Source organism: Pseudomonas sp. 34 E 7 (genome assembly GCF_900005715.1).
GTDB classification, from domain to species: Bacteria; Pseudomonadota; Gammaproteobacteria; order Pseudomonadales; family Pseudomonadaceae; genus Aquipseudomonas; species Aquipseudomonas orientalis_A.
This window is the reverse complement of record NZ_CVTX01000188.1, coordinates 1,896-59,566: the sequence shown is the minus strand read 5'-3', so window position 1 is coordinate 59,566 and position 57,671 is coordinate 1,896. Positions and strand designations below refer to the sequence as shown.

General features: G+C 59.6%; 50 protein-coding genes and 2 tRNA genes (1 of these 52 only partly in view). 35 read left to right on the top strand and 17 right to left on the bottom strand.

What is annotated here, in order from left to right; genetic code table 11:
* From dapB to BFP96_RS26345, 5 genes are all read left to right on the top strand, one after another.
* Positions 1-278 carry the 3' end of a 4-hydroxy-tetrahydrodipicolinate reductase gene (dapB, locus tag BFP96_RS26365; protein ID WP_057725010.1) on the top strand. 529 nt of this gene lie to the left of the window's left edge, so the window shows 278 of its 807 coding nt (coding positions 530-807); the start codon falls outside the window, past its left edge; it ends in the stop codon at positions 276-278.
* A 258-nt stretch (positions 279-536) separates the two neighbouring features.
* Positions 537-1,673 carry a glutamine-hydrolyzing carbamoyl-phosphate synthase small subunit gene (gene carA, locus BFP96_RS26360; protein WP_057725011.1) on the top strand — a complete coding sequence of 379 codons (1,137 nt, stop codon included), beginning with the start codon at positions 537-539 and terminating at the stop codon, positions 1,671-1,673.
* Positions 1,674-1,778: 105 nt separating this feature from the next.
* Complete coding sequence (gene carB, locus BFP96_RS26355; protein WP_065892261.1) at positions 1,779-5,000, top strand: carbamoyl-phosphate synthase large subunit; 3,222 nt, start codon at positions 1,779-1,781, stop codon at positions 4,998-5,000.
* Between the two features lie 2 nt (positions 5,001-5,002).
* Positions 5,003-5,479 (top strand): transcription elongation factor GreA, encoded by a 477-nt coding sequence (gene greA / locus BFP96_RS26350; RefSeq protein WP_057725061.1) that lies wholly within the window; start codon positions 5,003-5,005, stop codon positions 5,477-5,479.
* A 28-nt stretch (positions 5,480-5,507) separates the two neighbouring features.
* Positions 5,508-5,912 (top strand): MFS transporter, encoded by a 405-nt coding sequence (locus BFP96_RS26345; protein WP_065892262.1) that lies wholly within the window; start codon positions 5,508-5,510, stop codon positions 5,910-5,912.
* Positions 5,913-5,921: 9 nt separating this feature from the next.
* Here BFP96_RS26345 and BFP96_RS26340 read toward each other — a convergent pair whose 3' ends face one another.
* The gene (locus tag BFP96_RS26340) at positions 5,922-6,230 is read right to left on the bottom strand and encodes a YhbY family RNA-binding protein (protein WP_003176146.1); all 309 of its coding nucleotides are present in this window, start codon (positions 6,228-6,230) and stop codon (positions 5,922-5,924) included.
* A gap of 105 nt (positions 6,231-6,335) precedes the next feature.
* On the opposite strand from BFP96_RS26340, the gene rlmE reads away from it, so the two are divergent.
* From rlmE to BFP96_RS26260, 16 genes are all read left to right on the top strand, one after another.
* Positions 6,336-6,986 carry a 23S rRNA (uridine(2552)-2'-O)-methyltransferase RlmE gene (rlmE, locus tag BFP96_RS26335; protein WP_065892263.1) on the top strand — a complete coding sequence of 217 codons (651 nt, stop codon included), beginning with the start codon at positions 6,336-6,338 and terminating at the stop codon, positions 6,984-6,986.
* 200 nt (positions 6,987-7,186) lie between these two features.
* On the top strand, positions 7,187-9,097 hold the full coding sequence (gene ftsH / locus BFP96_RS26330) for an ATP-dependent zinc metalloprotease FtsH (RefSeq protein ID WP_057725015.1): 1,911 nt from the start codon (positions 7,187-7,189) through the stop codon (positions 9,095-9,097).
* Positions 9,098-9,105: 8 nt separating this feature from the next.
* Positions 9,106-9,957: a dihydropteroate synthase gene (gene folP / locus BFP96_RS26325; RefSeq protein WP_065937306.1), complete on the top strand. Its 852-nt coding sequence runs from the start codon at positions 9,106-9,108 to the stop codon at positions 9,955-9,957.
* 16 nt (positions 9,958-9,973) lie between these two features.
* Entirely contained in the window at positions 9,974-11,311 is a 1,338-nt protein-coding gene (gene glmM, locus BFP96_RS26320; protein WP_065937305.1) for a phosphoglucosamine mutase, read from the top strand.
* 66 nt (positions 11,312-11,377) lie between these two features.
* Positions 11,378-12,133: a triose-phosphate isomerase gene (gene tpiA, locus BFP96_RS26315; RefSeq protein ID WP_057725018.1), complete on the top strand. Its 756-nt coding sequence runs from the start codon at positions 11,378-11,380 to the stop codon at positions 12,131-12,133.
* Positions 12,134-12,137: 4 nt separating this feature from the next.
* Positions 12,138-12,521, top strand: coding sequence for a preprotein translocase subunit SecG (secG, locus tag BFP96_RS26310; RefSeq protein WP_010206600.1), 384 nt, complete (start codon positions 12,138-12,140; stop codon positions 12,519-12,521).
* 21 nt (positions 12,522-12,542) lie between these two features.
* Positions 12,543-12,628, top strand: a tRNA-Leu gene (locus tag BFP96_RS26305).
* 96 nt (positions 12,629-12,724) lie between these two features.
* Positions 12,725-12,801, top strand: a tRNA-Met gene (locus BFP96_RS26300).
* 140 nt (positions 12,802-12,941) lie between these two features.
* Positions 12,942-13,400 (top strand): ribosome maturation factor RimP, encoded by a 459-nt coding sequence (gene rimP / locus BFP96_RS26295; protein ID WP_003235029.1) that lies wholly within the window; start codon positions 12,942-12,944, stop codon positions 13,398-13,400.
* Positions 13,401-13,447: 47 nt separating this feature from the next.
* Positions 13,448-14,929 (top strand): transcription termination factor NusA, encoded by a 1,482-nt coding sequence (nusA, locus tag BFP96_RS26290; protein ID WP_057725019.1) that lies wholly within the window; start codon positions 13,448-13,450, stop codon positions 14,927-14,929.
* 27 nt (positions 14,930-14,956) lie between these two features.
* Positions 14,957-17,470, top strand: coding sequence for a translation initiation factor IF-2 (gene infB / locus BFP96_RS26285; protein WP_065883943.1), 2,514 nt, complete (start codon positions 14,957-14,959; stop codon positions 17,468-17,470).
* A 159-nt stretch (positions 17,471-17,629) separates the two neighbouring features.
* Positions 17,630-18,025: a 30S ribosome-binding factor RbfA gene (gene rbfA, locus BFP96_RS26280; protein ID WP_065883945.1), complete on the top strand. Its 396-nt coding sequence runs from the start codon at positions 17,630-17,632 to the stop codon at positions 18,023-18,025.
* 3 nt (positions 18,026-18,028) lie between these two features.
* A complete protein-coding gene (truB, locus tag BFP96_RS26275; protein ID WP_003176136.1) occupies positions 18,029-18,946 on the top strand; it encodes a tRNA pseudouridine(55) synthase TruB in 918 nt (305 codons plus the stop codon).
* A gap of 115 nt (positions 18,947-19,061) precedes the next feature.
* Positions 19,062-19,331, top strand: a complete 270-nt coding sequence (rpsO, locus tag BFP96_RS26270; protein ID WP_003176135.1) for a 30S ribosomal protein S15 — start codon at positions 19,062-19,064, stop codon at positions 19,329-19,331.
* Between the two features lie 194 nt (positions 19,332-19,525).
* Entirely contained in the window at positions 19,526-21,631 is a 2,106-nt protein-coding gene (pnp, locus tag BFP96_RS26265) for a polyribonucleotide nucleotidyltransferase (protein WP_049711495.1), read from the top strand.
* Positions 21,632-21,927: 296 nt separating this feature from the next.
* A complete protein-coding gene (locus BFP96_RS26260; protein WP_065883947.1) occupies positions 21,928-22,548 on the top strand; it encodes a BON domain-containing protein in 621 nt (206 codons plus the stop codon).
* A gap of 417 nt (positions 22,549-22,965) precedes the next feature.
* On the opposite strand, the gene BFP96_RS26255 is transcribed toward BFP96_RS26260, so the two are convergent.
* The 12 genes from BFP96_RS26255 to dksA form a co-directional block, all read right to left on the bottom strand.
* On the bottom strand, positions 22,966-25,899 hold the full coding sequence (locus tag BFP96_RS26255; protein WP_065937304.1) for a DUF748 domain-containing protein: 2,934 nt from the start codon (positions 25,897-25,899) through the stop codon (positions 22,966-22,968).
* Between the two features lie 88 nt (positions 25,900-25,987).
* A complete protein-coding gene (locus tag BFP96_RS26250; RefSeq protein ID WP_065892268.1) occupies positions 25,988-27,004 on the bottom strand; it encodes a class I SAM-dependent rRNA methyltransferase in 1,017 nt (338 codons plus the stop codon).
* Between the two features lie 108 nt (positions 27,005-27,112).
* The gene (gene pgi, locus BFP96_RS26245; protein WP_065883953.1) at positions 27,113-28,777 is read right to left on the bottom strand and encodes a glucose-6-phosphate isomerase; all 1,665 of its coding nucleotides are present in this window, start codon (positions 28,775-28,777) and stop codon (positions 27,113-27,115) included.
* A gap of 224 nt (positions 28,778-29,001) precedes the next feature.
* Entirely contained in the window at positions 29,002-29,853 is an 852-nt protein-coding gene (gene panC / locus BFP96_RS26240) for a pantoate--beta-alanine ligase (RefSeq protein WP_065937303.1), read from the bottom strand.
* Positions 29,850-30,650: a 3-methyl-2-oxobutanoate hydroxymethyltransferase gene (panB, locus tag BFP96_RS26235; RefSeq protein WP_065883957.1), complete on the bottom strand. Its 801-nt coding sequence runs from the start codon at positions 30,648-30,650 to the stop codon at positions 29,850-29,852. Before panB ends, panC begins: the two co-directional genes overlap by 4 nt.
* Positions 30,651-30,972: 322 nt before the next feature.
* Positions 30,973-31,455: a 2-amino-4-hydroxy-6-hydroxymethyldihydropteridine diphosphokinase gene (folK, locus tag BFP96_RS26230; RefSeq protein ID WP_065937302.1), complete on the bottom strand. Its 483-nt coding sequence runs from the start codon at positions 31,453-31,455 to the stop codon at positions 30,973-30,975.
* Between the two features lie 2 nt (positions 31,456-31,457).
* Positions 31,458-32,861 (bottom strand): polynucleotide adenylyltransferase PcnB, encoded by a 1,404-nt coding sequence (locus BFP96_RS26225; protein ID WP_065897587.1) that lies wholly within the window; start codon positions 32,859-32,861, stop codon positions 31,458-31,460.
* 707 nt (positions 32,862-33,568) lie between these two features.
* Positions 33,569-34,999, bottom strand: coding sequence for a sigma-54-dependent transcriptional regulator (locus tag BFP96_RS26220; protein ID WP_065897586.1), 1,431 nt, complete (start codon positions 34,997-34,999; stop codon positions 33,569-33,571).
* Positions 35,000-35,021: 22 nt separating this feature from the next.
* Entirely contained in the window at positions 35,022-37,976 is a 2,955-nt protein-coding gene (locus BFP96_RS26215; RefSeq protein WP_162303221.1) for a sensor histidine kinase, read from the bottom strand.
* Positions 37,960-38,136, bottom strand: a complete 177-nt coding sequence (locus BFP96_RS30700) for a hypothetical protein (RefSeq protein ID WP_003176118.1) — start codon at positions 38,134-38,136, stop codon at positions 37,960-37,962. The genes BFP96_RS26215 and BFP96_RS30700 overlap by 17 nt, the downstream gene beginning before the upstream one ends.
* A 62-nt stretch (positions 38,137-38,198) precedes the next feature.
* Entirely contained in the window at positions 38,199-39,086 is an 888-nt protein-coding gene (gene gluQRS, locus BFP96_RS26210; protein WP_065937301.1) for a tRNA glutamyl-Q(34) synthetase GluQRS, read from the bottom strand.
* Between the two features lie 84 nt (positions 39,087-39,170).
* Positions 39,171-39,602, bottom strand: a complete 432-nt coding sequence (gene dksA / locus BFP96_RS26205) for an RNA polymerase-binding protein DksA (RefSeq protein ID WP_065883968.1) — start codon at positions 39,600-39,602, stop codon at positions 39,171-39,173.
* Between the two features lie 319 nt (positions 39,603-39,921).
* Between dksA and BFP96_RS26200 the strand changes: the two genes are divergently transcribed.
* Positions 39,922-41,094, top strand: a complete 1,173-nt coding sequence (locus BFP96_RS26200; RefSeq protein ID WP_065937300.1) for a pyridoxal phosphate-dependent aminotransferase — start codon at positions 39,922-39,924, stop codon at positions 41,092-41,094.
* The gene (sfsA, locus tag BFP96_RS26195; RefSeq protein ID WP_065883970.1) at positions 41,094-41,807 is read left to right on the top strand and encodes a DNA/RNA nuclease SfsA; all 714 of its coding nucleotides are present in this window, start codon (positions 41,094-41,096) and stop codon (positions 41,805-41,807) included. Before BFP96_RS26200 ends, sfsA begins: the two co-directional genes overlap by 1 nt.
* Here the strand turns inward: sfsA and BFP96_RS26190 are convergent.
* On the bottom strand, positions 41,804-42,121 hold the full coding sequence (locus tag BFP96_RS26190; RefSeq protein ID WP_065883972.1) for a Rieske (2Fe-2S) protein: 318 nt from the start codon (positions 42,119-42,121) through the stop codon (positions 41,804-41,806). The genes sfsA and BFP96_RS26190 overlap by 4 nt on opposite strands.
* Before the next feature lie 154 nt (positions 42,122-42,275).
* On the opposite strand from BFP96_RS26190, the gene BFP96_RS26185 reads away from it, so the two are divergent.
* From BFP96_RS26185 to BFP96_RS26175, 3 genes are read left to right on the top strand one after another with little or no spacing between them, the layout of a single operon-like run.
* On the top strand, positions 42,276-43,154 hold the full coding sequence (locus tag BFP96_RS26185; protein ID WP_065937299.1) for a heme/hemin ABC transporter substrate-binding protein: 879 nt from the start codon (positions 42,276-42,278) through the stop codon (positions 43,152-43,154).
* A 50-nt stretch (positions 43,155-43,204) separates the two neighbouring features.
* Positions 43,205-44,188 carry a FecCD family ABC transporter permease gene (locus BFP96_RS26180; protein WP_170876042.1) on the top strand — a complete coding sequence of 328 codons (984 nt, stop codon included), beginning with the start codon at positions 43,205-43,207 and terminating at the stop codon, positions 44,186-44,188.
* Complete coding sequence (locus BFP96_RS26175; RefSeq protein ID WP_065937297.1) at positions 44,188-44,955, top strand: heme ABC transporter ATP-binding protein; 768 nt, start codon at positions 44,188-44,190, stop codon at positions 44,953-44,955. The genes BFP96_RS26180 and BFP96_RS26175 overlap by 1 nt, the downstream gene beginning before the upstream one ends.
* Positions 44,956-45,170: 215 nt before the next feature.
* Here the strand turns inward: BFP96_RS26175 and BFP96_RS26170 are convergent, their stop codons facing one another.
* The 3 genes from BFP96_RS26170 to BFP96_RS26160 form a co-directional block, all read right to left on the bottom strand.
* A complete protein-coding gene (locus BFP96_RS26170) occupies positions 45,171-45,443 on the bottom strand; it encodes a TfoX/Sxy family protein (protein ID WP_065883985.1) in 273 nt (90 codons plus the stop codon).
* Between the two features lie 197 nt (positions 45,444-45,640).
* Complete coding sequence (locus BFP96_RS26165; protein WP_065883988.1) at positions 45,641-45,985, bottom strand: pentapeptide repeat-containing protein; 345 nt, start codon at positions 45,983-45,985, stop codon at positions 45,641-45,643.
* A gap of 91 nt (positions 45,986-46,076) precedes the next feature.
* Positions 46,077-47,633, bottom strand: a complete 1,557-nt coding sequence (locus BFP96_RS26160; RefSeq protein ID WP_065897572.1) for a bifunctional aminoglycoside phosphotransferase/ATP-binding protein — start codon at positions 47,631-47,633, stop codon at positions 46,077-46,079.
* A 118-nt stretch (positions 47,634-47,751) separates the two neighbouring features.
* Here BFP96_RS26160 and mrcB point away from each other — a divergent pair, with 118 nt between their 5' ends.
* The 9 genes from mrcB (at position 47,752) to msrQ (ending at position 57,570) form a co-directional block, all read left to right on the top strand.
* Entirely contained in the window at positions 47,752-50,076 is a 2,325-nt protein-coding gene (mrcB, locus tag BFP96_RS26155; protein WP_065892291.1) for a penicillin-binding protein 1B, read from the top strand.
* Positions 50,077-50,092: 16 nt separating this feature from the next.
* The gene (locus tag BFP96_RS26150; protein ID WP_065883995.1) at positions 50,093-50,827 is read left to right on the top strand and encodes a tetratricopeptide repeat protein; all 735 of its coding nucleotides are present in this window, start codon (positions 50,093-50,095) and stop codon (positions 50,825-50,827) included.
* On the top strand, positions 50,827-51,156 hold the full coding sequence (locus BFP96_RS26145; RefSeq protein WP_065897570.1) for a YqcC family protein: 330 nt from the start codon (positions 50,827-50,829) through the stop codon (positions 51,154-51,156). Before BFP96_RS26150 ends, BFP96_RS26145 begins: the two co-directional genes overlap by 1 nt.
* Positions 51,157-51,587: 431 nt before the next feature.
* A complete protein-coding gene (locus BFP96_RS26140) occupies positions 51,588-53,312 on the top strand; it encodes an acetolactate synthase 3 large subunit (RefSeq protein WP_065884006.1) in 1,725 nt (574 codons plus the stop codon).
* A 2-nt stretch (positions 53,313-53,314) separates the two neighbouring features.
* Positions 53,315-53,806: an acetolactate synthase small subunit gene (gene ilvN, locus BFP96_RS26135; protein WP_003176102.1), complete on the top strand. Its 492-nt coding sequence runs from the start codon at positions 53,315-53,317 to the stop codon at positions 53,804-53,806.
* Between the two features lie 46 nt (positions 53,807-53,852).
* Complete coding sequence (gene ilvC, locus BFP96_RS26130) at positions 53,853-54,869, top strand: ketol-acid reductoisomerase (protein ID WP_003176099.1); 1,017 nt, start codon at positions 53,853-53,855, stop codon at positions 54,867-54,869.
* Positions 54,870-55,015: 146 nt separating this feature from the next.
* A complete protein-coding gene (pssA, locus tag BFP96_RS26125) occupies positions 55,016-55,873 on the top strand; it encodes a CDP-diacylglycerol--serine O-phosphatidyltransferase (protein WP_065883999.1) in 858 nt (285 codons plus the stop codon).
* A 63-nt stretch (positions 55,874-55,936) separates the two neighbouring features.
* Entirely contained in the window at positions 55,937-56,950 is a 1,014-nt protein-coding gene (gene msrP, locus BFP96_RS26120; RefSeq protein ID WP_065897569.1) for a protein-methionine-sulfoxide reductase catalytic subunit MsrP, read from the top strand.
* Positions 56,950-57,570, top strand: a complete 621-nt coding sequence (gene msrQ, locus BFP96_RS26115) for a protein-methionine-sulfoxide reductase heme-binding subunit MsrQ (RefSeq protein ID WP_065937296.1) — start codon at positions 56,950-56,952, stop codon at positions 57,568-57,570. The genes msrP and msrQ overlap by 1 nt, the downstream gene beginning before the upstream one ends.
* Positions 57,571-57,671 lie beyond the last annotated feature (101 nt).

Genomic DNA, 57,671 nt, shown 5'->3' with positions numbered 1-57,671 from the left:
ATGCGTTGGGGCGTGACCTGTCCAAAGTGGCGGTGTATGGCCGTGAAGGGCACACCGGTGCCCGTGCGCGCGACACCATTGGTTTTGCCACCGTACGCGGTGGTGATGTGGTCGGCGATCACACTGTGCTGTTTGCCACTGAGGGCGAACGCCTGGAAATCACGCACAAGGCTTCCAGTCGCATGACGTTTGCCAAGGGCGCGGTGCGCGCTGCGCTTTGGCTGGAAGGGCGCGAGCCTGGCCTGTACGACATGCGTGATGTGCTCGACCTGCACTAATCGGTAGCTTAAACAGGGCCTCAAGCTTATGCTTGGGCCCCGTTTTACCCGCTAAGCGACGCCCTGTCGCATTCCCCTGCCTTTCAGGCTCATTAGCGGTGGACCAAAAAAGCCTTTTTCTGTAAGCTACAGCTTTAGTGTGTCCACTAAAAGCGCGCAGAATAATTCAGTGAAGAAGCGGGGTGACGTGTCCATACGTCACTCCGCTTTTTTGCAACCTGCGATCGCCCTTTCAGGCTTTATTTACGGGAGGTCTTCTTGACTAAGCCAGCCATACTCGCCCTTGCTGATGGCAGCATTTTTCGCGGCGAAGCCATTGGAGCCGACGGTCAAACCGTTGGTGAGGTGGTGTTCAACACCGCCATGACCGGCTATCAGGAAATCCTTACCGATCCTTCCTACGCCCAACAGATCGTTACCCTGACCTATCCGCACATCGGCAACACCGGTACTACACCGGAAGACGCCGAGTCTGATCGTGTCTGGTCGGCCGGTCTGGTGATTCGTGACCTGCCACTGGTTGCGAGCAACTGGCGTAACACGATGTCGCTGTCCGATTACCTGAAAGCCAACAACGTTGTGGCGATCGCCGGTATCGATACGCGCCGCCTCACGCGCATCCTGCGTGAAAAAGGCTCGCAGAACGGCTGCATCATGGTCGGTGAGAATATCTCCGAAGAGGCCGCGATTGCCGCAGCGCAAGGGTTCCCTGGCCTGAAGGGCATGGACCTGGCGAAAGTCGTCAGCGTCAAAGAGAAGTACGAATGGCGCTCCACTGTCTGGGACCTGAAGACCGACAGCCACGCGACTATCGAGGCCGCCGACTTGCCTTATCACGTTGTGGCCTACGACTACGGCGTGAAGTACAACATCCTGCGCATGCTGGTTGAGCGTGGCTGCCGCGTGACCGTGGTGCCGGCGCAAACCCCGGCCAGCGATGTACTCGCCCTGCAACCGGACGGCGTGTTCCTGTCCAACGGCCCTGGTGACCCGGAGCCATGCGACTACGCGATCCAGGCGATCAAGGACGTGCTGGAAACCGAGATCCCGGTATTCGGTATCTGCCTTGGCCACCAGTTGCTGGCCCTGGCCTCGGGCGCCAAGACCCTGAAAATGGGCCACGGTCACCACGGTGCCAACCACCCCGTGCAGGACCTGGACACCGGCGTTGTCATGATCACCAGCCAGAACCACGGTTTTGCGGTGGATGAGGCGAGCCTGCCTTCGAACGTGCGCGCGATTCACAAGTCGCTGTTCGACGGTTCCCTGCAAGGCATCGAGCGCACCGACAAGAGCGCGTTCAGCTTCCAGGGTCACCCTGAAGCCAGCCCGGGCCCGAACGACGTAGCGCCGCTGTTCGACCGTTTCATCAATGAGATGGCCAAGCGACGCTGACTGAGCGGCCTGCGGGTGGTCCCGAATTTCGGTGGCTCCCGCAGGCTCTTCAAAGAATGTTCAAGACGGCTTGCCGACTGACCTGCGGATTTGAGTGACAAACCCATGCCAAAACGTACAGACATAAAAAGCATCCTGATTCTCGGCGCTGGCCCGATCGTGATCGGCCAGGCCTGCGAATTCGACTACTCCGGCGCCCAGGCCTGTAAAGCCCTGCGCGAGGAGGGTTACCGCGTCATCCTGGTGAACTCCAACCCGGCCACCATCATGACCGACCCGGCCATGGCCGATGCCACCTACATCGAACCGATTAAATGGCAGACCGTTGCCAAGATCATCGAGAAAGAGCGTCCGGACGCGCTGTTGCCCACCATGGGCGGCCAGACCGCACTGAACTGCGCCCTGGACCTGGAGCGCGAAGGCGTCCTGGAGAAGTTCGGCGTCGAGATGATCGGTGCCAACGCCGACACCATCGACAAGGCTGAAGACCGTTCGCGTTTCGACAAGGCGATGAAGTCCATCGGCCTTGATTGCCCGCGCTCCGGTATCGCCCACAGCATGGAAGAGGCCAACGCGGTTCTCGAAAAGCTGGGCTTCCCGTGCATTATCCGTCCGTCCTTCACCATGGGCGGCACCGGTGGTGGCATCGCCTACAACCGTGAAGAGTTCGAAGAAATCTGCGCCCGTGGCCTGGACCTGTCGCCGACCAAAGAGCTGCTGATCGACGAATCCCTGATCGGCTGGAAAGAATACGAGATGGAGGTTGTCCGCGATAAGAAGGACAACTGCATCATCGTCTGCTCCATCGAAAACTTCGACCCGATGGGTGTGCACACCGGTGACTCGATCACCGTTGCGCCGGCGCAGACCCTGACGGACAAGGAATACCAGATCATGCGTAACGCCTCGTTGGCGGTACTGCGTGAAATCGGCGTGGAAACCGGTGGTTCCAACGTTCAGTTCGGCATCTGCCCGGATACCGGCCGCATGGTCGTGATCGAGATGAACCCGCGTGTATCGCGTTCTTCGGCGCTGGCATCGAAAGCCACCGGCTTCCCGATTGCGCGTATCGCGGCCAAGCTGGCGATCGGTTACACCCTGGACGAGTTGCAAAACGAAATCACCGGCGGCGCCATGCCGGCGTCTTTCGAGCCGTCTATCGACTACGTCGTGACCAAGCTGCCGCGTTTTGCCTTCGAGAAATTCGCCAAGGCCGATGCGCGCCTGACCACTCAGATGAAGTCGGTCGGTGAAGTCATGGCCATCGGCCGTACGTTCCAGGAATCCCTGCAGAAAGCCCTGCGCGGCCTGGAAGTCGGCGTGTGCGGCCTGGACGAGAAGCTCGACCTGAGCAACCCGGAAAGCATGAGCATCCTCAAGCGCGAGCTGACCGTGCCGGGCGCCGAGCGTATCTGGTACGTGGCTGACGCCTTCCGTGCCGGCCTGAGCGTCGAAGATATCTTCGGCATGAACATGATCGACCCGTGGTTCCTGGTGCAGATCGAAGACCTGATCAAGGAAGAAGAGAAGGTCAAGACCCTCGGCCTGTCGTCCATCGACCGCGACCTGATGTTCCGCCTCAAGCGCAAAGGCTTCTCCGATCAGCGTCTGGCCAAGCTGCTGGGTGTGACCGAGAAAAACCTGCGTACCCATCGCCACAAGCTGGATATCTTCCCGGTCTACAAGCGCGTTGATACCTGCGCCGCCGAGTTCGCCACCGACACTGCGTACATGTACTCCACCTATGAGGAAGAGTGCGAAGCTGCGCCGTCGGATCGCGACAAGATCATCATCCTCGGTGGCGGCCCGAACCGTATCGGCCAAGGCATCGAGTTTGACTATTGCTGCGTACACGCCGCTCTCGCCCTGCGCGAAGACGGGTACGAGACCATCATGGTCAACTGCAACCCGGAAACGGTTTCCACTGACTACGACACGTCCGACCGCCTGTACTTCGAGCCGGTGACACTGGAAGACGTACTGGAAATCTGCCGCGTCGAGAAGCCAAAAGGCGTGATCGTCCAGTACGGCGGCCAAACCCCGCTGAAACTGGCGCGTGCCCTGGAAGCCGCTGGCGTGCCGATCATCGGTACCAGCCCGGATGCCATCGACCGTGCAGAAGACCGTGAGCGCTTCCAGCAGATGGTCGAGCGCCTGAACCTGCGTCAGCCGCCGAACGCCACCGTGCGCAGCGAAGACGAAGCCATCCGTGCAGCCAGCAAGATCGGTTACCCGCTGGTGGTGCGTCCGTCCTACGTACTGGGCGGCCGCGCGATGGAAATCGTCTACGAAGAAGAAGAGCTCAAGCGCTACCTGCGTGATGCGGTGAAAGTCTCCAACGACAGCCCGGTGCTGCTCGACCACTTCCTCAACTGCGCCATCGAAATGGACGTGGACGCGGTGTGCGACGGTACCGACGTGGTGATCGGCGCGATCATGCAGCACATCGAACAGGCGGGCGTTCACTCCGGTGACTCCGCGTGCTCGCTGCCGCCGTACTCGCTGCCGGCGCACATCCAGGACGAGATGCGCGAACAGGTCAAGAAAATGGCCCTGGAACTGGGTGTGGTCGGCCTGATGAACGTGCAGTTGGCGCTGCAAGGCGAAGACATCTACGTCATCGAAGTCAACCCGCGCGCTTCGCGTACCGTACCGTTCGTGTCCAAGTGCATCGGTGTGTCCCTGGCCATGATCGCTGCGCGCGTGATGGCCGGTAAGACCCTGAAGGAAATCGGCTTCACCAAGGAAATCATTCCGAACTTCTACAGCGTGAAAGAGGCGGTGTTCCCATTCGCCAAATTCCCTGGGGTGGACCCGATCCTGGGCCCGGAAATGAAGTCCACCGGTGAAGTGATGGGCGTGGGCGACACCTTCGGCGAAGCCTTCGCCAAGGCCCAGATGGGCGCCAGCGAAGTGCTGCCGACCGGCGGTACTGCGTTTATCAGCGTGCGCGATGACGACAAGCCACTGGTTGCGGGTGTGGCCCGTGATCTGATCAACTTGGGCTTCGAAGTCGTGGCTACCGCCGGGACCGCCAAGCTGATCGAAGCTGCCGGCCTGAAAGTACGCCGCGTGAACAAAGTGACGGAGGGCCGTCCGCACGTGGTCGACATGATCAAGAATGACGAAGTCACCCTGATCATCAACACCACCGAAGGTCGCCAGTCGATCGCGGACTCCTACTCCATTCGTCGTAATGCCTTGCAGCACAAGATCTACTGCACCACCACCATTGCTGCTGGCGAAGCCATCTGCGAAGCGCTCAAGTTCGGTCCGGAAAAGACCGTGCGTCGCTTGCAGGATCTACACGCAGGATTGAAGGCATGAGCATAACCAAATACCCGATGACCGTTCAGGGCGCTCGCGCCCTGGAAGAGGAGCACGCCCATCTGACCAAAGTCGTACGTCCAAAGCTGAGCCAGGACATCGGTACGGCCCGCGAGTTGGGTGACTTGAAGGAAAACGCCGAATACCACGCTGCTCGCGAGCAGCAGGGTATGGTCGAGGCGCGGATCCGTGATATCGAAGGCCGCATGCAGAATGCGGTGATCATCGACGTCACGACCATCCCGCATACCGGCAAGGTGATTTTTGGCACCACGGTGGAAATCGCCAACGTCGAGACCGATGAGCGCGTTGTTTATCACATCGTGGGCGAAGACGAGGCTGACTTCAAACTCGGCAAGATCTCCGTCGGTTCACCGCTTGCCCGTGCCTTGATTGCCAAGGAAGAAGGGGACGTGGTGTCTGTGAAAACCCCCGGCGGCGTGATCGAGTACGAGATTGTTGAAGTTCGTCACATCTGAAAGACGGCGCCCGCTTCGTGCGGGCGCCATGCTTTGGCAGCTCTCCCAGATGCTTTGGGTGGGTGGCCTGTGGTTGTTGCACATTGGCGTGCTGCCAGCGCTGGGTTTGATTGGCCTGGCACCGCTGCTGATCGATGAGATCGACGAATTGCTCAGTGCGTTGCTGGTGGCTTTTGCGGCGGCGTGCGTGACCCTCCAGGCATTAGTGCTGGTCAAGGCTGAAGGCCTGGGGAGTTTGTGGCGGGATATTCGCGGCCAACTGCTATTGATGGCGCTGTATGCGTGCGCAATGTATTGCGTCGTGCATGTCTGGCTGCCGCAAGCGTTGCGCTGGCAGCTATTCAGTTATCTTGTGCTAGGGTTCTCCGGCCTGGTGCTGGTTATACAGCCCGCACCGGGATGGAGTGGCGGGGCGCGCGAAGCACGCCCCTGACCCTTGTCATCATTTGAAGCGATGAACGTTCGACAGTTGCTTGTTGACGCTGAAATTCTTGCGATACAGCAGCGCCATCTTGCCGATAACCTGAACCAGGTCCGCCTTGCCCACCTTGCACAATTCTGCAACGGCGGCCAGGCGCGCTTCGCGATCAAGGATATTGACCTTGATCTTGATCAGTTCATGATCATTGAGTGCGCGTTCGAATTCGGCTAACACACCTTCAGTCAAACCGTTGTCTGCCACAATCAGAACTGGTTTCAGATGGTGGCCAATGGATTTGTACTGTTTCTTCTGCTCTTGAGTGAGCGGCATAATCTGACCCCTGCGTCTGATCTTGTAAAAAGCGGCGGCCAGTTTACCCGAGCGAGTCCGGGACCGCCCAGTTAATCACGACCCGTTTTATTTTCGAGGTGGCCCGTGGCCCGTTCCAAAACCAGCCTTAAGTGGCTACAAGAGCATTTCAACGATCCTTACGTCAAAAAGGCGCAGAAGGACGGCTACCGTTCCCGGGCCAGCTACAAATTGCTGGAGATCCAGGACAAGGACAAATTGATCCGTCCCGGCATGAGCGTTATTGACCTGGGCGCGGCCCCGGGTGGCTGGTCCCAGGTGACCAGTCGTCTGATTGGTGGGCAGGGCCGCTTGATCGCTTCAGACATCCTGGAGATGGACAGCATCCCGGATGTGACCTTTGTTCATGGTGATTTCACCCAGGACACCGTGCTCGCAGAGATTCTTGAGGCGGTGGGAAATTCGCAGGTAGACCTTGTGATTTCCGACATGGCCCCCAATATGAGTGGATTACCGGCCGTCGATATGCCGCGTGCCATGTTCCTGTGTGAACTGGCGCTGGACCTGGCGGGTCGGGTACTGCGTCCTGGTGGTGATTTCCTGGTGAAAGTCTTCCAGGGCGAAGGGTTTGACGAGTACCACAAGAACATCCGCAAGCTGTTCGACAAGGTGCAGACACGCAAGCCTGACTCTTCCCGGGACAGGTCTCGGGAGCAATACCTGCTCTGTCGCGGCTTTCGCGGCGTTGAAGGCGCGGCGAGCGAAGAGCGTTTTTGAGAGATTCGAGGAGGGCGATAGGTTTTTTTATATCGCTTTCGTCATGAAGCTTTACGATTATTGTGTAGTCAAAGTTTCACAAAGGGTTACAGACGGCGCCTGCCAGTGGTGTAGGTAATGTAGTAAGTTAGGCCGGTGAATATCATGCGAAGCGCGCGCCAGTAGCGGAGCTTGCTTCAGAGGGTAGTTAATTGAACGATATGGCAAAGAATCTGATCCTGTGGTTGATCATCGCGGCTGTCCTGGTGACGGTGATGAACAACTTCTCCAGCCCTAACGAGCCGCAGACCCTCAACTATTCCGACTTCATCCAGCAAGTTAAGGATGGCAAGGTCGAGCGCGTGGCGGTTGATGGCTACGTGATTACCGGCAAGCGTATTGATGGCGACAGCTTCAAGACCATTCGTCCGGCCATTCAGGACAACGGTCTGATCGGCGACCTGGTGGACAACAAGGTCGTTGTGGAAGGCAAGCAGCCTGAGCAGCAGAGCATCTGGACCCAGCTCCTGGTAGCCAGCTTCCCGATCCTGGTGATTATCGCCGTGTTCATGTTCTTCATGCGCCAGATGCAAGGGGGCGCGGGAGGCAAGGGCGGGCCGATGAGCTTCGGCAAGAGCAAGGCACGCCTGCTCTCCGAGGACCAGGTGAAAACCACCCTGGCGGATGTCGCCGGTTGCGACGAAGCCAAGGAAGAAGTCGGTGAGCTGGTCGAGTTCCTGCGTGATCCGGGCAAGTTCCAGCGCCTGGGCGGACGCATTCCTCGTGGCGTACTGATGGTCGGCCCTCCGGGTACCGGCAAAACCTTGTTGGCCAAGGCGATTGCCGGCGAAGCCAAGGTGCCGTTCTTCACCATTTCCGGTTCTGACTTTGTCGAGATGTTCGTCGGTGTCGGTGCCAGCCGTGTTCGCGATATGTTCGAACAGGCCAAGAAACACGCGCCATGCATCATCTTCATCGACGAAATCGATGCCGTGGGTCGCCATCGTGGCGCCGGCATGGGTGGCGGTCATGACGAGCGTGAGCAGACCCTCAACCAGTTGCTGGTGGAGATGGACGGTTTCGAGATGAATGACGGCATCATCGTCATCGCTGCAACCAACCGTCCTGACGTACTGGACCCTGCGCTGCTGCGTCCTGGCCGTTTCGACCGCCAGGTGGTGGTGGGCTTGCCGGACATCCGCGGTCGCGAACAGATCCTCAAGGTCCACATGCGTAAAGTGCCAATGGGCGACGACGTGGCCCCGGCCGTGATTGCCCGTGGTACCCCAGGCTTCTCCGGTGCTGATTTGGCCAACCTGGTCAACGAGGCTTCGTTGTTCGCAGCCCGTACCGGCAAGCGCATCGTTGAAATGAAAGAGTTCGAATTGGCCAAGGACAAGATCATGATGGGCGCAGAGCGCAAATCCATGGTCATGTCCGAGAAGGAAAAGCAGAACACTGCGTATCACGAAGCGGGTCACGCCATCGTGGGTCGAGTTGTGCCTGAGCATGACCCGGTCTACAAGGTCTCGATCATTCCACGTGGTCGTGCCTTGGGCGTGACGATGTTCCTGCCGGAAGAGGATCGTTACAGCCTCTCCAAGCGTGCGCTGATCAGCCAGATCTGTTCGCTGTACGGCGGTCGGATTGCGGAAGAGATGACGTTGGGCTTCGACGGTGTCACCACCGGCGCTTCCAACGACATCATGCGCGCCAGCCAGATCGCCCGGAACATGGTGACCAAGTGGGGTTTGTCGGAGAAACTCGGTCCGTTGATGTATGCCGAGGAAGAAGGCGAAGTATTCCTGGGGCGTGGCGGTGGCGGTCAAAGTGCCAGTTTTTCGGGCGAGACAGCCAAGCTGATCGACTCCGAGGTGCGCAGCATCATTGACCAGTGCTATGGCACGGCCAAGCAGATCCTCACCGACAACCGCGACAAGCTGGACGCGATGGCTGATGCGCTGATGAAATACGAGACTATTGATGCCGATCAGATCGACGACATCATGGCGGGGCGTACGCCTCGTGAGCCTCGCGATTGGGAAGGTGGTTCGGGTACCTCGGGCACTCCGCCAGTGGTGCAGAATGAACGTCCTGAAGCTCCGATCGGCGGCCCGGCGGCTGACCATTAAGGTTTGAAATGATTTCTGCGTCGTCCTCCACCCGGTTGCCTTGCGGCAACCGGGTTCTTGATTTGGCCCATACGCATGTCATGGGCATTCTTAATGTAACTCCCGACTCGTTTTCCGATGGCGGCCGCTTCAGTCAGCAGGATGCCGCGTTGCGTCATGCCGAGGCGATGGTGGCTGCCGGCGCGACGTTGATTGATGTCGGCGGCGAGTCGACTCGGCCGGGTGCCCGCGTTGTTTCTCCTGTGGAGGAACTGGAGCGGGTGGCGCCGATTGTCGAGCGCATTGCGCGCGAGCTGGATGTGATCATCTCGGTGGACACGTCAACGCCGGCGGTGATGCGGGAAACTGCACGCCTGGGAGCGGGCCTGATTAATGATGTGCGTTCGTTGCAGCGCGACGGTGCCCTCGACGCCGCAGCGGCGACCGGCCTGCCCGTGTGTCTGATGCATATGCTGGGAGAACCCGGCAATATGCAGGATAATCCGCACTACGACGACCTGGTTGGCGAGGTAAGCAGCTTCCTGGCTGACAGAGTCGCCCAGTGCGCGTCAGTGGGCATTGGCGCTGAAAAGATCATTCTCGATCCCGGGTTTGGCTTCGCCAAGACCCTGCAGCATAATTTAAGCCTGTTCAAGCATATGCAAGCCCTGCACGCCCTTGGTCGGCCTCTTCTGGTCGGTGTTTCGCGCAAGAGCATGATAGGGCAGGCCCTGAATCGCCCGGTGGGTGAGCGGCTGTATGGCGGCCTCGCGCTGGCTGCGCTTGCCATGACCAAGGGCGCTCGTATTTTGCGTGTGCATGATGTCGCCGAGACGGTGGACGTGGTGCGCATGATTGCCGCTGTAGAATCAGCCGAATAAGAATGATGGAGCACTCATGACTAAGAAATATTTTGGCACCGACGGTATTCGTGGTCGGGTCGGTGAATACCCGATTACCCCAGATTTCATGCTCAAGCTGGGTTGGGCGGCAGGCATGGCATTCCGCAGCATGGGCGCGTGCCGCATCCTGGTGGGCAAGGACACGCGTATTTCCGGCTACATGTTTGAATCCGCGCTGGAGGCAGGGTTGTCCGCCGCGGGTGCCGACGTGATGCTGCTGGGCCCCATGCCTACACCGGCGATCGCCTACCTGACGCGTACCTTTCATGCTCAAGCCGGTATCGTGATCAGTGCTTCGCACAATCCGCACGATGACAATGGCATCAAGTTTTTCTCGGGGCAGGGCACCAAGTTGCCGGACGAGATCGAGCTGATGATCGAAGAGCTGCTGGATGCGCCGATGACGGTGGTTGAGTCCAGCAAGCTGGGCAAGGTGTCGCGTATCAACGATGCCTCCGGTCGCTACATCGAATTCTGTAAAAGCAGCGTGCCGAGCAGCACCAATTTCGCCGGGCTGAAGATCGTCGTCGATTGTGCCCATGGTGCGACGTACAAGGTGGCGCCGAGTGTCTTCAAGGAGCTCGGTGCGCAAGTCACTGTGCTGTCGGCTCAGCCCAACGGGTTGAACATCAACGACAACTGCGGTTCCACGCACATGGAGCAGTTGCAGGCGGCGGTTCTGGCCGAGCATGCAGACCTGGGCATCGCCTTTGACGGCGATGGCGACCGCGTGTTGATGGTGGATCACACCGGCATGATCGTGGATGGCGACGACCTGCTGTTCATCATTGCCCGCGACTTGCATGAGCGTAACAAGCTGCAAGGGGGTGTCGTCGGTACGCTGATGAGTAACCTGGGGCTTGAATTGGCGTTGGCTGAACTGGGGATTCCCTTCATTCGCGCCAATGTCGGTGACCGTTACGTGATCGCCGAGTTGCTGGAGCGCAATTGGCTGATTGGTGGTGAAAACTCGGGGCATGTCGTTTGCTTCCAGCACACCACCACGGGCGACGCAATCATCGCCGCGCTGCAGGTGTTGCTGGCCTTGCGTCGTCGCGAAGAGAGCCTGGCGCAGGCGCGACAGGCGCTGCGCAAGTGCCCGCAGGTGCTGCTCAATGTGCGTTTCGGCGGTGGCGAAAATCCAATCGAGCACCCCTCTGTCAAGGAAGCGTGCGAGCGTGTAACCCAGGCAATGGCGGGGCGTGGGCGGGTGTTGTTGCGCAAGTCCGGCACAGAGCCTCTGGTGCGTGTCATGGTCGAAGGCGAGGACGAAACACAGGTTCGCGGCCATGCCGAAGACCTGGCAAAACTGGTAACTGAAGTTTGCGCCTGAATTCGGCTTGCCAGTGATGGTGTGGTTGGGTAACATCTGCGCCCACTTTGACCGACGGGGTACAGCATGCGTCGCACGATGGTAGCTGGTAACTGGAAGATGCACGGTACCCGCGCCAGTGTCGCTGAGCTGATCAATGGCCTTCGTCACCTGGCCTTGCCTGGCGATGTGGATGTTGCGGTTTTCCCGCCTTTCCTGCATGTCGGCCAAGTGGTTGATGGCTTGAAAGGTCAGTCGATTCAGGTCGGTGCGCAGAATTGCGCGGTGGAACCCGCCCAAGGTGCGTTGACTGGTGAGATTGCGCCGAGTCAGTTGGTTGATGCGGGTTGTGCCTATGTGCTTGTTGGGCACTCCGAGCGCCGCCAGTTGATGGGTGAAAGCGATCAGATGCTCAACCGCAAGTTCGCAGCGGCACAGGCTTGTGGCTTGATCCCGGTGTTGTGCATAGGGGAAACCCTTGAGCAACGCGAATCGGGCAAGACGCTTGAAGTTGTCTCGCGTCAGCTGGGCAGCATCATCGAGGAGCTGGGTGTTGGTGCGTTTGCAAAGGCAGTAATCGCTTACGAGCCGGTCTGGGCCATTGGTACCGGGCTGACTGCTACACCGCAACAGGCGCAGGATGTGCACGCCGCCATCCGCGCGCAGTTGGCGGCAGAAAATTCTGAAGTCGCACAAGGTGTGCGGCTTCTATACGGCGGCAGCGTGAAGGCGGCCAATGCGGTCGAACTGTTCGGCATGCCGGATATCGATGGGGGGCTCATTGGTGGAGCTTCCCTGAATGCAGATGAGTTCGGTGCGATCTGTCGCGCCGCGGGAAACTGAAAAAATGCTGGAAACAGTCGTAGTCGTTTTTCATCTGTTGGCTGCCCTGGGCGTAGTTGCCCTGGTTTTGTTGCAACAGGGTAAAGGTGCGGATGCTGGTGCGTCTTTCGGTGCAGGTGCTTCAAATACTGTATTCGGAAGCCAAGGTTCCTCTACCTTTCTTAGTAAGTTTACTGCTATACTTGCCGCCGGTTTCTTCATAACCAGCTTGGGGTTAGGTTACTTTGCTAAAGAGAAGGCTCATGTGCTGACTCAAGTAGGTTTGCCAAACCCAGCAGTGTTGGAAGTACCAAAAGCAAAACCGGCTTCTGATGATGTCCCGGTGCTTCAAGAGCAAAAGTCGGCTACTCCAGCGACTGACGTGCCTCCAGCTCAAGAGCAGAAGTAAGAAGGTTGTAAACGCTGTATTGCCGAGGTGGTGGAATTGGTAGACACGCAACCTTGAGGTGGTTGTGCCCATAGGGTGTAGGGGTTCGAGTCCCCTTCTCGGTACCAATTATCAGGAGAGCCCGCTGTTGCGGGCTTTCTTGTAGGTGGAAGGTTACATTGACCCTGTAAGGGATCGGTCGTATACTTCCGCCCCAGCTTTGTCGCGGGGTGGAGCAGTCTGGTAGCTCGTCGGGCTCATAACCCGAAGGTCGTCGGTTCAAATCCGGCCCCCGCAACCAGTTTTAGCGGAGCCCCTTTTAAGGGGCTTTTTGTTAGCTGGACACTTTCAACGCCGCTGTTCGACGGCGTTTCAAGGATGGGCGTTTCGCCCATTTTTTTATTTTGCACAGCATGCACATACATGCACGAGGGGGTTCAGGTGTCGAGCAAGCTAGAAGAGTTGCAGGCCTTGCTGGCCCCGGTGGTCGTGGCCCTAGGCTATGAATGCTGGGGTATTGAGTTTTCGGCTCAAGGTCGCCACTCAATGTTGCGCGTTTATATCGATAAAGAGGGCGGCGTGCTGGTGGACGATTGTGCAATTGTCAGCCGTCAGATCAGCGGTGTCCTGGATGTTGAAGATCCGATTTCCGTTGAATACACCCTTGAAGTTTCCTCGCCAGGCATGGAACGCCCACTGTTCACTATTGATCAGTTTGCAAAATTTGCCGGTGAACAAGTGAAGATCAAGCTGCGCTCCCCGTTCGAAGGGCGACGCAACTTTCAGGGCCTTCTGCGCGGTGTAGAAGAGCAGGATGTCGTGGTGCAGGTAGAAGACCACGAGTTCCTGTTGCCGATCGATATGATCGACAAGGCCAACATTATTCCCAGTTTTGACTGAGACGCGGATCCCGCGGATCCAATGGCTTGCGAAAGGCGAGGCGTACGATGAGCAAAGAAGTACTGCTGGTTGTTGAGTCGGTATCCAATGAAAAGGGCGTACCGGCAAACGTGATTTTTGAAGCGCTGGAGCTGGCCCTGGCCACTGCTACCAAAAAGCGTTTTGAAGATGAAGTTGATCTGCGTGTGGAAATCAACCGCCACACCGGTGCCTATGAGACTTTCCGTCGCTGGACGGTCGTCGAAGAAGCCGATCTTGATGATCCGGCGATTGAAACCTGGCCGAGCAAGGTTGCGCAAACGCACCCTGGCGCCAACGTCGGTGATGTCGTCGAAGAAAAGATCGAATCGATCGAGTTCGGCCGTATCGCTGCACAGACCGCCAAGCAGGTCATTGTGCAGAAGGTTCGCGAAGCCGAGCGTGCTCAAGTCGTTGACGCCTATCGCGAACGCCTGGGTGAAATCATCTCCGGTACCGTGAAAAAAGTAACCCGCGACAACGTGATCGTCGACCTGGGCAACAACGCCGAAGCGTTGCTGGCCCGTGAAGACATCATCTCTCGCGAAACCTTCCGTGTCGGCGTGCGCTTGCGTGCGCTGCTCAAGGAAATCCGCACCGAGAACCGCGGCCCTCAGTTGATCCTGTCGCGTACCGCGCCGGAAATGCTGATCGAGCTGTTCCGTATCGAAGTGCCGGAAATCGCCGAAGGCCTGATCGAAGTCATGGCTGCGTCCCGCGACCCGGGTTCGCGCGCCAAGATCGCGGTCCGTTCCAAGGACAAACGCATCGACCCGCAGGGCGCTTGCATTGGTATGCGCGGTTCGCGCGTCCAGGCAGTGTCGGGCGAATTGGGCGGTGAGCGTGTGGACATCGTGCTGTGGGACGATAACCCGGCGCAGTTCGTGATCAACGCCATGTCGCCGGCTGAAGTGGCGGCAATTATCGTTGACGAAGATGCCCATGCAATGGACATCGCCGTTGGCGCAGACAATCTGGCTCAGGCCATTGGTCGTGGTGGTCAGAACGTGCGTCTGGCCAGCCAACTGACCGGTTGGACCCTGAACGTGATGACCGAATCGGACATCCAGGCTAAGCAGCAAGCTGAAACCGGTGACATCCTGCGCAACTTTATCGAAGAGCTGGAAGTCGATGAAGATCTGGCGCAGGTGCTGGTAGATGAAGGCTTCACCAGCCTGGAAGAGATTGCCTACGTACCGTTGGAAGAAATGCTCAACATCGACGGCTTTGACGAAGACACCGTCAACGAGCTTCGCGCTCGGGCCAAGGATCGTTTGTTGACTAAAGCCATCGCTACTGAGGAAAAGCTGGCAGACGCCCATCCGGCCGAAGACCTGCTCTCGCTTGAGGGTATGGACAAGGATTTGGCGATGGAACTGGCGGTGCGCGGCGTAATTACCCGCGAAGACCTGGCCGAGCAGTCTATTGACGATCTGCTCGACATCGACGGCATTGACGAAGATCGTGCCGGCAAGTTGATCATGGCCGCCCGAGCCCATTGGTTCGAGTAATTAGGCGCGGCCTGAGGAGAGAAGTGCATGACGCAAGTCACGGTGAAACAACTGGCCGATGAGGTCAAAACACCGGTAGAGCGCCTGTTGCAGCAGATGCGTGAGGCAGGTCTGCCGCACACCGCCGCCGAGGAACATGTGAGCGACAGTGAGAAGCAGTCTTTGCTGACTCACTTGAAAAGCAGCCACAAGGCGAAAGTGGAAGAACCGCGCAAGATTACATTGCAGCGCAAAACTACCAGCACCCTGCGTGTTGCAGGTAGCAAGAGCATCAGCGTTGAAGTACGCAAGAAGAAAGTCTTCGTACAGCGCAGCCCGGAAGAAATCGAAGCCGAGCGCAAACGCGAGCTGGATGAACGTCGCGCAGTAGAAAATGCTGCTCGTCAGAAGGCTGAAGAAGAAGCCAAGCGTCGCGCCGAAGAAGAAGCGCGTCGCCAGCCTGCTGCTGCGCAACCTGCCAGCACTGAAGCGGTCGCCGCTCCTGTTGAAGCGGTGCGTGAGGCTGCCCCGGTGGCTGCCGCACCTGCTCCTGCAGCAGATCGCAAGCGCGACGAACCTCGTCGTCCGGACAAACCACGTGCCGACGATAACAATCGTCGCGGTGGTGGCGGTGATGGCGAGCGTAAAAACGCTCCGCATCGCGCCTCGGTCAAAGAGAAAGCGCCTGCGCCACGCGTTGCCCCACGTACCACCGACGAAGAAAGCGACAGCTTCCGTCGTGGTGGTCGCGGCAAGGCCAAGCTGAAAAAGCGCAATGCCCACGGTTTCCAGAGCCCAACCGGCCCGGTCGTGCGTGATGTGCAGATCGGCGAGACCATCACCGTTGGCGATCTTGCCAATCAGATGTCGGTCAAGGCGGCTGAAATCATCAAGTTCATGTTCAAACTGGGTACCCCAGCGACCATCAACCAGGTGCTTGATCAGGAAACTGCTCAACTGGTAGCCGAAGAACTGGGCCACAAAGTGACCCTGGTCAGCGACACCGCCCTGGAAGATTCCCTGGCCGAGTCCCTGAAGTTTGAAGGTGAGACGTTCTCCCGTGCGCCGGTCGTGACCGTAATGGGCCACGTTGACCATGGTAAGACGTCGCTGCTCGACTACATCCGTCGTGCCAAGGTAGCGGCTGGCGAAGCCGGTGGTATCACCCAGCACATCGGTGCGTACCACGTTGAAACCGAGCGCGGCATGGTCACCTTCCTCGACACCCCGGGTCACGCCGCGTTTACCGCAATGCGTGCCCGTGGTGCCAAGGCGACCGACATCGTGATCCTGGTGGTTGCAGCGGACGACGGCGTAATGCCGCAGACCATTGAAGCTGTCCAGCACGCCAAGGCCGCCGGTGTTCCACTGGTGGTTGCAGTGAACAAGATCGACAAGCCGGGCGCCGATCTCGATCGCATCCGTAGCGAACTGTCGGTTCACGGCGTGACGTCCGAAGAGTGGGGCGGTGATACGCCGTTCGTTTCGGTCTCGGCCAAAGTCGGTACCGGTGTGGACGAACTGCTCGAAGCGGTGCTGCTGCAAGCCGAAGTACTCGAACTGAAAGCAACCCCATCGGCCCCAGGCCGCGGTGTTGTGGTTGAATCGCGTCTCGACAAGGGTCGTGGCCCGGTTGCTACCGTACTGGTTCAAGACGGTACCCTGCGCCAAGGCGACATGGTGCTGGTCGGTTCGAACTATGGCCGCGTGCGTGCCATGCTCGACGAGAACGGCAAGCCAATCAAGGAAGCCGGTCCTTCCATCCCTGTCGAGATCCTCGGCCTGGACGGTACCCCGGACGCTGGCGACGAGATGAGTGTGGTTGCCGACGAGAAGAAAGCCCGTGAAGTGGCTCTGTTCCGTCAAGGCAAGTTCCGCGAAGTCAAACTGGCTCGTGCTCACGCCGGCAAGCTGGAAAACATCTTCGAGAACATGGGCCAGGCAGAGAAGAAGACGCTCAACATCGTCCTCAAATCTGACGTACGTGGTTCCCTCGAAGCGTTGAACGGCGCCTTGAACGGCCTGGGTAACGACGAAGTGCAAGTGCGCGTTGTCGGTGGCGGTGTCGGTGGTATCACCGAATCCGACGCCAACCTGGCGCTGGCTTCCAACGCTGTACTGTTCGGCTTCAACGTGCGTGCCGATGCCGGCGCTCGCAAGATCGTCGAGCAGGAAGGCCTGGACATGCGTTACTACAACGTCATCTACGACATCATCGAAGACGTCAAGAAAGCCCTTACCGGCATGCTTGGCAGTGACGTCCGGGAGAACATCCTGGGTATCGCCGAGGTGCGTGACGTGTTCCGCTCGCCGAAATTCGGCGCGATCGCCGGTTGCATGGTTATCGAAGGTACGGTGCACCGTAACCGTCCAATCCGTGTACTGCGTGAAGACATCGTTATCTTCGAAGGCGAGCTGGAATCCCTGCGCCGCTTCAAGGATGACGCTTCCGAAGTACGTGCCGGCATGGAATGCGGTATCGGCGTCAAGAGCTACAACGACGTCAAGCCTGGCGACAAGATCGAAGTCTACGAGAAGGTTCAGGTTGCTCGCAGCCTCTAACTCGCGCACTTCCGGAGCCACGCCGCGTGTGGGCATGCAGATGCCCCGCGTAGCGTACGGACTCTAAACGCAACGCCCGGTCTGGCTTTTGTCAGGCCGGGCGTTTGCCGCTTTCAGACCCCACGGGTTTCACCGTGTGGCAGTAACAGGTAACAAGACATGGCAAAAGAATACAGCCGTACCCAGCGTATCGGCGATCAGATGCAGCGCGAGCTGGCTCAACTGATCCGTCGCGAAGTCAAAGACCCGCGCGTTGGCCTGGTCACCATCACCGCCGTTGAAGTGAGCCGTGACGTGGGTCACGCCAAGATCTTCATCACCGTGATGGGCCAGGACAACAGCGAAGAAATCGCGCAAAGCATCAAGGTGCTCAACGCCGCCGCAGGTTTCCTGCGCATGCAGTTGGCCCGTGAAATGAAGTTGCGCAGCGTTCCCCAGTTGCACTTCCACTACGACGAAAGCGTCGTGCGTGGCGCGCACCTGTCGGCATTGATCGAGCGCGCCGTGGCTGAAGACAGCCAGCATCCGTCCACACCTGAAGACGCCAAGGAGTAAGCGGTGGCTCAGGTCAAACGTATCCGCCGTAACGTCAGTGGCATCATTCTGCTCGACAAACCTATTGGCTTTACCTCCAATGCTGCGTTGCAGAAGGTCCGCTGGCTGCTCAATGCCGAGAAGGCCGGGCACACCGGCAGCCTCGATCCCCTGGCCACCGGCGTACTGCCGTTGTGCTTTGGCGAGGCGACCAAGTTCTCGCAATACCTGCTCGATTCCGACAAGGGTTATGAAACCCTGATGCAACTGGGCAAGACCACCACCACGGCCGATGCTGAAGGTGATGTCCTTCAGGTTCGCGATGTGACCGTTGGTCGTGCCGATATTGAAGCCGCCTTACCCGCTTTCCGTGGGCAAATCAGCCAGATACCGCCGATGTACTCGGCGCTCAAGCGTGATGGCCAGCCTCTTTACAAGCTGGCGCGTGCCGGTGAAGTGGTGGAGCGCGAACCGCGTTCTGTTACTATTGCCCGGCTGGAATTGCTCGCCTGTGAAGGTGACACTGCCCGATTGGCGGTGGACTGCAGCAAAGGCACCTATATCCGCACCCTGGTGGAAGATATTGGTGAGCAGCTGGGTTGTGGCGCATACGTTGCCGAACTGCGACGTACACAGGCCGGCCCTTTCACCCTGGCCCAGACGGTCACGCTGGAAGAGCTCGAAGCGGTACATGCCGAAGGCGGTAATGAGGCGGTTGATCGCTTCCTGATGCCATCGGACAGCGGTTTGCTGGATTGGCCATTGCTGCACTTTTCGGAGCACAGCGCGTTCTACTGGCTCAACGGCCAGCCGGTACGCGCCCCGGATGCCCCGAAATTCGGCATGGTGCGAGTACAGGATCATAACGGTCGCTTTATCGGTATCGGTGAAGTGAGCGAAGACGGGCGCATCGCGCCGCGTCGACTGATTCGGTCAGAATGACCGAACGAGTGTGGCTGTTAACAGGCATGGTCAACACTCATTTTTAGATACAGGGATTTGTCCCTGGCCTGTTGAAACCGCCCTTTGGGTGGTTTCCTGAAAAAAGGATTGCCTCATGGCTCTCGACGTTCAAGAAAAAGCACAAATCGTAGCTGACTATCAGCAAGCTGTTGGTGACACTGGTTCGCCAGAAGTGCAAGTTGCACTGCTGACCCACAACATCAACAAACTGCAAGGTCACTTCAAGGCCAACGGTAAAGATCACCACTCCCGTCGTGGTCTGATCCGCATGGTAAACCAGCGCCGTAAGCTGCTGGACTACCTGAAAGGCAAGGATCTGGGTCGTTATCAGGCTCTGATCGGTCGCCTGGGTCTGCGTCGCTAATCAGCGATTGCGCTAGAGGTTGGTTGTCTGCCGTGTGTCAGTGGGATTCCCGCTGGCCCATGGCAGGCTCCCAGCCTCAAGTTTTATCTGGATACACGTTTTACCCTGGACAAGGGTTGGGCCGATTCCCGACGTTGCCCAAGAATTTCGCAAGAAGACAAGTTCCCCAAGAGCCACAAAGAAGGTAGGACACCGTGAACCCGGTTATCAAAAAATTCCAGTTCGGTCAGTCGACCGTTACCCTCGAGACAGGCCGTATCGCCCGTCAAGCCTCCGGCGCAGTGCTGGTTACCGTTGACGACGACGTTACCGTACTGGTGACCGTGGTTGGCGCCAAGACCGCTGACCCGAGCAAAGGCTTTTTCCCTCTGTCCGTTCACTACCAGGAAAAAACTTACGCTGCCGGTAAGATCCCTGGCGGTTTCTTCAAGCGCGAAGGCCGTCCTTCCGAGAAAGAAACCCTGACTTCCCGACTGATCGACCGTCCGATCCGTCCGCTGTTCCCGGAAGGCTTCATGAACGAAGTGCAGGTTGTCTGCACCGTCGTTTCCACCAGCAAGAAAACCGATCCGGACATCGCTGCGATGATCGGTACTTCGGCTGCCCTGGCTATCTCGGGCATCCCGTTTGATGGCCCGATCGGCGCCGCCCGTGTTGCGTTCCACGAAAGCACCGGCTACCTGCTGAACCCGACTTACGAGCAACAAAAAGCATCGAGCCTGGACATGGTCGTTGCTGGTACCTCGGAAGCCGTATTGATGGTTGAATCGGAAGCCAAAGAGCTGACCGAAGACCAGATGCTGGGCGCCGTGCTGTTTGCCCACGACGAGTTCCAGGTGGTGATCAACGCCGTCAAGGAACTGGCTGCCGAAGCTGCCAAGCCAACCTGGACCTGGGCTCCACAACCAGAAGCCACTGCTCTGCTGGGCGCTATCCGTGCCGAATTCGGCGACGCGATCTCCCAGGCTTACGCCATCACCGTCAAGGCCGACCGTTACGCTCGCCTGGGCGAGCTGAAGGATCAGGTTGTCGCCAAGCTGTCCGGTGAAGAAGGCCAGCCTTCTTCCAGCGAAGTCAAAGCGGCTTTCGGTGAAATCGAATACCGCACCGTTCGCGAAAACATCGTTAACGGCAAGCCACGCATCGACGGTCGCGACACACGCACCGTACGTCCGTTGAACATCGAAGTCGGTGTTCTGCCGAAGACTCACGGTTCGGCGCTGTTCACCCGTGGTGAAACCCAGGCCCTGGTGGTCGCGACCCTGGGCACCGCCCGTGACGCGCAACTGCTGGACACCCTGGAAGGCGAGAAAAAAGACCCGTTCATGCTGCACTACAACTTCCCTCCGTTCTCGGTGGGCGAGTGTGGTCGCATGGGCGGTGCTGGTCGTCGTGAAATCGGTCACGGCCGTCTGGCCCGTCGTTCGATTGCCGCGATGCTGCCGGCTGCCGACGTGTTCCCGTACACCATCCGTGTTGTGTCGGAAATCACCGAATCCAACGGTTCCAGCTCCATGGCTTCGGTTTGCGGCGCTTCCCTGGCACTGATGGACGCCGGTGTACCGATGAAGGCACCGGTTGCCGGTATCGCCATGGGCCTGGTTAAAGAGGGCGAGAAGTTCGCCATCCTGACCGACATCCTGGGTGACGAAGACCACCTGGGCGACATGGACTTCAAGGTAGCCGGTACCGCCAAAGGCGTAACCGCGCTGCAGATGGACATCAAAATCAAGGGCATCACCGAAGAGATCATGGAAATCGCCCTGGGCCAAGCCCTGGAAGCGCGCCTGAACATCCTCGGCCAGATGAATCAGATCATTGGTCAGTCGCGTACCGAGCTGTCGGAAAATGCTCCGACCATGATCGCGATGAAAATCGACACCGACAAAATCCGTGATGTCATCGGTAAAGGCGGCGCGACTATCCGTGCGATCTGTGAAGAAACCAAGGCTTCGATCGATATCGAAGACGACGGTTCGATCAAGATCTTCGGCGAAACCAAGGAAGCAGCTGAGGCAGCACGCCAGCGCGTCCTGGGTATCACCGCTGAAGCCGAGATCGGCAAGATCTACGTCGGTAAGGTTGAGCGCATCGTCGACTTCGGCGCATTCGTCAACATCCTGCCGGGCAAGGATGGTCTGGTTCACATCTCCATGCTGAGCGACGCTCGCGTTGAGAAAGTGACCGACATTCTGAAAGAAGGCCAGGAAGTGGAAGTGCTGGTACTGGACGTGGACAACCGCGGCCGTATCAAACTGTCCATCAAGGACGTAGCAGCAGCCAAGGCTTCGGGCGTTTAACTAGCCGCAAGCGTCACGCTGCAGAAAAGGACTCTTCGGAGTCCTTTTTTTATGAGCGTGAGAAAATGGAAGAGAATCAGCTGTTTAGCCCTGCGCAAAAGCCGCAACTTGCATGCAGGCACGATGGACTTCATGCAAGTTGCACGATTCCGAAAATTAGCGTTTTTTATAACTGGTTGTTTTATAAGGGTTTTTATATTTCTGGCGACTTGGCACACTGCCTGCAATATCCCTGTTAGCGCTTCAGTACCAAGATTTATGTACTGCAGTCTTTTAATAAAACAGGAGTTACTCGTATGAAGAAGTTCGCTCTCGCTACTGCTACCGCTCTGACTCTGGCCATGGGTGCTAACGTAGCCTTTGCTCAGACTTCCCAAGCCCCTATGACTCTGGCGGCCGGCGAAGCCACCCAGGCTAAGGAAAGCGTTTCGGATACTTGGATCACCACCAAAGTCAAAGCTGACCTGCTGACTGAAAAAGGCATTCCAGGTTCGGACATCATGGTTGAAACCAACAAAGGTGTGGTTTCCCTGTCCTCCAAAGTAGCCGTTTCGGACTCGCAGAAAGCGACTGCCGTAGCGATTACCAAAAAAATCAAAGGTGTAACCGCAGTTTCTGCTGACGGCCTGCTGGCTGGCGGCGCTACCAAGGCTGACGGCATCGACAAAACCAAAGGTGCTGCTCATGACGCTGGCGAGGCGACTAGCGATACCTGGATCACCACTAAAGTAAAAGCTGATCTGGTTACCGAGAAAGGTATCCCTGGCACCGACATCAAAGTTGAAACCAACAAAGGTGTTGTGTCCCTGTCGTCCACAGCGGCTGTGACTGCTGCGCAGAAAGAAACTGCTGTAGCGATCGCCAAGAAAATCAAAGGCGTCAAAGCTGTATCGGCTGATGGCCTGAAAGCCCAGTAACACTACCGATTGCGTTTGAACTGAATGGCGGCGGCTTAGGGTGAGTTAGATTTCCACCCGAGGCACCTCTGGAGTTCATGCGACCGACCACACGGATGTGGTCATTACAGGCCCCGGCACTTGTGTCGGGGCCTGTTTTATTGTGGGAGGGGGCTTGCCCCCGATGGCGATGTATCAGTCAATCTATCACTGACTGACCTACCGCAATCGGGGGCAAGCCCCCTCCCACATTGGGTTACTCGGCATCCAGATGCATTGGCGCCAGCGCCCGAGCATCTTTCTCCGCCTGCCCCTGCTGCACAACACGGACGAGGAGCAAAAAATGTGGGAGGGGGCTTGCCCCCGATGGCGATGTATCAGTCAACCTATCACTGACTGACCTACTGCCATCGGGAGCAAGCCCCCTCATACATTGGGTTACTCGGCATCCAGATGCATCGGCGTCACCACCCGACCATCTTTTTCCGCCTGTCCCAGTTGCGCATCGATGAAGTACACGCGGTCGTCTTCCAGCTTAGCCTTGTCCACCAGGTAATCCTTGATGGTGCTGGCCCGGTCCTGGCCGAGCTGGCGCAGCAGCACGTCACTGCCACTCCAGAACTTGATGACGCCGTCCTTGAGCCTGGCCGCGCGCTCATCGTCGCCCAGACCTTTCCATTCGGCCGGTGGTTGTTGTTTCAGGCGGGTGCGGTAAATGCCTTCCAGCAAAGGCGCCTTTTCCTTCTCGGGCACCACAAGCAACGATGCCTGGGCCGGGACTTTATCGCCGCGACGCTGCAGGATTTTGTAGTAGTTGTATTGGTACTCACGCTCCAGTCGTTGCGCGGCCAGGAACGGGCCGTCACTGCCGGCCGCTGCGGTGCCTTCGATTTCCAGGCGCAGGGCAGGGCGTTCCTTGAGTGCCTTGGCCAGCGTGTTAAGGGCTCCTTCGGCGTTTTTATCCAGTTCACTGGAGCCCGCCGCAAACGACACACTCCCCAGGTCTTGCGAACCGCCGCCGGTGACCAGCCCACCAATGAACTTGAAGGGCGCCGTCGCGGCACGCACCACGAGGTTGCGCAAGGTCTGCCACACAATCGGCATGACGCTGAATTGCGGGTTGTTCAGGTCACCGCTTACCGGCAGCTCGATGGAAATCTTGCCGTCGCTGTCCTTGAGCAAGGCCACCGCCAGGCGAATCGGCAAGTCCACCGCATCGGCGCTGTCGACTTTCTCGCCCAGTTGCAGTTGCTCGACCACCACCTTGTTTTCAGCTTTCAACTGGCCTTTGGTGATCATGTAATGCAGGTCCAGGTTCAAACGACCTTTGCGGATTCGGAAACCTGCGAATTTGCCCGAGTACGGCGTCAGGGTGGTCAGCTCGACCCGTTTGAAGCTGGTCGCGATGTCCAGCGCCGCCATAGGGTCAAACGGGTTCACGCTGCCCTTGATGGTCACTGGCGCGTAGCGGTCCACCTTGCCCTTGATGTCGACGCTGGCCGGTTTGGCCTGGCGACTGTCGATGGTGCCGATCTGGCCGTTAAGTTGTTGAATCGCGGTAGCGAAGTTGGGCGTAAGGCTGAAGTCGGCGAAATTGGCCGAGCCGTCGTTGATCGCGACCTGTCCGACGTGGATACCCAACGGCTTGTCTTTGCTCGCAGCCGGTTTGGCTGCCGATTTGTTCCCGCTGTCGGCAGGCTGCGGGATCAGCAGGTCGTCGATATTGGTGGTGCGGTCCTCGTTGATCATGAAGCGCGCATAGGGTTGCAGCAGGTTGACCTTGTCGATCGACAGGCTGTCGCCATGCTGGTAATTGACGCCTTCCAGCACCAGACGCTGCCATTTGAGAAAGTCACGGGACTTGAGGGTGTCGAGCGTGTGCAGCTGATCCACTTGCGCGCGGCCGGTGACTTGCAGGGTCAGCGGCTCGGTACTCTTGAGGTTGACATCCAGGTTGCTGCCCAGCATGCCGCTGCGCAGTTCCAGACGGATGAACGGGCTGATATAGGATTGAGCGACGCGCAGGTCGATGTCCTGAGTGTTCACTTTCAGCCTGGCGCTGACCGGATTGAGGTTGACCTCGCCGGTTGCCTGGATCTTGCCTTGCTTGCCCAGGCCGCTGTCGACCTTCAAGGAAAAAGGGCGTTGGTTGAGGCTGTCGAAGTTCTGCACATCGACGTTCAACGGGCCCAGATCCAGGGCTACCGCAGGCTTGGCCTGGCGGTCAGCCAAGTGCACCTGGTAGTTGCGTAGTTGCACATCCTTGAGCAGCACTTGCCAGGGTTTGCTAGGCGCTGCCGGTGGCGCTTCAGGTGAGTCGGCAGTCGCGGGCGCGGAGGCCGGTTCCGGCGTCTTGGCCGGTTTGCCGGGTTGGCTGGCGAACAGCTTCTGCCAGTCCAGTTGTCCATCAGCCTCGCGGGCCGCCCAGGTTTCGAGTTTGTTGCTGCGGATCTTGCCGATCACTACCTGTTGCTTGGCCAGGTCCACCGTGGTCTCGCTGACGTCCAGGCGCTCCAGGCGTGCCAATGGGCGGCCATCCGGCGCCTTGATCGCAAAGGGCGCAATGCTGGCGGTGGTGTTGGTCAGGTTCAGCTCGGTCTCTTTGGCCAGGCTGAATTTATAGTCGGTGCTGAAATTGAGCACACCGTCCTCAAGCACCAGCGGCACGGCATCGCGCACATACGGCCACCAGGCTTTCATTTTGCCGTCGGTGACTTTCAGCGAGCCTTCGGAGGTGATGGGCACCAGGCTGAAGTTGCCCTTCCAATCGATTTGCCCACCCTGGGGGCCGGCGGCCACCAAGGTCATGTCGGCGTTATCTTCCGGCAAGGTGCTGAGGTTTTTCAGCTCGAAGTCGAGTTTGTCGTAGAGAAATTCGATGGGTTCGCTGGGTCGCAGGTCCCGAAAGTGCACATAGCCGCCCGCCAGCCTGATGCTGTCGATACGCAGCGGGAAAGGCTTGGCGTCGGGATCGGCAGGGGTTGGCTCGCTTGGGGGCAATTTGAACAATTGCGCCAGGTTCAACTGGCCGGACTTGTCGAAGAGCAATTCGGTCCTGGGCTGCTCGAGTTGAACATCGGCCAGGTGCAGGGCGCGGGTCCAGAGGCTGTCGATCTGCAGGTTGGCATAGAGGCGCTCGAAACCCACCTGTTCCTTGCCCGGCTCACCGATCTTCAGGCCCCATAGCGTCAGCTCCAGGCTGAACGGGTTGAGTTCGATACGCTCGATACGCGCCGGCACCGTTGCGTAATGGGCCAACTGCTGGTTGGCAATACGAAGGGCGATGCCGGGCAGAATCAGAAAGCCCAGCACGCTATACACAGCAAGGGCGGTCAACAAGGCGCCTATGGCGCGGAACAATCCTTTGGGCATGGGTGACAGCCATCTATGTCGAACGAGAGTGCCTTGGAGTATGGCACGTGATTTCGGTTCCGAAGAACCGCCAGGCCTGGGAAACTTCCTACAATTGCAGGATCAGGGTCTTCAGCGGAGGTTGCTGGTCTTTCGACGGAAAGTCCGCGCCTGGCGCCATGATCTGCCAGTCGCGTACGGGGCGACCGGCTTTTTCCGCGCAACGCAGCACCTGTTCGCGCCAGTCGTCCATGCTCACTTTCGCCAGGTTGTTGCAGCAAATGAGCACACCATTATCGGCGGTTGCCAACAGTGCGGGCTTGAGCAGGCTTTGGTAGTCGCGCAACAGGTCGACGGTACCGAAGGCGCTTTTGGCCCAGGCGGGGGGATCGAGCAGGACCAGGTCATACTGGCGCTGTTCCAGGCGCGGATAGCTCGGCAGTTTCTGGCCACGACGCTGAGTGACAGGGAGGCCGGCCAATTGGCGAATCGCCGGGAAGTAATCGGACTGTACGAAGGCCATGGTCGGCAACTGCGGGTTAAGCAGACCGTTCTCGCGCCCCACGGCGAGGTTGCCCTCGGCAAAGTCCAGGTTGCAGACTTCGCGTGCGCCACCGGCTGCCGCGCTCAAGCCTACGCCACAGGTGTAGGCGAACAGGTTGAGCACGCTTTTACCGGCGCTGTGGTCCTTGACCCAGCCACGGGTGTTGCGCAGGTCAAGGAACAGCAGCGGGTCCTGTCCGGCATGCCGCCCACGCACTCGGTAGTTGAGGCCCCATTCGTGACCGACCAGATCCTCCAGCGCGGCAGGTTCGGCGCGGTACACGCTGTCTTCACGGTCGATCCGTGAGTTGCCACGGGAGCGGTCGTTGTACACCAGCAGCAGCTCCAGGCCCAGGTATTGACTGATCAATTGGTGCAAGTCCAGCAGATCAGCGGTTTGCAGGGATTGGTGGAAGCTTTGCACCAGCAATTGCGGGCCGTAGCGATCGATCGTCAGGCCACCGGCGCCTTCCTGGCTGCCGTGGAACAGCCGGTAGCAATCGGTGCCCTGGGCATGCAGTTCACTGATCAGGTCTTGGCGATGGTCGAGGGCGGCGCGCAGCGCCTGGTTCAAGGAAGTCATGGAGCGCGCCTTGCTTGCGGGGGAATGAGGACAGTGGGGGCGCGCAGTTTAACAGCCCCGGCCTGAACAGGCCGGGGGTTATTTCGAGGCTAGCGGTTCAGGCGTTGATCAGCCGCGGTGACGACCGCGGAAGTAGTTGATCAGGCCCTGGGTCGAAGCATCTTCGGCCGAGGTTTCTTCGGCGCCGGTCAAGCGGTTGTAGACGCCTTTGCCCAGTTCCTTGCCCAGCTCGACACCCCATTGGTCGAAGGCGTTGATGCCCCAGATGACGCTCTGGACGAACACCTTGTGTTCGTACATGGCGACCAGCGCGCCCAAGCGGCGCGGGCTGATGCGTTCGACCACGATCGTGTTGCTCGGACGGTTGCCCGGGATCACCTTGTGAGGCGCCAGTTTCTGCACGTCGGCCTCAGGGATGCCCTTATCGCGCAGCTCCGCTTCGGCTTCGGCGCGTGTCTTGCCAAGCATCAGCGCCTGGCTCTGGGACAGGCAGTTGGCATACAGCCACTGGTGGTGGTCGGAGACCGGGTTGAAACTGACGATCGGCACAATGAAGTCGGCCGGGATCAGTTGGGTGCCCTGGTGCAGCAACTGGTGATAAGCATGCTGGCCGTTGCAACCCACGCCGCCCCAGATGACCGGGCCGGTATCGGTGGCGACCGGCGTGCCGTCCTGGCGCACGCTCTTGCCGTTGGACTCCATGTCCAGCTGCTGCAAATGCTTGGTGATGTTACGCAGGTAATGGTCGTACGGCAGGATCGCATGGCTCTGCGAACCCCAGAAATTGCCGTACCACACGCCCAGCAGGCCCAGCAGCACCGGCATGTTGTCTTCGAACGGCGCGTTCTGGAAATGCTGGTCCATGGTGTAGGCACCGGACAGCAGCTCCTTGAAGTTGGACATGCCGATCGCCAGGGCGATCGGCAAGCCGATTGCGGACCACAGCGAGTAACGACCACCGACCCAGTCCCACATCGGGAAGATGTTTTCTTCGCGAATGCCGAACGCGACGGCCGCCGCGTTGTTGCTCGACACCGCAATGAAGTGGCGGTACAGCTCGGCTTCCGAGCCACCCTGGGCCAGGTACCAGGCGCGGGCGGCCTGGGCGTTTTTCAGGGTTTCGAGGGTGTTGAAGGATTTCGACGAGACGATAAACAGCGTGGTCTCGGCGCGCAGCTTCATGGTCAGTTCGTGGAACTCGCTGCCGTCGATGTTCGCCAGGTAATGGCAGCGTACGCCCTTATGGGCGTAGGACAGCAGCGCTTCGGAGACCAGCTCCGGGCCGAGGAACGAACCACCGATGCCGATGTTCACCACGTCGGTGATCGGCTTCTCGGTGTAGCCACGCCACAGGCCGTCGTGGATACGGCCGACCAGGTCAGTGATCTGGTTCAGCACCTTGTGCACGTCGGGCATGATGTTCACGCCGTTGACCGACAACTTGTCGCCCACCGGGCGGCGCAGGGCGGTGTGCAGCGCCGGACGGCCTTCGGAGGAGTTGACCGGCTCGCCGGCATACAGCGCGTTGATCGCGTCTTTAAGGCCGACTTCGTTGGCCAGGCCCACCAGCAGGTCGCGGGTTTCGCGGGTGATCAGGTTTTTCGAGTAATCGAGGAAAAGCCCGCAGCTGCTCAGGGTGAATTCGGAGAAACGCTGGGGGTCGGCATTAAAGGCCTCGCGCATGCTGAAATCCTGCATGGCTTGGCGATGTTGATCGAGCGCGTGCCAGGCGGGCAGCGCGGTAACGTCATGAGGGGTGCGGTAGTACGCCATCGCTGCGGGTTTCCTTTTATTACGGGGACTGCCTTTAGGACACTTCAAAGCCCGAAACCTCCAGTCTTTTAACACGCGAGGGGTTTCGGACAGCGCTAACCAGGAGCGCAGGGCGATTACATTAAACCTAGCGTGTCGATATGTCTTGGCTTTGTCTGCGCTGATGCCGGTACTTTTTTATACCGGCATAGCGATGAAGGCAATTGGCGGGGTGTCGAGCAGGGTCAGTTGAGGTTCAGGTGCAGGTTGTCGATCAGGCGTGTCGTGCCCAGATAGGCCGCTACCAGGATCACGATATCCCGGTCCTCAGGCGTGGCCGGACGCAAGTGCACGCCTTGACGCACTTCCAGGTAGTCCATGCGCAAGCCGGCGGCTTCGATCTGCCGGATGTGCTCGGCGCGCAGTGTGGCGAAATCCCGCTCACCGCTCTTGATGGAGGCGGCCATCTGGCTGAGGCTGCGGTACAGCACGGGGGCAATTGCGCGTTGCTCCTGGGTGAGATAACCGTTGCGCGATGACAGCGCCAGGCCATCGACGGCACGTACGGTCGGCTCGCCGATGATCTGGATCGGCATGTTCAGGTCATGCACCATGGCGCGGATCACCGCCAGTTGCTGATAGTCCTTCTGGCCAAATACGGCCATATCCGGCTGAACCATGTTGAACAGCTTGCTGACCACCGTGGCGACGCCTTCGAAATGCCCTGGGCGGCTGGCCCCACACAGGCCTTCGGACAACTGGGGGACGCTGACGCGGGTCTGGCCGGCCATGCCGTCGGGGTAAATCTCCTCGACCGTGGGCGCGAAGAGCAGGTTGCAGCCGGCTTGCAGCAGCATTTCCTGGTCGGCGGCCAGGGTGCGCGGGTATTTGTCCAGGTCTTCGCCGGCGCCGAATTGCAACGGGTTGACGAAAATGCTCGCCACGACGAAGTCCGATTGCTGCGCGGCCTTGCTCACCAGGGTGGCGTGGCCACTGTGCAGGTTGCCCATGGTCGGCACGAAGCCGATGCGCTTGCCGGCACTGCGCGCGTGGGTCACGGCGGCGCGCAGTTCACGTAGGGTTTTAACGGTGTTCATGCAGAAAATCCGTGTTCGGTGCCGGGAAAGGTCACGGCTTTGACTTCGCTGACGTAAGCGCTCAGTGCGGCGTGAATGCTGGGCTGGCCGGCCATGAAGTTCTTCACGAACTTGGGCACGTGGCCGCTGATCGACAAGCCGAGCATGTCGTGCAGCACCAGCACCTGGCCGTCGGTGGCGGCGCCGGCACCGATGCCGATCACCGGTACTTTGACGGCCTGGGTGATTTCGGCAGCCAGTTCACTGGGCACACACTCCAGCAGAATCATCGCGGCGCCGGCTTGTTCCAGGGCGATGGCATCGGCACGCATCTGGCGTGCCTGGGCTTCATTGCGGCCCTGTACCTTGTAGCCGCCGAGCAGGTTGACCGACTGCGGCGTCAGGCCCATGTGCGCGCATACCGGGACGCCGCGCTCAGCCAGCAGGCGGATCGACTCGGCGAGCCATACGGCGCCTTCGACCTTGATCATGTGCGCACCCGCCTGCATCAGTTTGCCGGCGTTCTGGAAGGTCTGTTCAAGGGTGGCATACCCCATGAACGGCAGGTCGGCGATGATAAACGCACCGTCATTGCCACGCTTGACGCTGGCGGTGTGGTACGCGAGTTCGTCGGTGGTGACGGGGAGTGTGCTGTCATTCCCTTGAAGTACCATGCCCAGGGAGTCGCCTACCAGCAACACCTCGACCCCGGCCTGACAGCTGGCGTGGGCGAAGGTAGCGTCGTAGCAGGTCAGCATGGTGATTTTTTCACCTTTGAGCTTGAGGCTCTGCAAGGTGGTCAGGGTAATGTCTGGCATGAAAAGGGTCCTCGTTCAGGCGCTTGGAAACAGCGAGTAACGCGCGTGAGTCTTCGTTTATACAGGCGCACTGTCTTGAGAGCAGTGCTTATAAGGCCTGGATTGCGCCCTTCAGCGCCGGGCTGGCGGCAGCGGGACGCCTATAGTCGTGAGGAGGACACGGGAAGTCAATTGGATGTGTTACCGCATTGTTACGATGACGGTGTTACCGCTGTTACTGACGCGATTGTAGGAGCGAGCTTGCTCGCGAAGAACGCTTAGGCGCCGCGTTTAATCAGGCTGTGCGCGTTCTCGTTGACGATGTTCGCGAGCAAGCTCGCTCCTACAGAGGTAAGCGTTCCAGGCCGACAAATGGGCAGGCTTCAAGCAGGCCGCTGAGGCTTTGCCCGTCGGGCAGTTGCAGGTCGGCAGGCGCCAGTTCGGCCAGCGGATAAAGCACAAACGCCCGCAGGTGCATCTGGTAATGCGGCACCTTGAGGCGCGGCTCGTCGATCAGGCGGTCACCGAACAGCAGGATATCCAGGTCCAGCGTGCGTGGGCCCCAACGCTCAAGGCGTTCGCGACCCTGGTCGTTTTCGATGCTTTGCAGCGCATCGAGCAGGTCGAGTGGCGCAAGGTCGCTGTCCAGGGCTGCCACCGCATTGGTATAGCGCGGTTGGCCCGGGAGCAGGGAGTCACTTTGATAGAAGGCGGATACACCGGCGAGGGTGGTGCCGGGCAATTGCGCCAAGGCGTCGATCGCGCTGCGCAATTGCTGTTGCGGGGCAGCCAGGTTGCTGCCCATGCCAATGTAGATACGTTCCACGTTTATTCGCCTGTTGCGCCTGAGGCATCGGCGGCGCTGCGTTTGCGCTTGCTGGAGCTGCGGCGGCGCTTTTTCGGCCCTTCGCCGGTGCTGTCGCCTTTGCTGCCGAGTTCACGAATCATCTCGCGGCGCTGGCTGTCATTGGCGTCCTGGTAGTCGGTCCACCATTCACCCAGGCCGTCGGTCTGCTCGCCGGCGCTTTCGCGCAGCAACAGGAAGTCGTAGCCGGCGCGAAAGCGTGGGTTGTCCAGCAACAGGTCGGCGCGTTTGCCGCTGCGGCGCGGCAGGCGCTCCTGCATGTCCCAGATCTCGCGGATCGGCAGGGTGAAGCGCTTCGGAATGGCGATGCGCTGGCACTGTTCGCTGATCAACTCGTGGGCGGCTTCCTGCATGGCAGGGATCGGCGGCATGCCGCGGTCCTGCAAGCGCAGTACACGCTTGGGCAGGGCCGGCCACAACAGCGCGGCAAACAGGAAGGCCGGAGTGACCGGCTTGTTCTGTTTGATGCGCAAATCGGTGCTGATCAAGGCTTCGCTGATCAGGGTGTGGGTGTACGTCGGGTTGTGCTCCAGGGCCTCGGCGCTGGCCGGGAACAGTGGATCGAACAACTGCAAGTCGACGAGCATCTCGAAGGTGTCGGCCGCATAGCCCGAGAGGAACAGCTTGAGCACTTCTTCGAACAGGCGTGCCGACGGAATCTCCCGCAGCATCGGTGCCAGTTCGCGAATCGGTGCGGCCGTGTGTTTCTCGATGCCGAAGTTCAGCTTGGCGGCGAACCGCACCGCACGCAGCATGCGCACCGGGTCTTCCTGGTAGCGCTGCGTCGGCTCGCCGATCAGGCGGATCAGGTTGTTGCGGATGTCGTGTACGCCGTTGGCGTAATCGAGGATGCGCTCGCTGACCGGATCGTAATACAGGGCATTGATGGTGAAGTCGCGGCGTTGCGCGTCTTCTTCCAGGGTGCCGTAGACATTGTCACGCAGGATGCGTCCGCTCTCGTTGCGGGAAGACTGATTGGTGTCTTCCTCTTCATCGTTTTGCGGATGGCCGGCGCGGAACGTCGCGACTTCGATGATTTCGCGACCGAAGTGGATATGCACCAGCTTGAAGCGGCGCCCGATGATCCGCGCATTGCGAAACTCGGCACGTACCTGTTCAGGCGTGGCGCTGGTGGCGACGTCGAAATCCTTCGGCGTGATATTGAGCAGCATGTCGCGTACGCAACCGCCCACCAGGTAGGCCTGGTAGCCGGCGTTCTGCAAACGTTCGACGATGTTCACTGCGTAACGGCTGAATTGAGCGCGCTGCAATGAATGCTGATTGCTGTTAAGCACTTCAGGCGTGCTGCGAATGTGTTGCGTACGACGCAAGGGGGAACGGAATGACTGGAACAACTTCTTCAGCATGGGATGCACTGTTTGAAGGAATGTTCGGCCATAACGAAGAATGACCGCATGATGGGCCGGGATTCTAGCATTTAGTCAGGGGATGGTGTAGGAACAAGCTGCGGGCGTTGCGCCAAAAGCGTTTGAGGGGCAATCCAGGGGCAATCTGTCGGAAACTACAAGGGGAGCCGAAGCTCCCCCAGAAGTAGTTGCGTGCTCTATTTTTATTATTGGTTTCGGGCTTCTTGTTTTTGTTGATCGCCCTCGTCATGAAGCTTCACCTTCATGACACTCCCAATCGGGAGCAAGAGCAAACGGATTGCTTTGGTCGCTGTGTTGCTGATCTACGATCCAACCAGTTCAGGCTCTGCCTTAGGGCAGTTTTTGTTGTTCTCGGCCTGGTTGCGGGGCAAGCCCCAAATGCAACGCCTCTCCAAAAGAATCAGTTAGCTGCGCCTCCGCCGTGTTGTTTTTGTTATGCGTGAGTCGATTCGTCTTATTTTTATTGTCTTGTACAAAGCTTGTTATTGTTTTTGTACTAAGCATATAGCAGGGTGCGTGCCAACTTTAGCGTTGCCCAGCAAAACCGGGGGTTTGAGGCAGATTCGGGTTTTTGATGGAGCAAAAAAAGCCGGGGCTTCGTTACCGTAAGCCCCGGCTTTTGTTACGCGAAATATCCGCGGTAACAGTTTTTTCACATCTGCACGTGTTACCTGTGGCGCGGCCCCTCAACTTTCGCTGGCGACGCCGGTCTTGCGCCGTGGAATGCCCAGGCGCTGGCGACGTTCCCACAGGCACTTGCGGCTCACGCCCAGCTTGCGTGCCAGTTCGGTCTCGGTCATGTGGTCCTGGTGCTCGAGGACGAAGTGCTGGAAATAGTCTTCCAGGGACAAATCTTCCGTCGGCTCGTGGCTGGTATTGCTGCCCGCGCCCTGTTGCGGCGCCAGGCCGATGAAGTCGTCGTCGTCCAGATCGCTGAGTTCGATATCGATGCCCAGCAGCTCGGCGGATATTTCCGGGCTTTCCGACAGGATGACCGCACGCTCGACGGCGTTTTCCAGTTCGCGCACGTTGCCCGGCCATGAGTAATGCCGGATCACCTGCTCCGCATCGGGCGCAAATTTCAGGTCGGTGCGGTTGATGCGCGCGCTCTGGCGCAGCAGGAACGCCTGGGCGATTTCGTTGACGTCGGCGCCGCGCTCACGCAGTGCCGGCAGCTTGAGCGCAATCACGTGCAAGCGGTAATACAAGTCTTCGCGAAATTGGCCGATCTTGGCCAGGCTCTTGAGGTCACGGTGCGTCGCGGCGATCAGGCGTACATCGACCTTTTGCGATTGCACCGACCCGACCCGGCGAATCTCGCCTTCCTGCAACACGCGCAGCAAGCGTGCCTGTGCTTCCAGGGGCAGTTCGCCGATCTCGTCGAGGAACAGCGTGCCGCCGTCGGCCGCTTCGACCAGGCCCGCGCGCCCGGCGCTGGCACCGGTGAACGCGCCTTTTTCGTGGCCGAACAATTCGGACTCGATCAAGGATTCGGGGATTGCCGCGCAGTTCACCGAAATCATCGGAGCCTTGGCTCGCTTGGACAGGTTATGCAGGGCGCGGGCCACCAGTTCCTTGCCGGTGCCCGACTCACCCTGGATCAATACATTGGAGTCGGTCGGCGCGACCTTGCGGATCTTACTGTAAAGGTCCTGCATGGGCGGGCAGGAACCAATGATGCCGATCTCGCCGTTGCTGTTGTCGACGCCCGGTTTGTCGGCAGCCTTGCCTGCCGGACGTTGTTCGACCGGCGCACTGCCGGCCGACTGACGGTCACGCAGGATGCGGGCCACTGCCTGAAGCATCTCGTCGTGGTCAAAAGGCTTGGCGATGTAGTCCACCGCGCCCATCTTCATCGAGTCCACCGCCGAGCGCAGGCTGGCGTAGCTGGTCATGATCAGCACCGGCGTGCCCTGGCCCAGCTTGATCAATTCGGTACCCGGTGCGCCCGGCAGGCGCAGGTCGCTGACGATCAGGTCGAACGTGGGAATGCTGAACCGCTCCTGGGCTTCCTGCACCGAGCCGGCTTCGCTGACCTGGTACTGATTACGTTCAAGCAGGCGACGCAAGGCAGAGCGGATAATGGTTTCGTCTTCGACGATCAAAATGTGCGGCATTGATTCAATTCTCTCGACGGTCTCAGTTCACAGCGGACGTCGCTTCGACATGACGCGGCAAGGTCACCCGAATACGGGTGCCGCGTTGGCTTTCGGTGTCAGCCGGGCTGTCGATGGTGATTTGTCCATAATGCTCTTCAACGATGGAATAGACCAGTGCAAGGCCCAGACCGGTACCTTCACCCGGGTCCTTGGTGGTGAAGAAAGGTTCGAACAATCGGTCCATGATGTTCTGTGGAATGCCGCTGCCTTCGTCTTCCACGATCAGGTCGACCGTGTGCTCGAAAGCCTCGCTCTTGACGCGTACCGCACTGTGCGGCGGGGAGGCGTCGCGAGCGTTGGACAGCAGGTTGATCAGGACCTGGGCCAGGCGTTGCGAGTCGCCATCGACCCAATGGTCCGGATCGCACAAGTTAAAGAACTGTACTTCGAAATTGCGCCGGTTCAAGGCCAGCAGCCCAATGGCGTCCTGCGCCACTTCGGCCAGGCACACCGCTTCGTCCTGATTCTGGTGGGCGCCGGAGTGGGCAAAGCTCATCAGTGACTGCACGATGCGCGACACGCGCTTGGTCTGCTCGAGGATTTGCCCGCTGATCTCGGTGATTTCACCGTCTTCCTCGCGCTCTTCGCGCAGGTTCTGCGCCAGGCAGGCGATGCCGGTGATCGGGTTGCCGATCTCGTGAGCCACGCCGGCGGCCAGGCGACCGATGCTGGCCAGGCGCTCGGAGTGCACCAGCTTGTCTTCGAGCATCTGCGTGTCGGTGAGGTCTTCGACCAGTAACACCAGGCCGCTGTTACCGGGGGCCAGGGGCTCGTCAATGGCGGCCTTGTGCAAGTTCAGCCAGCGGGTCTGGCCGTCGAGCGCCAGGTGCTGTTTGTGCAAATGCTCGTCGGGCAGGTTGATAAAACCCTGCAACAATTCTTTCCAGGGATCGCCCAGGGTATTGAGGCGAGAGCCGACCACGCGTTGCGCGGCGATACCGGTGAGCTCTTCCATGGCCTTGTTCCACATCAGGATTTCCTGGTCCTTGGCCAGGGAACACACGCCCATCGGCAGTTCCTGCAGGGTCTGGCGGTGATAACGGCGCAGGGCATCGAGCTCGGCGGCCAGGCCGGTGAGGCGCGAGTGGTAGTCCTCGAGCCGGCTTTCGATGAAGTGGATGTCTTCGGTCACGTAGTTCTCGCCGCCCGCCTTGTAGGGCAGGAAGGTTTCCACCATGTCCTGGGACACGCTGGGGCCCATCAACCCCGACAGGTTGGCTTCGATACGGTCACGCAAACGCCGCAGGGCATAGGGGCGGCGCTCGTCGAACGGCAGGTACAAATCGCGCAAGGCCTGCTCGACTTCCTTTTGCGCGGCCTTGGCGCCGAGTGGCTTGGCCAGTTGCGTGGCGAATTCCTGGGGCGAGGCCGCATGCAGCTCGCGGCGTTGCGGGCGGCGCACGTTGTCCACCGCGCAGGCTTCGGCGGCGCTGATTTCTTCGGGGCTGGCATTGGTGAACAGCGAGATCAGCGTGAACATCAGCACGTTGGCGGCCAACGAGGCGATTGCGGCCATGTGCCAGCTGGTGTCGTCCAGCACGTAAATCATGTTCAGCAAGGGGATATAGAACCCCTGCAGGTTGCCGACCAGCGGTAGCAGCATGGTGACCAGCCACACCAGGATGCCCGCCAGCAACCCGGCGATGAAGCCTCGGCGGTTGGCGGTGGGCCAGTACAGCACCGACAGCACGCCCGGCAGGAACTGCAAGGTGGCGACAAAGGCCACGATGCCGAGGTTGGCCAGGTCCTGTCCGGCGCCCAGCAGCAGGTAAAAGGCGTAGCCGGCCATGATGATCGCGACGATCAGCGCGCGACGCGTCCACTTCAACCAGCGGTAGATATTGCCTTCGGCCGGTGGCTGGTACAGCGGCAGCACCAGGTGGTTAAGCGCCATGCCGGAGAGGGCCAGCGTGGTGACAATGATCAGGCCGCTGGCCGCGGACAAACCGCCGACGTACGCCAGCAGCGCCAGGGCCGGGCTGTTGGCCGCGATACCGATGCCGAGGGTGAAATACTCGGGGTTGGTGGTGGCCCCCAGTTTCAGGCCGGCCCAGAGGATCAGCGGCACCGCCAGGCTCATCAACAGCAGGAACAGGGGCAACCCCCAGCTGGCGCTGACCAGCGAGCGTGGATTGAGGTTCTCGGTGAAGGTCATGTGGTACATGTGCGGCATCACGATCGCCGACGCGAAGAACACCAGCAACAGCGTTCGCCACGGGCCTTCCTGCAGCGGCGTGTGCAACGCGGCAAGGGCCGTCTGGTTTTGCAGCAACCACAATTCCAACTGTTGCGGGCCGTCGAACACGCCGTAAAGCGCGTAAAGGCCGACACCGCCGATGGCAATCAACTTGATGACCGACTCGAAGGCAATCGCGAACACCAGGCCCTGGTGTTTTTCGCGGGTGGCGATATGGCGTGAGCCGAAGAAAATCGTGAACAGGCTGATCAAGGCGCAGAAGGCCAGGGCAACACGATGTTGCACGGGCTCGCGGGTGAGGATGCTGATGGAGTCGGCCACCGCCTGGATCTGCAGCGCCAGCAACGGCAGCACGCCGATCAACATGAAGATCGTGGTGAGCGCACCGGCCCAGGTGCTGCGAAAGCGAAAGGCAAACAGGTCCGCCAGGGAGGACAACTGGTAGGTACGGGTGATTTTCAGGATCGGGTACAGCAGCACCGGTGCCAGCAGGAACGCACCGGACACCCCGAGGTAGCTGGAAAGGAACCCGTAGCCGTATTGATAGGCCAGGCCTACCGTACCGTAGAACGCCCAGGCGCTGGCGTACACGCCCAGGGACAAGGTGTAGGTCAACGGATGGCGAATGATCGCCCGCGGAATCATTCCGCGCTCACTGATCCAGGCGACGCCGAACAACGCCGCCAGGTAGGCGGCGCTGATCAGCAGCATCTGGGTGAGGCTAAAGCTCATCGGCATCTTTTTGGCTCTGCAGGATGAAAGTCACGACGATCAGGATCAGCCACAGCAGATAAGGCCGGTACCAGGCGCCCGTGGCGTCGATCCACCAGTCCATGATGGCGGGGGAAAACAGGTAGATCCCGACGACCAGCAGCAGGACCAATCGATAGATGTACATGTTGGCCTCTGATTAAAAAACTGCGGCGATGGTAACGGATGCCCGGCAAGCTGCAAGCGCCTTCAGCGCAATTGCGCCTCGGCCAGCGTGAGTGTGCGCGGGATCAGTGTGGCATCCCACTGCTGGATGCCCCAATCCAGCAATTCCCTGGGGCTCGCGTAAAGCAGTTCATCGCCGGCCGGCTGACCGAGGGCGCGCAGTGCTCTGAGCAGCAACGGCGCGGCCTGGTCTGCGGTCAGCGGTGGCGAACGGTACGACTTGCCCAGTTTGTTACCGTCCGGCTGGACGATCAGCGGCACATGCAGGTAGCGCGGCTGGCGCAGGCCGAGCAGTTCCTGCAGGTAAAGCTGGCGCGGCGTGGAGTCGAGCAGGTCGGCGCCGCGCACGATGTCGGTAACGCCTTGCCAGGCGTCATCCAGGACCACGGCCAATTGGTAGGCGTACAGGCCGTCGCGGCGGCGGATGATGAAGTCGCCCGCATCGCGCCCCAGGTGCTGTCGGAATGGGCCCTGTACCCGGTCGGTAAAATGATATTCAAGCTCGGGTACGCGCAGACGGATAGCGGCATCTTGCTGGTCGTGGCCGGCGTTGCGGCAGAGTCCGGGGTAAATCCCGTTGTAGGGCTCCAGCTGTTTGCGCGAGCAGGTGCAGGCGTAGGCCAGGCCGTGGTTGAACAAATCGTTCAGTACCTTGGCGTAGGCGTCGTGCCGCTCGCTTTGCCGGAGCAGTTCGCCGTCCCACTCAAAGCCGTAGCGCTCAAGGGCATGCAGAATTGCCGCCTGGGCGCCGGGTTCTTCCCGGGGCAGATCGAGGTCTTCCATGCGCATCAGCCAGCGCCCCTGATTGGCGCGGGCGTCGAGGTAGGAGGCGAGGGCGGCGACCAGGGAGCCGAAGTGCAAATGGCCGCTGGGCGTGGGGGCGAAACGCCCGATGTAGGTAGAGGCAGTCATGGGCCGGATACTACTGGAAAATCGGTAAACGCCAGACACAAAAATGGGGCGTTCGCACGCCCCATTCCTTCAGCTCGGCAGGTATTACTTGCCGACCTGTTTTTCCTTGATTTCGGCCAAGGTCTTGCAGTCTACACAGAGGTCCGCGGTCGGGCGGGCTTCCAGGCGACGAATACCAATCTCGACGCCGCAGGATTCGCACCAGCCGTATTCTTCGTCTTTGATCAGTTGCAGGGTCTTGTCGATCTTCTTGATCAACTTGCGCTCGCGATCACGGGCGCGCAGTTCGAGGGCGAACTCTTCTTCCTGGCTCGCACGGTCGGCCGGGTCAGGGAAGTTGGCTGCTTCGTCCTTCATGTGGTCAACGGTACGGTCAACCTCCTGCATCAAGTCCTGTTTCCACTTGTTCAGGATCTTGGTGAAGTGCAAGCGCATGGGCTCGCCCATGTACTCCTCACCTTTCTTCTCTACGTAAGGTTCGAAGCCGCTGATGCTTTGCTTTTCTTGGGTGGACATGAATAGACCGCCTCTCACTCTTCTAATCCATTGCGCAGGATTGCAACGTCACCGACACCTGCCGGCCCTGCGGCTGCAAGCGGGCGAACTTACCAGATAGATTCGGGGTGCGCCACTCCCGGTTGTCGAGCCTGTCGCGCCGGGGTTGCAAACTGCAGGGCCCCGTCGTGGCTGGTTATGTCTTGTCTCGAATGTTGATTTTAGTCGTTTTGCCGGCGCTTGCCCGTACCGTCAAGTCGGTAGGGCAGGCAATAGAGCATGTTTTAACGCCAGGGTTCGGTAGAATCCGGATTTTGTCCTCACCGTCTAAGGAAGGCTAATGGCTCAGCCCTACAGTGCGCGCAGTCGCGCCATCGAACCTTTTCATGTCATGGCGTTACTGGCGCGGGCCAATGAGCTGCAATCAGCCGGCCGCGACGTGATCCATCTGGAAATCGGCGAGCCGGACTTCACCACCGCCGAACCGATTATCCAGGCTGGCCAGGCGGCCCTGGCCAACGGCAAGACGCGCTACACCGCCGCCCGTGGGCTGCCCGAGTTGCGTGACGCGATCAGCGGTTTCTACCAGCAGCGCTATGGGTTGAACATTGATCCGCAGCGCATTCTGATCACGCCCGGTGGCTCCGGCGCGTTGTTACTCGCCACCAGCCTGCTGGTGGATCCGGGCAAGCACTGGCTGTTGGCGGATCCAGGCTACCCCTGCAACCGGCATTTTTTGCGCCTGGTGGAGGGCGCGGCGCAGTTGGTGCCGGTGGGGCCACAGGTGCGTTACCAATTGACCGCCGACCTGGTGGCCGAACACTGGAACCAGGACAGCGTGGGCGCGCTGGTTGCCTCCCCGGCCAATCCTACCGGGACCATGCTGACTCGGGACGAACTGGCCGGGCTGTCGAGTGCCGTCAAGGCGCGTGACGGCCACTTGGTGGTGGACGAGATCTATCACGGCCTCACCTATGGCGCAGACGCCGCGAGCGTGCTGGAAGTCGATGACGATGCTTTTGTCCTGAATAGTTTTTCGAAGTATTTCGGCATGACCGGCTGGCGCCTGGGCTGGCTGGTTGCGCCCCCTGAAGCAGTGGGTGAATTGGAGAAGCTGGCGCAGAACCTCTACATCAGTGCGCCGAGCATGGCCCAGCATGCGGCCCTGGCCTGTTTCAGCGCGCAAACCCTGAGCATTCTGGAAGAGCGTCGCGCCGAATTCGGCCGACGTCGTGACTTCCTGCTGCCGGCCCTGCGCGAGTTGGGCTTCAGGATCGCGGTGGAACCGGAAGGAGCGTTCTATCTTTATGCCGATATCAGCGCGTTCGGCGGTGATGCCTTCGCGTTCTGCCGGCATTTCCTGGAAACAGAATATGTGGCCTTTACCCCCGGGCTGGATTTCGGGCGTTATCAGGCGGGTCATCATGTGCGCTTTGCCTACACGCAAAACCTTGATCGACTACAAGAAGCGGTGGAGCGGATTGCCCGCGGCCTGCGGAGCTGGCAAGGCTGATGCGTTTTCATCCTCCCCTCGAAGAAGGGCGGCTGATCCGCCGCTACAAGCGCTTTCTCACCGACATCGAAACCGTTACCGGCGAGTTGCTCACCATCCACTGCCCGAACACCGGTTCGATGCTCAACTGCATGGTCGAAGGTGGCCAGGTCTGGTTCAGCCGTTCCGCCGACCCCAAGCGCAAGTTGCCAGGCACCTGGGAAATCGCCGAAACGCCCCAGGGTCGGCTGGCATGCGTCAACACCGCGCGTGCCAATCAATTGGTCGAGGAAGCACTGCGCGCCGGCGTCATCACTGAGCTCAACGGTTTCACTGCGTTGAAGCGAGAAGTGCCCTACGGTCAGGAAAAGAGCCGGATCGATTTTCGCCTGGAATACCCCCAGGGGGCCGCGTTTGTCGAGGTTAAAAGTGTCACCTTGGGCTTTGATGGCAGCTCAGTGGCGGCATTCCCTGATGCGGTGACCCAGCGCGGCGCCAAGCACTTGCGGGAGCTGGCTTACCTGGCGCGTGAAGGTGTGCGGGCGGTGCAGTTGTATTGCGTCAATCTCTCGGGGATCGATGCGGTGCGCCCGGCGGTGGAAATTGATGCGGGTTACGCCGCTGCGTTGCGTGAAGCCAAGGCGGCGGGGGTCGAGGTGCTGGCGTACGGTGTGCGGGTCACGCCTGAAGAGATTTACGTCGAGCGGCCGTTGAAGGTGCTGTTGGGTGACTAGAGTTCCACCCACAAGCCCTGTTCGTCTTCGCGGCCGGGCAGGGCGGTGAGGCTTTGGCCTGCGCAGGGGCCGGCGATGCACTCGCCGCTTTCGATCAGGAACAGCGCCCCGTGGGTGGCGCATTGAATCAGGCTGGCACTTGAATCGAGGAAGCGGTGCGGTTGCCATTCCAGCGGGATGCCGCGGTGGGGACAGCGGTTGATATAGAAGTAGGCAACCCCATCGCGCCGCACGGCCAACAGTTTGCGCCCGTCGATATCAAAGCCGAGGCTGCTGTCGGGCGCAAGGGCTTCGGAGGGGCAGAGAAACTTCATTTCATTCCTTAAGTGCCTTGACGTTCAAATGCAAACAATTATCAAATGCCGTTTCGCCCGTCAGCTGGTCGGGTGCTCATTACGATGCCGGGCAGGCTGTATCTGTCACATTGATGAGTGCATGAGCGGCTCTGCCTTGAAAGGAAACCCTGTTATGCGCCTGAGTGCCAGCGTTATTGCGCTTGTTGCCGGATTGCTGGTCAGCCAAGCGGTCCAAGCCTCGGAGCTGCCGCAACGCTGGGTCAGCGCCGGTGGCGCGTTATCGGAGTGGGTGACGGCATTGGGGGGCGAGTCGAAACTGGTCGGCGTGGACACGACAAGCCAGCATCCGGCGTCACTCAAGGCATTGCCAAGTATCGGTTATCAGCGCCAATTGTCGGCCGAAGGCATTCTCAGTCTGCGCCCGCAACTGCTGGTGGGTACCGAGGAAATGGGCCCACCGCCAGTGCTGGCGCAAATCCGCAGCGCCGGGGTGCAGGTAGAAATGTTCTCGGCACAGCCGGATTTGGCGAGCCTGAAAACCAACCTGGCGCATTTGGGTAAGCTGCTGGACAGCGAGGCCAGGGCCAGCCAATTGTTCAGCGGCTATGAGCAGTCTCTGGACCGACAGAAAGCCTGGGTGGCCAAGGCCCAGGTGACGCAAAAAGCACCGGGCGTGTTGCTGTTGCTCGGGCACGCCGGCGGCAAGCCGTTGATCGCCGGTCAGGACACCGCTGCTGACTGGATAGTGCAGCAGGCCGGCGGCCATAACCTGGCGACTCACAGTGGTTACAAACTGTTCTCGGTGGAGTCGCTGGCCGGGTTGAGTCCCGATGTGCTGGTATTTGCTGATCGGGCACTCAGCGGTGAAGCGGCCCGTGTGGCGTTGTTCAAGGAAAATCCTATCCTCGCGTCCACGCCGGCGGCCAAGAGCGGTCGGGTGATTGAATTGGACCCGACGCTGCTGGTGGGCGGGCTCGGGCCACGCTTGCCGCAGAGCCTGGCGCAGTTGTCGGCCGGGTTTTACCCGTCCAGCGCGCAACCCGCCCCATGAGGACATTGGTTAAACCGAAAACGCTGTTTATCGGGCTGGCGCTGTTGTCTCTGGTGGCGATCTGGCTCTCATTGGCTCTGGGCCCGGTCAGCCTGCCGTTGTTCGACACACTCAGGGCCGCATTGCGATTGATGGGGATGCCGATCAATGCCCAGGGGCTCGAACAGGCCGAGTTGATCCTGGGGCAGATTCGTTTGCCGCGCACGTTACTGGGCCTGGCCGTCGGGGGCGTGCTCGCATTGTCGGGCGTGGCGATGCAGGGGTTGTTTCGCAACCCGCTGGCCGATCCTGGCTTGGTGGGTGTGTCCAGTGGCGCGGCATTGGGGGCTGCGGTGGCCATTGTCGCAGGCTCGTTTTTTGGCGGGCTGCCGGACGCGGTCGGGCCGTATCTATTATCGATCTGCGCGTTTCTGGGCGGCCTGGGCGTCACCGCGCTGGTGTATCGATTGGGACGGCGCAACGGCCAGACCAACGTCGCGACGATGCTGCTTGCCGGCATTGCGCTGACGGCGCTCGCCGGTTCGACGGTGGGGCTGTTTACCTACCTGGCGGACGACGCCACCTTGCGTACCCTGACATTCTGGAACCTGGGCAGCCTCAACGGTGCCAGCTATTCGCGATTATGGCCGTTGCTGCTGGTCAGTGCGGGCGTGGCGCTGTGGCTGCCGCGCCGAGCGAAGGCCTTGAATGCGCTGTTGCTGGGTGAGTCCGAGGCCAGTCATCTGGGTATCGATGTTGAAAAGCTCAAGCGTGAACTGGTGTTCTGTACGGCGTTGGGCGTCGGCGCAGCGGTGGCTGCGGCGGGCATGATCGGCTTTGTCGGATTGGTGGTGCCGCATCTGGTGCGGTTGCTGGCAGGCCCGGATCACCGGGTGTTGCTGCCGGCTTCGGTGCTGGCGGGCGCGAGTTTGCTGCTGTTTGCCGATCTGGTGGCGCGCCTGGCGTTGGCGCCGGCGGAATTGCCGATCGGTATCGTCACCGCGTTTATCGGCGCGCCTTTTTTTCTCTATTTATTGTTGCGGGGGCGCGCCTGATGCTGCGGGTGGAAGCGTTGCACATCCGTCGCGCAGGCAAGACCGTGTTGGCGGATGTGACCCTGGACCTGCTGCCGGGCCAAGTGCTGGGCGTATTGGGCCCCAACGGTGCGGGTAAAAGCACCTTGTTGAGTGCGCTGTGCGGTGAATTGTTGCCTGATCAGGGCAAAGTCTGGCTGGGTGCGCAGGAATTGAAGCGTTTGAGCGGCGCGCAACGCGCTCAACGCCTGGCAGTGCTGCCCCAGACCTCCACCCTGGATTTCGCTTTCCGTGTCGAGGAAGTGGTAGGCATGGGACGTTTGCCCCATCAGACCGGTCGCGTACGTGATGAGGAGATTATCCGCGCGGCGCTGCATGCGGCAGATGCAGGGCACCTGAGCGGTCGCAGTTACCTGGCCTTGTCGGGCGGGGAGCGTCAGCGGGTGCACCTGGCCCGAGTATTGGCGCAATTATGGCCGGGCGAGGCGGGGCAGACGTTGTTGCTGGATGAGCCGACATCGATGCTCGATCCGTTGCATCAGCATACGACCTTGCAGGCCGTCCGCAGCTTTGCCGACCGTGGCGCGGCGGTGCTGGTGATCCTGCATGACCTGAACCTGGCCGCGCGTTACTGTGATCGTATCCTGCTGCTGGCGGGTGGGCGCCCGCATGCCCTGGACACGCCGGCACAGGTGCTGCGGCCCGAGCCGCTCAAGGCGGTGTTTGGCCTGGATGTGTTGGTGCAGTCGCATCCGGAACGTGGTCATCCGTTGATCATCGCGCGCTGAGCACAGGGTTTTCCAGGCAAAAAAAGACCCGGCAAGAGCCGGGTCAAATAACCGTGATTAGCCTGATGAGGAGATAATCTGAGAGTCCGAACCAATGGTCTTTCAGTTATCGGCTGATCTCGCGACCAGTTGTGATAATCATAACGATTCTCATTTGAGAGTCAACAGTTGTTTTATCCATTCCCGTATTTTTCTCCAACTGCCCTTCCGCAGACCTAAATTTTCTTGCGCGTCGAGAGCGCATCGAACTGACGGTTCAGCGCTTCTTTGCGTTCTGCGGGAATGTCGTTCCAATGCACATCCATCAATGCGCCTTCAATGGCATACAGCAGGACTTTCGATGCTCGGAACCCGCGAGTGCGCACGGCGCGGTAAGCATCGACCGCCCCCAGGCGGCGTAAGTCGGATGCGCTGTGGATGCCCACCGCATGCAGCCATTGCGCCGACGTCTTGCCAAGATTTTTCAGGTGCTGCAGCTCATCGTTCATCAAGCCTCCTTGCGACGGCCGAAGGGTGCGGTGGGTATCGTGACCAGGCAAGCCTGAAAATGAGTGTAGCGCTCAGTAGGAAAAGTGTGATTTTTTGCTCGGGAACGGCTCAAAAGCTTATAAGAACTCCGCCATATCTCAGGCAGGGTAAAGCGCCCGGCACGCCTGTCGCGCGGCCGGGAGCCGAAGTCTTGAGGTTATTTGGTGCGGTAACGCAGGCGTGTGCCGAAATTGACCGACATCAGGATCTCGTCAGCCGTCAGGTCGGAGGAGAAGTAAGTGCCGGAAATCTGCGCGTGGGCCAGGCTGGCGCCTTCCAGTGAACACTCACGTAAATCCAGCCCGCGCAGGTCGGCGGAGCGGAAGTAGGCGTCGGTGAAGTCGATACCTGCGGTGTTCAGTTCGCGCAGGTCCAACCCTCGGAAGTCGCCGCCACGCATGTCGATAACCCCGTCACCGGGGCGTTCCTGATTGAAGCCGCGGATGTCGTCCTTGTGCAGGAGCGCGTAGAGCGGGGTATCAAGAAGCTTGGGATGACTCATGACGGCGACTCCTGTTGGTATTATGGCGCCATTATAGTGCCACTATCGCAGAGTCGTGCGCCAACGTGGCGACACGACCAAGAAATATTTCTTACAGGCCGGGCAAGCGCTGACGAATATGCGCAACCAACGCATCGAGGGTCCCGCTTTCGTTGGTCTCGACGCGCTTGCTCAACAGCAGCTCCTGCGCTGTCAGCGGGTCACGATTGGCTTGCTGCTGTTCGATAACCACCAACGTTGCGTCGGACGGATCGTTTTTATCTGCCTGACGTTGTGCCAGCCAACTGGCGATGACGGCCTGGGGCGCATTGCAATCCAGAATCAGGAACGGAGCCCCGGTGGCTTCGGCAACCCGGGCCGCCGCGTCGCGTTGTTCGCGTTTGAGGAAGGTGGCATCCAGCACCACCGGGAAACCGGCGCGAAGTACGGTGTCGGCAATTTCGTTCAGCTGCGTATACGTCGCAGCACTGGCGTCATGGTTATAGATGCCGGCCTGCGGTGTATTTTCCACAGGCTGCTCGCCAAACAGGCGCTTGCGCTCCACGTCCGAGCGCAGGCGAACAGCGCCTAATGCCTCGACCAGGCGCAGGGCGACATGGCTTTTGCCCACGGCCGAAACACCATGGGTGATTGCCAGGAAGCGCGAGGGAATCGTGCTGTAGCTTTCAGCCAGATTGGCGTAGTTGCGGTACTGGCGCAGGGTGGTGGCGCGTTGTACCGGGTCGGCTTCGCTCGGCATGCTGAACAGCGCAACTTTGGCCCGGACCAGGGCGCGATACGCCTTGTAGAAATTGAGCAGCTCCAGGCCCTGATAATCGCCGGTCAGCTCCAGGTACTGGCTGATGAATCGTCGCGCCAGGCATTTGAGGCCACGGTCTTCCAGGTCCATCGCCAGGAACGCGGTGTCGGCGTACACGTCGGTAAAGCGGAACGGCTCGTTGAACTCGATGCAGTCGAAGATCACCACATGGCCGTCGATCAGCGTGGCGTTGCCCAGGTGAATGTCACCATGGCATTCGCGGGTGAATCCATTGAGCTTGCGCTGTTGCAGCAGCGGCTTGAGGCGTTCGAAGCTGCTTTCGGCCCAGGCTTGCAGGGCTTCCAGTTGAGTCAGGTCGGCCTTGTCACTGAGGAATGGGCGGATCTGTTCGAAGTTCTGGCGTACCGGTGCCATCACTTCATCCGGGGTGCCGGCCGGGTGTTCCTGTGGGACTTTGGGGGCGTTGATGTGGAAGTGCGCAATCTGCCTGGCCATTTCGTCAATGTGCGCGCTGGTCAGTTCGCCGTTGGCTTGCAAGGTGCTCAGCATCTGGCTCTGCGGGAACTGGCGCATTTTCAGCGCGTATTCGATGACCGGGCCGTCGCCAGCCAGTTGCGGTGCGTCGGCAGTGCCGGTAATTGGCAACACTTCAAGATACAAATCTTCGGTCAGGCGCTGGTTGAGGCGCAGTTCTTCGTTGCAGAAGTGGCCGCGTTTTTCCAGATCGGTGAAGTCCAGGAACCCGAAGTTCATCGGTTTCTTCAGTTTATAAGCGTAAGGACCGGTCAGGATTACCCAGGAAATATGGGTTTCAATAACGTGAAATGCTTCCACCGGATGCGGGTACAACGCCGGGTTTTGCAGGGCTGCGATCAGGGACTGGCTCACGGGCGATCCTTCAAAGTCTGGGAGAAATCATGGCAGGCATTATGGCCGCTACGGGCGGTCGTGCAAACCGCTGTCCGGCTCATGTTGATCATCAATAAAGTGCGTATAATCCGCCGCCATGACTCGAACCCGATCTCCCCGTTCCCGTAAAAAACCTCCTTCGCGCAGCCTGCGCCCGTGGCTGGGCTGGGCGCTCAAGCTCGGCCTGGTTGGCCTTGTGGCGCTCGCCGGCGTTGCGGTGTATCTCGACGCCGTGGTCCAGGAGAAGTTCTCCGGCAAGCGCTGGACCATCCCGGCCAAGGTGTATGCACGCCCGCTGGAATTGTTCGCCGGCCAGAAACTGAGCAAGGACGACTTTCTCACCGAACTCGATGCGCTGGGCTATCGACGCGAGCCCGTGAGCAACGGCCCGGGCGCGGCGGCGGTCAGCGGCAATACCGTCGACCTGAACACCCGTGGCTTCCAGTTCTACGAAGGCCTGGAAAAAGCCCAGCCGGTACGCGTGCGCTTTTCCGGCGATTACGTGGCCGAGCTGTCGTCGCTCAACGGCGCCAAGCTGCCGGTGGTGCGTCTTGAACCGCTGATGATTGGCGGCATCTACCCGAAGAACCTTGAAGACCGCATCCTGATCAAGCTCGATCAGGCGCCTCCGTATTTGCTGGAAACCCTGGTCGCTGTCGAAGACCGCGACTTCTATAGTCACTGGGGCGTTTCGCCGAAGTCGATTGCCCGCGCGGTTTGGGTCAATACCTCCGGCGGCAGGATGACCCAGGGCGGCAGTACGCTCACCCAGCAGTTGGTGAAGAACTTCTACCTGACCAACGAGCGCAGCCTGACGCGCAAACTCACCGAAGCCATGATGGCCATGCTCCTGGAGTTGCATTACAGCAAGCAGGAAATCCTCGAGGCGTACCTCAACGAGGTCTTCGTCGGCCAGGATGGTCAGCGCGCGGTGCATGGCTTCGGCCTGGCCAGCCAGTTTTTCTTCGGGCAGCCGCTGTCCGAATTGAAGTTGCATCAGGTTGCCTTGCTGGTGGGGATGGTGAAGGGGCCGTCCTATTACAACCCGCGGCGCAACCCGGAGCGTGCGCTTGAGCGCCGTAACCTGGTGCTCGATGTTCTGGAACAGCAGGGCGTTGCCACTGCCGAACAGGTCGCCGCCGCGAAGAAAATGCCGCTGGGCGTCACCACCCGCGGCAAGCTGGCGGACAGCTCGTTCCCCGGCTTTATCGACCTGGTCAAACGTCAGTTGCGCGAAGACTACCGCGACGAAGACTTGACCGAAGAAGGGCTGCGCATCTTCACCAGCTTTGACCCTATTCTGCAGATGAAGGCCGAGGCGTCGGTCAATGACACCTTCAAACGCCTGACCGGCCGTAAGGGCTCTGATGAAGTCGAGGCCGCCATGGTCGTGACCAACCCGGAAACCGGTGAAGTCCAGGCCATGATCGGCAGCCGCCAGGCCAGTTTCGCCGGTTTCAACCGTGCCCTGGATGCCGTGCGGCCGATCGGTTCGCTGGTCAAGCCGGCGGTTTACCTGACCGCCCTGGAAAAGCCGAGCAAGTACACGCTCACCAGTTGGCTGTCGGACGATCCGCTGTCGATCAAAGGCGCCGATGGTCAGGTGTGGACGCCGAAGAACTTCGACCGCCGCTCGCACGGCACCGTGTTTCTGTACCAGGGGCTGGCGCATTCCTACAATATCTCGACGTCGCGTCTGGGGCTCGAAGTCGGTGTGCCGAATGTGCTGAAGACGCTGGCGCGATTGGGCATCGAACGGGAGTTCCCGGCGTTCCCGTCAATGCTGCTGGGGGCGGCAGCCATGAGTCCGATGGAAGTGGCCACCATGTACCAGACCCTGGCCAACGGTGGATTCAATACCCCGATGCGCGGTATTCGCAGTGTGCTGACCGCCGAGGGCGAGCCGCTCAAGCGCTACCCGTTCCAGATCCAGCAGCGTTTCGACGCGGGGTCCATCTACCTGATCCAGAACGCCATGCAACGCGTGATGCGTGAAGGTACCGGGCGCTCGGTCTACAGCGTGCTGCCGTCGAACCTGACGCTGGCGGGCAAGACCGGCACCAGTAACGACTCGCGCGACAGTTGGTTCGCAGGTTTCGGCCAGGACGTACTGGCCGTGGTGTGGCTGGGCCGTGACGACAATGGCAAGACGCCGTTCACCGGTGCGACCGGTGCGCTGCAGGTCTGGACCAGCTTCATGCGTAAAGCTGACCCGTTGCCGCTCAACATGCCGCAGCCTGACAATATCGTGCAGGCCTGGATTGATCCGCACACAGGTCAGGGTTCCGACGCCAACTGCCCGGGGGCGGTGCAGATGCCGTATATTCGCGGCAGCGAGCCACCACCCGGTGCCGCCTGCGGGGGCAGTGCCCCGGCTGATGCGGAGTCGGTGATGGATTGGGTCAAGGGCTGGATGAATTAAGCAAAGAGGGTTTCAAGTGAACAAGTTGTGGATTCCAGCGATTACAGTTCTGGCTTTGCTCGGCGGTTGCTCCAGCGTGCAACGCGGCTCTATTCCGGTGGTGGACGCGAGTACGGGCGTCTCCAATAGCGAGCGGATTTCGGCCAAGGGCGGGTTTCGTCAAACCGTGACCAACCGTCCGGCACAGGCCAAGCCGCAGGCAATGCCGCAGGACTCGGGCGTGGTGGTAATGGTGCCTGGCAGTGGTGCTGCTACCGCAGCCCCGATCAGCGCCGAACCCTGGACCCCGGGGCCAAGCACTTCGGGTCCGGTCGACGCCACGCCGATCCAGACCGCGCCGGTCAACCAGGGCACGTACAACATGCCGTCGACGCCGAGCGGCATTCCTTCGTCATCCAGTGCGGGCGGCCTGTCCGCTGACGAGCAACTGGATGGCCCGGTATTGGCGCTGCTCACCACCGCCCAGCAACAACAGGCCGGTGGCGACCTCAATGGCGCTTCGTCGAGCCTGGAGCGTGCCCAGCGCGTTGCGCCTCGCGAACCGCAAGTGCTCTACCGCCTGGCCCAGGTGCGCATGGCCCAGGGTGATGCACCGCAAGCCGAGCAGTTCGCTCGCCGTGGTTTGAGCATGGCCAACGGTCGTCCGGACCTGCAAGCCAGCCTGTGGGCGTTGATCGGCGACGCGCGTGCCGCCCAGGGTGACGCCGCCGGCGCTGCCCAGGCTCGGGCGAAAGCCAAGGTCAATCTCTGATGGATGAACGTTTTCCGGCGATTGCCGAACAGTTGTTGCTGATCGAGCGAGAGCTGCGCGTGCAGGGCTGGTGGGACGAGGTGTCCCCCAGCGCCGAAGCGCTCGGCAGCGCCGAGCCGTTTTCGGTCGATACATTGGATTTCCACCAGTGGCTGCAATGGATTTTCCTGGTCCGTATGAAGCAGATCCTCGAACAGGACCTGCCTTTGCCCAATGCTTCCGGGATTCTGGAGATGGCCGAGATGGTCTACGCCGACCGTCCTCGGGAGAGCCTTGGCTTGCGCAATGCGCTGAAAAAGTTCGACCAATTGATCGCTGACGCTCGTTAATTGCCTGACTGCCGGTTTTTCCGGCAGTCTTGCGCATATTTCTACCGCTTGACGACATTCAGGCGAGTTTTATCCCTCCTCAAAGCCCTTTCTCCTACGTTCTCATGCGCTTAGTTGGAAAAAAGCGCAATTATTGCTTGACTTGAAGGGCCTGAAACAGAAGAATCCAAAGTCCGCTGTATCGGGACTGCCAGAAGCAGGCCCGCTCAGCAGATCATGAGGCGCACATCCGCGCCGACCTGTAACACCCGCAACGCGTTACCTCGCGCTGGGTGGGAAAAGCCCGCAACACTTGGGACGATCCCAATACTTGCTCAGTCAGTGCTGACGTAGTCGGCGACCACCGTCGCTCATGCTCTGTTGAGAAGTAAACCTATTAAGACCCGTCGGTTTTCAACGGACGGTATTCTGGCGTTTTAGAGGTGAACAACGTGGAGCTTTTATCTGGCGGTGAGATGCTCGTCCGCTTTTTGCGTGACGAAGGCGTCGACTATATCTACGGGTACCCGGGTGGTGCTCTGCTGCATGTCTACGACGCACTGTTCAAGGAACCGGCTGTTACCCACATCCTGGTTCGCCACGAACAGGCCGCGACCCATATGGCTGACGGCTACGCCCGTGCCACCGGTAAAGCCGGCGTGGTACTGGTAACGTCCGGCCCGGGCGCAACCAATGCCATAACCGGCATCGCGACTGCCTATATGGACTCCATTCCGATGGTGATCATTTCCGGCCAGGTCGCCAGCACCATGGTCGGCACCGACGCGTTCCAGGAAACCGACATGATCGGTATCTCCCGGCCGATCGTGAAACACAGCTTCATGATCAAGCACGCGTCGGAAATTCCGGAAGTCATGAAAAAGGCGTTCTACCTCGCACAATCCGGTCGCCCGGGTCCTGTCGTGGTGGATATTCCCAAGGACATGACCAACCCGGCCGAGAAATTCGAATACATCTTCCCGAAGAAAGCCAAGCTGCGCTCCTACAGCCCGGCCGTGCGCGGGCACTCGGGGCAAATCCGCAAGGCGGCCGAAATGCTCCTGGCGGCCAAGCGCCCGGTGCTGTACTCCGGTGGTGGCGTGATTCTGGGGGGCGGTTCCGCACCGCTGACCGAGTTGGCCAAGCTGCTTAACCTGCCGGTGACCAATACTTTGATGGGCCTCGGCGCATTCCCGGGTTCGGACCGTCAGTTCGTCGGCATGCTCGGCATGCACGGCAGCTACACCGCCAACCTGACCATGCACCACGCCGATGTGATCCTGGCCGTGGGCGCACGCTTCGATGACCGCGTGATCAACGGCGCAAGCAAGTTTTGCCCGAATGCCAAGATCATCCATATCGACATCGACCCGGCGTCCATTTCCAAGACCATCAAGGCGGACGTGCCGATCGTGGGTCCTGTTGAAAGCGTCTTGACTGAAATGGTCGCTGCGCTCAAGGACATCGGCGAAACGCCGAACAAGGAGTCCGTTGCCAGCTGGTGGAAGCAGATCGACGAATGGCGCGGCGACCGCGGCCTGTTCCCTTACGACAAGGGCGACGGCAGCATCATCAAGCCTCAAACCGTGATCGAGACCCTGTGCGAAGTGACCAAGGGCGATGCCTTTGTGACCTCCGACGTGGGCCAGCACCAGATGTTCGCCGCGCAGTACTACACATTCGACAAGCCTAACCGTTGGATCAACTCCGGTGGCCTGGGCACGATGGGCTTCGGTTTCCCTGCGGCCATGGGTGTGAAACTGAGCTTTCCGGAGGCTGACGTTGCCTGTGTCACCGGTGAAGGCAGTATCCAGATGAACATCCAGGAACTGTCGACGTGCCTGCAGTACGGTCTTCCCGTGAAGATCGTCTGCCTGAACAACGGCGTGCTGGGCATGGTTCGTCAGTGGCAGGACATGAGCTACGGCAGCCGTCACTCCCATTCCTACATGGAATCGTTGCCCGATTTCGTCAAATTGGTTGAAGCCTATGGCCACGTCGGCATGCGCATCACCGATTTGAAAGATCTGAAGCCGAAGATGGAAGAGGCGTTCGCCATGAAGGATCGCCTGGTGTTCATCGATATTCAGGTGGATACCAGCGAGCACGTCTACCCGATGCAGATCAAAGACGGCTCTATGCGCGACATGTGGCTGAACAAGACGGAGCGTACTTAATCATGCGGCACATTATCTCCCTGCTTCTGGAGAACGAACCCGGCGCTCTGTCCCGTGTTGTCGGCCTGTTTTCGCAACGCAACTACAACATCGAAAGCCTGACCGTGGCCCCAACCGAAGACCCGACCCTGTCGCGCCTGACGTTGACCACCGTGGGCCACGATGAGGTGATCGAACAGATCACCAAGAACCTCAACAAGCTGATCGAAGTGGTCAAGCTGGTCGACCTGTCGGAAAGTGCCCACATCGAGCGCGAGCTGATGTTGGTCAAGGTCAAGGCCACGGGCGCCCAGCGTGCCGAGATCAAGCGCACTACCGATATTTATCGCGGGCAGATCGTCGATGTGAGCGCCAGCGTTTATACCGTTCAACTGACCGGTACAAGCGACAAGCTGGACAGCTTCATCCAGTCGATCGGGACGGCCTCGATTCTGGAAACCGTACGCAGTGGTGTCACCGGGATTGCCCGTGGCGACAAAGTACTCAGCATCTAACCCAATTAGCGAATGGCCTTACGGCCTGGATATATAGAGGAACCTCATGAAAGTTTATTACGATAAAGATTGTGACCTGTCGATCATCCAGGGCAAGAAAGTCGCCATCATCGGTTACGGCTCCCAGGGCCATGCTCAAGCGTGCAACCTGAAAGATTCCGGCGTTGACGTTACCGTTGGCCTGCGCAAAGGCTCGGCTACCGTTGCCAAGGCTGAAGCCCATGGCCTGAAAGTGACTGACGTGGCTTCCGCTGTTGCGGCCGCCGACCTGGTCATGATCCTGACCCCGGACGAATTCCAGTCCGCGCTGTACAAGAATGAAATCGAGCCGAACATCAAGAAGGGCGCCACCCTGGCCTTCTCCCACGGCTTCGCGATCCACTACAACCAGGTTGTGCCGCGCGCTGACCTCGACGTGATCATGATCGCGCCAAAGGCTCCAGGCCACACCGTACGTTCCGAGTTCGTCAAAGGCGGCGGTATTCCTGACCTGATCGCGATCTACCAGGATGCTTCGGGCAACGCCAAGAACGTTGCACTGTCCTACGCTGCCGGTGTTGGCGGCGGTCGTACCGGCATCATCGAAACCACCTTCAAGGACGAGACTGAAACCGACCTGTTCGGCGAACAAGCCGTACTGTGCGGTGGTACCGTTGAGCTGGTGAAAGCCGGTTTCGAAACCCTGGTTGAAGCGGGCTACGCGCCGGAAATGGCCTACTTCGAATGCCTGCACGAACTGAAGCTGATCGTTGACCTCATGTACGAAGGCGGTATCGCCAACATGAACTACTCGATCTCCAACAACGCCGAATACGGCGAGTACGTGACCGGCCCGGAAGTGATCAACGCCGAGTCCCGTCAGGCCATGCGCAACGCCCTGAAACGTATTCAGGACGGCGAATACGCCAAAATGTTCATCAGCGAAGGCGCCACCGGCTACCCTTCGATGACCGCCAAGCGTCGTAACAACGCCGCCCACGGTATCGAAGTCATCGGCGAGCAACTGCGCTCCATGATGCCGTGGATCGGTGCCAACAAGATCGTCGACAAAGCCAAGAACTAAGTCGTACGTATCAAGGGAAAACGCGGCTTAGGCCGCGTTTTTTCGTTTGGGTAAGCGGGTTCTGGTATAAAGCTGCATCGTTTGCGGGCGAACACTCGCCGCAAGTATCTGTCGAATTTTTTTCACACCGTTGCAAGGTAAAGTCCATGAGCGAACGTCCCGAAGAGCCAAACCAGGCTTCCGACGCCGAAAGCATGCTGCCGATCGATGAACATGTCGAAGAAGGGCATGACGCGGAAGGCCGCAAGGTCCGGCATCGTGGCATCTATCTGCTGCCCAACCTGTTTACGACGGCGAACCTGTTTGCCGGCTTTTACTCCATCATCAACTCGATGAGCGCCCAGAGCGCGTTGGCGGCAGGTGATGCCGTGAGTGCCAGCAAGTACTTCGGTTTTGCTGCCATCGCCATTTTCGTCGCCATGGTGCTTGATGGCCTGGATGGTCGTGTGGCGCGCATGACCAATACCCAAAGCGCCTTCGGTGCCGAGTACGACTCTTTGTCGGACATGGTCGCCTTCGGTGTTGCCCCTGCGTTGCTGGCGTTTGCCTGGGCGCTGGGTGATATGGGCAAGGTCGGCTGGATGGTTGCCTTCATCTATGTTGCAGGTGCGGCGTTGCGTCTTGCGCGCTTCAACACTCAGGTAGGCACTGCCGACAAGCGTTACTTCATTGGCCTGGCCAGTCCTGCTGCCGCGGGCGTGGTGGCGGGTATCGTCTGGGCGTTCAGTGATTACGGCATTCAGGGTTCGAAGATGTCGTTCCTGGTAGCGCTGATGGTTGCTGCGGCCGGCATGTTGATGGTCAGCAACATCAAGTACAACAGCTTCAAGGAGCTGGACCTCAAGGGCCGTGTGCCTTTCGTAGCGATTCTTGTTGTGGTGCTGGTGTTTGCGGTGGTGTTCAGCGATCCGCCGCGCATTCTATTGTTGGCCTTCCTGGTCTACGCCGCTTCCGGGCCGGTCCAGTACCTGCTGCATCTTCGTCGGGACAAAACATTGCCTTAATGTAATTTCCCCCATACTCCGCAGTCTATTGGTGCACCTGTCCTCCAATGCTGCGGAGTTGCCATGTTAATCAAATTGCCCAAAGCGTCCGATTGCCACGAATCGGATGTCACCCCTGAATCCTTCTATCTCTCTCGCCGCAGCTTGCTCGGTGGCGCGCTCGCCGGCATTGCCGCCAGCAGCCTGCCTCGTTGGGCCAGTGCAGAGGAGGCAGCACGCTATGCCGACGTCGAGCCGGGCAGGGCGCCTGACTGGTTTGCGCAAAAGCTCCCCGGCACCAAGTGGCAGGCAGTGACCGTCAAAGACGAGGCCATCACGCCGTTCAAGGACGCAACCCACTACAACAACTTCTATGAATTTGGCACGGACAAGGGCGACCCGGCGGCAAATGCCGGTTCACTCAAGACCGAACCCTGGAGCGTTGTGATTGATGGGGAGGTGGCCAAGCCTGGGCGCTACGCACTTGAAGACTTCATGAAGCCTTACCAGTTGGAAGAGCGCATCTACCGTCTGCGGTGCGTTGAGGCGTGGTCGATGGTTATTCCCTGGATCGGCTTCCCCATTTCCGCCTTGCTCAAGCAGGTTGAGCCCACCTCCAAAGCGAAGTTCATCCGCTTTGAAACGCTGCAGGATCCAAAAAGCATGCCGGGTCAGCGCTCCAGTTTCGGCTTGATCGACTGGCCTTATATAGAAGGGCTGCGCCTGGACGAGGCGATGAATCCATTGGCGATCCTTGCCGTTGGTATGTATGGGCGAGAGCTGCCTAACCAGAACGGTGCACCGTTGCGGTTGGTCGTGCCTTGGAAATACGGCTTCAAGAGTGTGAAGTCGATTGTGCGCATCAGCCTTGTCAGCGAGCAGCCGAAAACGACCTGGCAGAGTATTGCCGCCGATGAGTATGGCTTCTATGCGAACGTGAACCCGACGGTTGACCATCCGCGCTGGACCCAGGCGCGGGAACGTCGTTTGCCGAGCGGTCTTTTCAGCCCAAACGTGCGCGAGACCCAGATGTTCAATGGCTACTCCGATGAGGTCGCCTCTTTATATACGGGCCTCGACCTGCGGAAGAACTATTGATGCGCTATCCGCTCTGGCGCGTTGGCGTTTTTATAGCGGTCGCGGTATGGCCGTTGTTCTGGCTATATGAAGCCTGGAGTTTTGCCCTCGGGCCCGACCCTGGGAAGGTGCTGGTGGATCGCCTCGGCTTGGGCACCTTGATTCTGTTGCTGATCACGCTTGGCATGACTCCGCTTCAGAAACTGAGCGGTTGGGCGGGGTGGATTGCGGTACGCCGGCAATTGGGGTTGTGGTGCTTTGCCTATGTGACGCTGCATTTGGCAGCCTATTGCGTGTTTGTCCTCGGGCTTGACTGGTCGCAGTTGGGCGTGGAATTGCGTAAGCGCCCGTACATCATTGTCGGCACGTTGGGGTTTGTGGGCTTGCTGGTTTTGGCTGCGACCTCCAATCGTTACAGTCAGCGACGGTTGGGGAGCCGCTGGAAGAAACTGCACCGTTTGGTCTATGTGATTCTCGGACTTGGTTTGCTGCATATGCTCTGGATAGTTCGGGCTGATTTGAAGGAGTGGGCTGTCTACGCGTCCATTGGTGCGCTGCTTCTTCTATTGCGGGTGCCACCGGTGATGCGCCGAATCCCCCGCCTTATTGCTAAAAAACCGTCTTCTGCAACAAAACTGTAATTAGCCCTTGACGGCAGATTCTGTGCGCCTATAATTCGCCCCACTTCCGGCGCAGTCGAAACGGAAAACTCCTTGGTAAACAATGAGTTAAGTAGTTTTCG

What these genes read in the sequence shown, in the direction of transcription:
- dksA (WP_065883968.1), bottom strand. Translation starts at nt 39,602, where the DNA reads ATGTCCACCCAAGAAAAGCAAAGCATCAGCGGCTTCGAACCTTACGTA.
- secG (WP_010206600.1), top strand. Translation starts at nt 12,138, where the DNA reads ATGCTGGAAACAGTCGTAGTCGTTTTTCATCTGTTGGCTGCCCTGGGC.
- rbfA (WP_065883945.1), top strand. Translation starts at nt 17,630, where the DNA reads ATGGCAAAAGAATACAGCCGTACCCAGCGTATCGGCGATCAGATGCAG.
- ftsH (WP_057725015.1), top strand. Translation starts at nt 7,187, where the DNA reads ATGGCAAAGAATCTGATCCTGTGGTTGATCATCGCGGCTGTCCTGGTG.
- BFP96_RS26185 (WP_065937299.1), top strand. Translation starts at nt 42,276, where the DNA reads ATGCGCCTGAGTGCCAGCGTTATTGCGCTTGTTGCCGGATTGCTGGTC.
- BFP96_RS26170 (WP_065883985.1), bottom strand. Translation starts at nt 45,443, where the DNA reads ATGAACGATGAGCTGCAGCACCTGAAAAATCTTGGCAAGACGTCGGCG.
- carB (WP_065892261.1), top strand. Translation starts at nt 1,779, where the DNA reads ATGCCAAAACGTACAGACATAAAAAGCATCCTGATTCTCGGCGCTGGC.
- ilvN (WP_003176102.1), top strand. Translation starts at nt 53,315, where the DNA reads ATGCGGCACATTATCTCCCTGCTTCTGGAGAACGAACCCGGCGCTCTG.
- msrP (WP_065897569.1), top strand. Translation starts at nt 55,937, where the DNA reads ATGTTAATCAAATTGCCCAAAGCGTCCGATTGCCACGAATCGGATGTC.
- BFP96_RS26260 (WP_065883947.1), top strand. Translation starts at nt 21,928, where the DNA reads ATGAAGAAGTTCGCTCTCGCTACTGCTACCGCTCTGACTCTGGCCATG.
- BFP96_RS26145 (WP_065897570.1), top strand. Translation starts at nt 50,827, where the DNA reads ATGGATGAACGTTTTCCGGCGATTGCCGAACAGTTGTTGCTGATCGAG.
- panC (WP_065937303.1), bottom strand. Translation starts at nt 29,853, where the DNA reads ATGAACACCGTTAAAACCCTACGTGAACTGCGCGCCGCCGTGACCCAC.
- panB (WP_065883957.1), bottom strand. Translation starts at nt 30,650, where the DNA reads ATGCCAGACATTACCCTGACCACCTTGCAGAGCCTCAAGCTCAAAGGT.
- pssA (WP_065883999.1), top strand. Translation starts at nt 55,016, where the DNA reads ATGAGCGAACGTCCCGAAGAGCCAAACCAGGCTTCCGACGCCGAAAGC.
- BFP96_RS26190 (WP_065883972.1), bottom strand. Translation starts at nt 42,121, where the DNA reads ATGAAGTTTCTCTGCCCCTCCGAAGCCCTTGCGCCCGACAGCAGCCTC.
- mrcB (WP_065892291.1), top strand. Translation starts at nt 47,752, where the DNA reads ATGACTCGAACCCGATCTCCCCGTTCCCGTAAAAAACCTCCTTCGCGC.
- BFP96_RS26165 (WP_065883988.1), bottom strand. Translation starts at nt 45,985, where the DNA reads ATGAGTCATCCCAAGCTTCTTGATACCCCGCTCTACGCGCTCCTGCAC.
- BFP96_RS26340 (WP_003176146.1), bottom strand. Translation starts at nt 6,230, where the DNA reads ATGCCGCTCACTCAAGAGCAGAAGAAACAGTACAAATCCATTGGCCAC.
- ilvC (WP_003176099.1), top strand. Translation starts at nt 53,853, where the DNA reads ATGAAAGTTTATTACGATAAAGATTGTGACCTGTCGATCATCCAGGGC.
- msrQ (WP_065937296.1), top strand. Translation starts at nt 56,950, where the DNA reads ATGCGCTATCCGCTCTGGCGCGTTGGCGTTTTTATAGCGGTCGCGGTA.
- BFP96_RS26220 (WP_065897586.1), bottom strand. Translation starts at nt 34,999, where the DNA reads ATGCCGCACATTTTGATCGTCGAAGACGAAACCATTATCCGCTCTGCC.
- BFP96_RS26250 (WP_065892268.1), bottom strand. Translation starts at nt 27,004, where the DNA reads ATGACTTCCTTGAACCAGGCGCTGCGCGCCGCCCTCGACCATCGCCAA.
- pgi (WP_065883953.1), bottom strand. Translation starts at nt 28,777, where the DNA reads ATGGCGTACTACCGCACCCCTCATGACGTTACCGCGCTGCCCGCCTGG.
- tpiA (WP_057725018.1), top strand. Translation starts at nt 11,378, where the DNA reads ATGCGTCGCACGATGGTAGCTGGTAACTGGAAGATGCACGGTACCCGC.
- nusA (WP_057725019.1), top strand. Translation starts at nt 13,448, where the DNA reads ATGAGCAAAGAAGTACTGCTGGTTGTTGAGTCGGTATCCAATGAAAAG.
- folP (WP_065937306.1), top strand. Translation starts at nt 9,106, where the DNA reads ATGATTTCTGCGTCGTCCTCCACCCGGTTGCCTTGCGGCAACCGGGTT.
- BFP96_RS26345 (WP_065892262.1), top strand. Translation starts at nt 5,508, where the DNA reads ATGCTTTGGCAGCTCTCCCAGATGCTTTGGGTGGGTGGCCTGTGGTTG.
- BFP96_RS26200 (WP_065937300.1), top strand. Translation starts at nt 39,922, where the DNA reads ATGGCTCAGCCCTACAGTGCGCGCAGTCGCGCCATCGAACCTTTTCAT.
- BFP96_RS26255 (WP_065937304.1), bottom strand. Translation starts at nt 25,899, where the DNA reads ATGCCCAAAGGATTGTTCCGCGCCATAGGCGCCTTGTTGACCGCCCTT.
- BFP96_RS30700 (WP_003176118.1), bottom strand. Translation starts at nt 38,136, where the DNA reads ATGTACATCTATCGATTGGTCCTGCTGCTGGTCGTCGGGATCTACCTG.
- gluQRS (WP_065937301.1), bottom strand. Translation starts at nt 39,086, where the DNA reads ATGACTGCCTCTACCTACATCGGGCGTTTCGCCCCCACGCCCAGCGGC.
- BFP96_RS26225 (WP_065897587.1), bottom strand. Translation starts at nt 32,861, where the DNA reads ATGCTGAAGAAGTTGTTCCAGTCATTCCGTTCCCCCTTGCGTCGTACG.
- sfsA (WP_065883970.1), top strand. Translation starts at nt 41,094, where the DNA reads ATGCGTTTTCATCCTCCCCTCGAAGAAGGGCGGCTGATCCGCCGCTAC.
- infB (WP_065883943.1), top strand. Translation starts at nt 14,957, where the DNA reads ATGACGCAAGTCACGGTGAAACAACTGGCCGATGAGGTCAAAACACCG.
- BFP96_RS26215 (WP_162303221.1), bottom strand. Translation starts at nt 37,976, where the DNA reads ATGCCGATGAGCTTTAGCCTCACCCAGATGCTGCTGATCAGCGCCGCC.
- rpsO (WP_003176135.1), top strand. Translation starts at nt 19,062, where the DNA reads ATGGCTCTCGACGTTCAAGAAAAAGCACAAATCGTAGCTGACTATCAG.
- BFP96_RS26175 (WP_065937297.1), top strand. Translation starts at nt 44,188, where the DNA reads ATGCTGCGGGTGGAAGCGTTGCACATCCGTCGCGCAGGCAAGACCGTG.
- glmM (WP_065937305.1), top strand. Translation starts at nt 9,974, where the DNA reads ATGACTAAGAAATATTTTGGCACCGACGGTATTCGTGGTCGGGTCGGT.